This is a genomic window from Mesorhizobium sp. WSM4822 (genome assembly GCF_055811155.1).
In genome coordinates, this window is the sequence record NZ_JBVVQM010000004.1 from 1 (window position 1) to 57,075 (window position 57,075).

Here is a 57,075-nt window from a genome sequence, read left to right on the forward strand (position 1 = left end):
CTCGGGCCGGATGGCCATCCGGCCCGAGGCTCAATCGCTTCCATCGCACATAATCATCTCGTGCAGATACAAGGGGCGGCGCCGAGGTCCACAATTGGCGGGCTAGAATTCCTCGGAATGGCCGATAACCACACCATACTCCGCGGCCGAGTCCAGCATCGTGTGCCACAGGCTCTCGGCAAAAGTCGCGAACACCAGGAGGTTGAACACCGCCAGGCCATCTCGATCATTCCCACGCCTGAGCGTGACACTGGTGTGGTCAATCGACGTAGCCGCCGCCGCGCCAACCGGAAACGCATCGGGATGCAAATCGATCGACGACAGTTTCGCCAGCATCGCCCGCGCCTTGTCACCCGAGATGCTGATCAGCACGCGCGCATGCGACTGGTCGGACAGCGAGGCGGAAGATGCAAACGCCTGAGCGAGTGCTTCAGTCGAATGCTTGCCGCCCTTCGACAGCACGAAAAACTGATCCGGTCCCGACCAGATCAGCGTTGCGTCCGCCGCGCCGACTGCCGTCGGCGTTTCCGGAGCAGCAACGCCAAAGCGAACCTTCGCTGCCGTGGCCATGTCAGCCGCCTTACCGCGCCTCGCCATGATCTGGATCAGATCAAAATTGCGGATCTCGGTCAGCGAGACGCCGGCCTCGATACCGCGTGCACCATGCACGCCGGCAACAAGCGCCTTTTCAAGGGGACTGCGGGGAGCCCAGGAAAAATCAACCACGCTGGCGCCCTCCATCCGGATCGTAGAAGACGGGATTGCAGAGTTCGACATCGTAGTCTTCGCCGCGCAACGGGTCATGCGCATGCACGATCTCGCCGATGCGTTCGCGGCCGCGTTCGACAAGCGCGAGCCCGATCCACTGATCCAACGTCGGCGAGAAGCAGACCGAGGTGACATAGCCCTGGTCGTTGCCGGGGCCAGGTGTCTGTCCCTTCGGGATGATGTGCGCACCGGAGCGCAGCCGGCGTGCCTTGTCCGTCGGCTTGATGCCGACGACGACCTGCCGGTCCGGGGCTACCAGCGCCTCGCGTCCGGCCATGACGCGGCCGATATAGTCTTTCTTGGTCGACATCATCTTGCCCAGGCCAAGATCGGCCGCCGTTGTCGTGCCGCTCAGTTCCGGTCCGGCGATGTGCCCCTTTTCGACGCGCATGACGCCGAGCGCCTCGGTGCCGTAGGGCGTCACGCCGAATGGCGCGCCGGCCAGCATCAGATTGCGCGCCATGGCATCGCCAAAGCGCGCCGGCACTGAAATCTCGAAAGCCATCTCGCCTGAGAACGAGATGCGGAACAGCCGTGCCCTCAGGCCCCCGCGAAGTGCTACTTCGCGCGCGCCCATGAATGGGAAACCTTCGTTCGACAGGTCTTCCGCCGGATCGACGATCTCTTTAAGCAGGTCGCGTGTCTTCGGCCCGGCGATCGAGAATTGCGCCCACTGGTCTGAGACGGAAGTGAGCTGCACGTCGAACTCCGGGAACAGCACCTGGCGGCAGAATTCGAGATGCTGCATCACCAGCCCGGCCTTGGCCGTGGTGGTGGTGAGAAAATAGTGATCCTCGGCCAGACGCGACGTGGTGCCGTCGTCATAGACGATGCCGTCTTCGCGCAGCATCAGCCCATAGCGCGCCTTGCCAACTGCGAGGCTGGAGAAGGTGTTGATGTAGACGCGATCCAGGAAGGCGCCGGCATCGGGGCCGTGCACGTCGATCTTGCCGAGCGTCGAGACATCGCAGAAGCCGACGCCGCTGCGCACCGCCTTGACCTCGCGGGTCACCGATTCCAGCCAGTCCTTCTCGCCGGCGCGCGGGTACCATTGCGCACGCTTCCACAGGCCGGTGTCGACGAAGACGGCGCCCTGTTCGGCCGCCCAGTGGTGCGACGGCGTCAGCCGCGTCGCATGGAACGTCTCGTCGCGGTGATGGCCGGCGAAGGCGCCGATGGCGACCGGCACGTAAGGCGGCCGGTAGATCGTCGTGCCGGTCTCGGGGATCGAACGGCCGCTGACCGCGGCCATGATGGCGAGGCCGGCGACATTCGAGGTCTTGCCCTGGTCGGTCGCCATGCCGAGCGTCGTGTAGCGCTTCAGGTGCTCGACGGATTCAAAGCCTTCGCGTTGCGCCAGTTCGATGTCGGAGGCGGTGACGTCGTGCTGGTAATCGACAAAAGCCTTGCCCTTGCCGGCGACGTGCCAGAGCGGCGTCAGCGAGAATGCCTCGTCGTCGGCGGCAGGCGCGGTACCCACTATGCCGCTATGTCCGGTGTCACGCGCCGCTGCCGCGCCGGCGGCAAATCCCTGGCTCAGGCAGGCGCCGAGGCCGAAATCGCCATTGGCGGCGCCGGCGGCGACCATGCCGGGAGGCGCGCCGTCCGGCACGAAGGCAGATATGTGGTTCTGCCATTTCGGCCGGCCACGATGGTAGGAAGTCAGCCCGACAGCCGGGTTCCAGCCGCCGGAGACCGCGAGGCCGTCCGCTTCGACCTCGGCGCGCGCGCCACCGGTCAGCGAGACCGCGATTTTCCTGACGCCATCCTTGCCGCCATCGACCCCGCTGACGGAACCATGCAGCACCGGGAAGCCACCCTTGGAGGCCAGCGATCGATGCGCCGGCGACACTTCGGACCGTGCATCGATGACCGCCGCGATCTGCAGGCCGGCCCCGAGTGCAGTCTCGACCGTACGCCAGCCATCCTCATTGTTGGTGAACAGCGCGAGGCGCTTTGCCGGTGTCGCCGCATAGCGCGCGACATAGGTGCGCATGGCGGACGCCATCATAACACCGGGCGTGTCGTTGCCGGCAAAGACGATCGGCCGTTCGATAGCGCCGGCCGCGACGACGCAGCGCTTCGCCACGATCCGCCACAGCCGCTGTCGCACATGGTGCTCGGGCGGCGAGGGCAGGTGGTCGTTGACCCGCTCGATCGCGCCATAGGTACCGCCATCATAGACGCCGAACAATGTCGTGCGGGTCATGATGCGGACATCGGGCATATCGGCCAATTCAGCCAGCGTCCGCGACAGCCATTCGGCTGCCGGCACACCATCGATCGTGCCGCCATCCGACAGCAGGCGGCCGCCGGGGACAAAATCCTCTTCGCACAGGATGACGCGGGCACCAGCGCGGCCGGCTGCCAATGCCGCGGCCAGACCGGCCGGACCTGAACCGGCGATCAGCACATCGCAATGCGCCCATTCCTTGTCGTAGTGATCGGGATCGGCGATGCCTGAGGCACGGCCGAGGCCGGCGGCGCGGCGGATCGCCGGCTCGTAGATCGCTTCCCAGAACTTCGCCGGCCACATGAAGGTCTTGTAGTAGAAGCCGGCGACGAAGATCGGCGCGAACAGCTGGTTCACCGACATCACATCGTGGCGCAGCGACGGCCATCGGTTCTGGCTGGCGGCCTCGAGCCCGTCATAGAGTTCGGCTGTCGTCGCCTTGGTGTTCGGCTCGCGCCGTGCGCCGGTGCGCAGCTCGACCAGCGCGTTGGGTTCTTCCGAACCAGCGGTGAGAATACCGCGCGGGCGATGGTATTTGAACGATCGGCCGACCAGCTTGACGCCGTTGGCGATCAGCGCCGAGGCGAGCGTGTCGCCCTGGAAGCCGGAGAAAATCTTGCCGTCGAAACGGAAGTTCAGTGGCACCGAGCGGTCGATGAGACCGCCCGACGTGAGACGGTGAGATTGGCTGGAAGTCACGATTGCCGACCCTTCGTCGCTTCGATGTCATGCGGCAGGGTCGCGCTGCCCCTCATCGCCTTGCCGGGCACTTCTCCCCGTATAGTGACGGGGAGAAGGACGCTCTCGTCCAAGATTTCGCCAATCCTCAACGTTGCAGGAATAGCGGCCAGGTTGCAGCCAGCGGCCCTCTCCCCGTCCCGATACGGGGAGAGGATGCCGGCAGGCAGGTGAGGGGCGGCGCTGACTTGCACGAGAAAATTCATTTCGCGACCTGCCTCGCACCCACACCCACTGCCGGCTCGACCGTCGAAATCTCGTGCGTCAGCGTGTTGCGGGTGACCTTCAGCCAGGCCCGGCAGCCGCCGCCATGGTACCAGTATTCGCTGGTCGCGCCGGCGACATTGTCGCGCAGATAGACATAGTCGAAGACCTCGTCTTCCGAGGCGCCGGCTTCGGGCCGTACGGGCTTGGCGTCGCCGAGATAGGTGAACTCGCCGAGTTCGCGTTCGCCGCAGAAGGGACAGACAATGCGCATGCTGTTCTAGACCGCCTTCAATGCAGGTTCGGTTGGGCGCCCTGGCCCTTTTCGTCGATCATCGCACCAGTCCGGAACCGGTCGAGGCGGAACCGTGCGGCCTCTTCGTGCGATTCATCGCGGGCTAGAAGGTGGGCAAAGACAAAGCCGGAGCCCGGCGTTGCCTTGAAGCCGCCATAGCACCAGCCGGCGTTGAGATAGAGCCCGTCGACCGGTGTCTTGTCGATGATCGGCGAACCGTCCATCGACATGTCCATGATGCCGCCCCATTGGCGCAGCAGGCGCACGCGGCCGATCATCGGCATCAGCGCCATGCCGCCTTCGCAGACGTCCTCCATCACAGGCATGTTGCCGCGTTGGGCGTAGGAATTGTAGCCGTCTATATCGCCGCCGAAGACCAGCCCGCCCTTGTCCGACTGGCTGACGTAGAAATGGCCGGCGCCGAAGGTCATGACACCAGGGATGAGCGGCTTGATCGCCTCGGAGACGAAGGCCTGCAGCACATGGCTTTCGACCGGCAGGCGCAGGCCCGCCATCGCCGCGACGCGCGACGAACTTCCGGCAACAGCCATGCCGACCTTGCCGGCGCCGATCTTGCCGCGCGACGTCTCGACGCCGGTCACCTTGCCATTGGCGTCCCTGACGAAGCCGGTGACTTCGCAATTCTGGATGATGTCGACGCCGAGTTCGCTCGCCGCATGCGCATAGCCCCAGACCACCGCATCGTGCCGCGCCGTGCCGCCGCGCCGCTGCAACAGCCCGCCTTGCACGGGAAAGCGCGCATTGTCGAAGTTCAGGAACGGTATCATCTTCTTGACGGCAGCGAGGTCGAGCAGTTCGGCGTCGATGCCGTTGATGCGCATGGTGTTGCCGCGCCGCGCATAGGCGTCGCGCTGTGCGTCGGAGTGATAGAGGTTGATGACGCCGCGCTGGCTGACCATCGCATTGTAGTTGAGGTCCTGCTCCATCCGCTCCCACAGCTTCATCGACAATTCGTAGAAGCCGGTGTTGCCGGGCAGGCCGTAATTGGAGCGGATGATGGTGGTGTTGCGGCCGGCATTGCCGGAGCCGATCCAGCCTTTTTCGAGTACGGCGACATTCTTGATGCCGTACTCGCTGGCGAGAAACCAGGCGGTGGCCAGCCCGTGGCCGCCGCCGCCGATGATCACCACGTCGTAGCGATCCTTCGGCGTGGCGTCGCGCCAGGTGCGTTGCCAGTTCTTGTGGCCGGACAGGGCGGCGCGGGCGAGCGAAAAGATCGAATATTTCATCAGTTCATTCCGAGGTCGCTCGCGTCACGCTGGTGGTCAGATATCCAGCGTGTGGTCGCGCTCCCATTGCGTGAAGTGCGAAGCATAGGAATTCCATTCCTGGTGCTTCAGCTTTAGGTAGGCCGACGAGAATTCCTCACCCAGCGCCGCCTTGAGCGATTTGTCCTTGTCGAACTCTCGCAAGGCGTCGAGCAGGTTGAGCGGCAGTTTTGGAGCGCCCTTCACCGTGTGCCCATGCTGGTACATGTCGATGTCGTAGCGCTTGCCGGGATCGGCCTTCGAGCGGATGCCGTCGAGGCCAGCGGCGATGATAACCGCCTGCAGCAGATAAGGGTTGGCAGCACCATCCGGCAGCCGCAGCTCGAAGCGGCCGGGGCCGGGCACGCGCACCATGTGGGTCCGGTTGTTGCCGGTCCAGGTCACCGTGTTCGGCGCCCAGGTCGCGCCCGAGATGGTGCGCGGCGCGTTGATGCGCTTGTAGGAGTTGACCGTCGGGTTGGTGATCGCGGCAAGCGCGGAAGCATGCTTCATGATGCCGCCGAGGAAATTCCGGCCCTTGGCCGACAGGCCGAGCTCCATCGATTTTTCGGCGAAAACGTTGGTCTTGCCCGATTTGTCCCAGACCGAGATATGGGCATGGCAGCCATTGCCGGTCAGGCCCTGGAAGGGTTTGGGCATGAAAGTCGCGCGCAGGCCGTGCTTCTCGGCAATCGACTTGACCATGAATTTGAAGAACGAGTGCTTGTCGGCGGTCGCCAGCGCGTCGTCGAAGGCCCAGTTCATCTCGAATTGGCCGTTGGCATCCTCGTGGTCGTTCTGGTAGGCGCCCCAGCCGAGCGCCAGCATGTGGTCGCAGATCTCGGCGATGACGTCATAGCGGCGCATCACCGCTTGCTGGTCGTAGCAGGGCTTTGAGGCCGTGTCGTATTCGTCGGAAATCGTCTTGCCGTCGGGCGAGATCAGGAAGAACTCGGCCTCGACGCCGGTCTTGACGTGCATGCCGTCGCTGGCGGCTTCCGCGATCAGCCGCTTCAGCGTGTTGCGCGGCGCCTGGTCGACCTCCTTGTCGTCCATGATGCAGTTGGCCGCGACCCAGGCGACCTCAGGCTTCCACGGCAGCTGGATCACCGAATCCGGATCCGGCACCGCCAGCATGTCGGGATGTGCCGGCGTCAGGTCCAGCCAGGTGGCGAACCCGGCAAAGCCGGCGCCGTCCTTCTGCATGTCGGCGATTGCCTGCGCCGGCACCAGCTTGGCACGCTGGCCACTGAACAGGTCAGTGTAGGAAATCATGAAATATTTGACGTTTTTCGCCCTTGCGAATTCTGCAAGATCAGTTGCCACGCTAGTTCCCCATTTTTATCGATTGTTGTTCCCGAGTATGCGGGAGTCGGCCCTTCGTTGATCAGAAGCCGTTCTTCCCCGGTATCCAGTTGGTGCCGGCCAGCGGCACGCCGGCCATGGCGGCTGCCTCGATCGTCAGCGCGACGAGGTCCTCGGGTTCGAGATTGTGCAGGCTGTTCTTGCCGCACGCGCGGGCGATCGTTTGCGCTTCCAGCGTCATCACCTTGAGGTAATTCGCCAGCCGGCGTCCGGCGGCCACAGGGTCGACCCGCTTCATCAATTCCGGGTCCTGCGTGGTGATGCCGGCGGGGTCGCGCCCCTCGTGCCAGTCGTCATAGGCGCCGGCGGTGGTGCCGAGCTCGTTATACTCCGCCTCCCAGCGGGGATCGTTGTCGCCGAGCGCGACAAGGGCAGCCGTACCGATCGAGACCGCGTCGACGCCGAGCGCCAGCGCCTTGGCGACATCGGCGCCGTTGCGGATACCACCGGAGACGATCAGCTGCACTTTGCGGTGCATGCCCAGATCCTGCAGCGCCTGCACCGCCGGCCTGATGCAGGCAAGCGTCGGCATACCGACATTTTCGATGAACACTTCCTGGGTGGCGGCGGTGCCGCCCTGCATGCCGTCGACGACAACGACATCGGCGCCGGCCTTCACGGCAAGCGCGGTGTCGTAGTAGGGCCGGGCGCCGCCGACCTTGACGTAGATCGGCTTTTCCCAGTCGGTGATTTCGCGGAGTTCGAGGATCTTGATCTCGAGATCGTCGGGTCCGGTCCAGTCGGGATGGCGCGAGGCCGAGCGCTGGTCGATGCCCTTGGGCAGCGTGCGCATCTCGGCGACGCGGTCGGAAATCTTCTGGCCAAGCAGCATGCCGCCGCCGCCCGGCTTGGCGCCCTGGCCGACGACGACTTCGATCGCATCGGCGCGGCGCAAATCGCGCGGGTTCATGCCGTAGCGCGACGGCAGATATTGATAGACCAGCTGCTTTGAATGGCCGCGCTCTTCCTCGGTCATGCCGCCGTCGCCCGTCGTGGTCGAGGTGCCCGACAGGGTCGCGCCGCGCCCGAGTGCCTCCTTGGCGGGGCCTGACAGTGAGCCGAAGCTCATGCCGGCGATGGTGATCGGGATCTTTAGCTCGATCGGCTTCTTGGCATGGCGAGAGCCGAGCACGACCGATGTGTCGCAGCGCTCGCGATAGCCTTCGAGCGGATAGCGCGAGATCGATGCGCCGAGGAACAGAAGGTCGTCGAAATGCGGCAGCTTGCGCTTGGCGCCGGCGCCGCGGATGTCATAGATGCCGGTCGCCGCGGCACGGCGGATTTCGGAAAGCGTATAGTCGTCGAAGGTCGCGGATTTGCGCGGCGTCGTCGGCGGGTTCCTGTAGGTCATGCTGCCTCAATACGCGTCGGCGTTGTCGATATTGAAATTGTAGAGGGTGCGCGCCGAGCCGTAGCGCTTGAACTCCGACGGCTTGACGCCGATGACACCTGCGCGGTCGAGCAGGCCTTGCAGCAATTCCACATGCTCAGCCCGCATCTCCTTGGCGATGCAGTCGGCACCCAGGCTGTCGACCTTGCCGCGCACGAAGAGCCGCGCCTCGTAGATGGAATCGCCCAGCGCATCGCCGGCATCGCCCAGCACCACCAGATTGCCCGACTGCGCCATGAAGGCCGACATGTGGCCGATATTGCCGTGCACGACGATGTCGATGCCCTTCATCGAGATGCCGCAGCGCGACGACGCATTGCCTTCGATGACCAGCAGGCCGCCCTTGCCGGTGGCGCCGGCATACTGGCTGGCGTCGCCTTTGATGGTGATCGAGCCCGACATCATGTTCTCGCCGACGCCGGGGCCTGCCGAGCCATGCACGGTGATGGTGCTGCCGGAATTCATGCCGCCGCAGTAATAGCCGACGCTGCCACGCACATCGATGGCAACAGGCTGGTCGACGCCGACGGCGACCGAATGGCTGCCTTTCGGGTTCAGCACTTCCCAGGCCGTTTCATTCGAGCCGGGCGACAGATTGTGCAGCGCCTGGTTGAGTTCGCGCAGCGACGATTGGTCAAGATCGAAGACCCGAGGGTCATGTGCTGCGGTCTTTGAAAGCGTGGTTGCCGGCATGAATTCAATGCTCCCAGAAATAGACGGTTGCGGGCTCGGGTTCCCAGACCCTCGCATTGTCTATGCCGGGCAGTTTGGTCAGCGCGCGATATTCCGAGCCGAAGGCGACATACTGGTCGGTTTCGGCCATCACGGCGGGCTTGCAGGCGATCGGATCGCGCACCACGCCAAAACCGTTCTTGGTGCCGACGACGAAGGTGAAGAAGCCGTCGAGGTCGGAGAGCGTGCCTTCCAGCGCCTCGCCGAGATTCTTGCCATGCGCCATCTGCGACGAAAGATAGGCGGCGGCCACTTCAGTGTCGTTCTCGGTCTCGAAGGTCATGCCTTCACGGATCAACTCGCGGCGGACGTTGTTGTGGTTCGACAGCGAGCCATTGTGCACCAGGCACTGGTCGGCGCCGGTCGAGAACGGATGCGCGCCCATCGTCGTCACCGCCGATTCCGTTGCCATGCGGGTATGGCCGATGCCATGCGTGCCGGTCATCTTGCGGACGTCGAAGCGATCGACGACGGCCTCCGGCAGGCCGACTTCCTTGTAGATCTCGACAACGTCGCCGGCGCCCATGATGCGGATGTCGGGGCGCAGCGCCTGGATGGTTTCGCGCGCTTCATCGATCTTGGCCGGCGTGGTCCTGACGACCGCATGGGTGGATTTCACCGCGATCGTCACCGGCGTGCCGATGGCCTTGGCGAGCTCCGCCTCAAGGCCGCGGAAATCGCGGTCGGGCTTGGCGGACTGGATGGTGATCTTGGCCTCATTCTTGGAAGGCGCGCCATAGATGGCGATACCGGCACTGTCCGGACCGCGGTCGCTGAGGGAGATCAGCATCTGCGACAGCATCGCACCAAGCTGGGGTTCCAGCGACTTGTCCTTCAAAAACAGTCCGACAATTCCACACATGTCAGCCTCCCGATGTTTGTAGCTAAGAGATCGTTTGTAGCTAAGAGAGGATGTATCGAATGAGCTGCACAAATTCAATCGTATGAAAAAAATATTCCTCTAGTTACCTATGCGGCTCAATGCCGCTCTGCGCACTGTCGCCGTCTCGCCGGGCATTGTGAACCCATTTGGCGGTGCGGATGCGGGCGAGCTTGTAGGCGTCGAGAATCGACAAGGCATAGATCAGGAAGCCGCCGGCGTGACGGCCGACAAAGCTGGCATCCGACGGTGCGATCTTGGCCGTCGCCCATGCCAGGATCACCATGAAGAAAAGGAACTGAAGGCCGCGCACCGGCACGCCGAGAATGACGTGCCCGCTTCCCGGCAGCACGATTGCGGCGCCGAGAACCAGATAGGGATTGGTGGGTGCCGTGGTGGGACTGGTCATGCGGCTTGCCGTTCGCTTTTGTTGATGGCGTCGCGAAGCGCCGACACCGACACCAGCAGTCTTTCGATCAGCGCGGGATCGAGTGTGGCGTCGCCAAACTCGGCCTGCCGGAACACACCGTAGCGCGCCCGTTCGGCTTCGGCCAGCAGCCACACGATGCGTACCCCTTTCGGGGTGATCAGCAGTTCCTTGGCGCGCCCTTCGGAAAAAATCCTGAGGTGGCCGGCGATGGTCTCCAGTGGGAAGTGGACGCCCCTGCGATCCGTCCGCAACACGGCCTCGGCCGGAAATGCCGAACTCTTCGGCAGCGTGTGGTCGAGATGATCGAAATTGGAGAAGGTCGTCGGCGACCCCGGCCGCATCATCATATCGAAGGTGCCGGGCACGGCCACCGGCTCGGTGATCGAAACACTGAGCCAGCGCGCCGGCAGTTTCCGCGTCGCCAGTGTGTCGACGATGGTGCGCACCTGGACACGTTTGCTGTTCCAGGACCCTTCCCAGGTGATGACACCGGCGGTGCCGTCCGAGACATTGGCTGCGTCGGCGATGGCTGTGCGGATGCGGTCCTGCTCGACGGCAAGCGCCATCGATGCCCTGTTGCGGCTGGCACGCGCCTGCCAGGCAAGGTGGAGAACGATAGCCAGGACAATGGCTCCGGCCAGCAGTGCTGATGTCAGCTCGGACATTTTCTCATGCCACGCCCATCCAGGATACGGACCGGCCTACTCCCATCAATAACCCTGCGGCTTCGGCCACGGCATGGTGAACTGATCGCCGCGCCGCACGAATTTGTAGCGATAGAAATGGAACCACAGTGAGATCAGGAAATAGAAGGCGACCATGGCGATCAGTTGCGAGCCGAAGCCGAGGAAGATGGCGAAGAAGGTCACCACGCACAGGCAAAACAGCACGATGGCCGGGATCGGGTGGAAGGGGTGCGTGTAGCCGCGGCGGATCGAGCCGAGCGGCCACTTCTTGCGGAACATGATGATGTTGATGCTCATGAACGTGTATTGCAGCACGCCCGACAGGATCGAGAAGGTGATCGCCTGGTTGAGGTCGGCGATGAAGGCGAAGGCCAGCGCGATCGGCAGCAGGAACAGGATCGAACGATAGGGCGTGCGATATCTCGGATGCACGGCCGAGAACCATGTCGGCAGATAGCGGTCGCGGCCGAGCGAGAACCAGGCGCGCGCCGCATCGTTGATGCAGCCATTGGCGGAGGCCATTGCAGCAAGCAGCGTGGCGACGAACAACAGGTTCTCGAGCAGCGGGCTGCCAGTCAGCTTGCCGGCGTCCCACAGCGGATAATAGGTGATGCCGAGATATTCCCATGGCATCATCGAGGCGCAGACATACCAGGTCATGGCGGCGGCGATCAAAAGCGTGATCATGCCGGCCATGGTGCCGTAAGGCAGCGAGCGGGCCGGCGAGCGCACTTCCTCGGCGGCCTGTGTGGTGCCTTCGATGCCGAGATAGTACCAGATGCCGAACTGGAAGGCGGCGATGACGCCGATCCAGCCATAGGGGAGCGCATTGCCTGGCGTGACCAGCTCGTTCAGCTTCAGCACGGCGCCTTGCGTCCACGGGCTGACCGAAAAGAACAGGATGACGATCGAGATATAGGCGACCGCTGTGATGACGAAGTTGACATTGAGCGTCATCAGCACGCCGCGATAGTTCAGCCACGCCAGCACGACGATGGTCGCGGCGATGAAGGAATTGTGGGTGAGCCCTTCGACGCCGGCCTTGGCGACGATGGTGTCGCCGAGCAGGATGGCGTCGGATACTTCGAGCATGGTGTAGGCAAAGACCAGGAACAGCGCGACGTTGAACGCCATCAGCGGTCCGACGATGTGCTTTGCCTGCGCATACTGGCCGCCGGCGGCGGCCACGGTCGATGTCACCTCGGAATCGATCATGGCGACCGAGGTGTAGAGCAATCCCACGACCCAGCAGACGATCAGCGCGGCCAGTGCGCCACCCTTGTCCGCCGAGAAATTCCAGCCGGTGAATTCGCCGACCAGGACGATGCCGACGCCGAGCGCCCAGACATGGGCCGGTCCGAGCACGCGCAGGAGTGAGACTCTGTCACCTTGGGCAGCCGGTTCAAGTGCGATCGTCATTGTTCAATCCTCACTCAGATCCGGTGTTTTTCGGAAGTGGCTTCCAGTTCGCCCTCGCGAGACGAGGTCAGCACCTCTTCGGAGAAGGTCGTGTCAACCTTGAACCAGTCGTAGAGCATCCACAAAGCGAGCACGATCGAGATGCCCCAGCATGCGTAAGAGAGTGCAACCCACATGATCGTGTCCCCCGATTAAATCGTCCTCAGAACTCTTACTTGTCGTCGAATTTTTCGTTGATGACGTCGCGATATTCGCGGTCTGATGCACGAAACAGGAAAACGAAATAACCGATCAGCACCGCCGCCATGATGATCAGCGTCGGCCAGTCGATGACATAGTGGAAGCGGTTCTGGATGATGTCGTGCGCGGTCTCGGGCGTATAGCCGAGCTTTTCCCAGATAGACGCCATGGTCGGGTTCTGGCCTAGCGCTTCCCAGGTCTTGGCGTCGAGCGCGTCGATGGATTTCGCCGCGCCGGCGAGGCCCAGCTTGAGCGGTAGCCACAGTGCCACGAAAATGGCGACCACGACGACGGCAATGTCGAAAACCTGCCCGGCCTTGCTTTGCTCCGGCGGCGTGTAGCGGGACATCTCTTCTACCCCTCAGGACTTGCGGTTCAGGACTTGCGGTTGCGGAACGCGTCGGCGTTCTTGATATCGAGCCCGTAGATGAATTCCTTGTCTTCCTTGTAGTGTTTGACCATCGCCAGGATGGCGGCCGTGTTGAAGATCAGCACGGCGGCGGCGGCGATCGCGACCACGGCCTTGATGCCGCTGTGCGGGATGTAGGGCCATGTCATGAGGAGGACGAAGAGGATCGTCGCCCACAGGCAGACGATCAGGAGCGCGGCTCCGCGCACGTCGGAACGATACAGCGCTTCGATGCGCTGTTGCATGTCTGACATCGGTTTCTCCCCTTTTCCGCCGTCCGGTTCCGAATCCCCCGTCCGTCGTCCTCTTTCAACAGAGTGAAATTTTTTTCATAAGTTCTGTCTGAATCCCGCAATTGTCAAGCGCGATTTACGTGGGGTTAACCGTTTGGTTTGCGCGGCGGATTTTGCCTGACAATGAAATTAATTGCTTATGGGTATTGCGGCGCCCGGAGGTTTGCGATCAATATTCGGCCAAGGCTCCCGCCGCTGCGCAGGGGGCAGGGAACAGCAGAGCATTATCGAAACGGAGGACGAGCGGATGACGGCATCCTGGAGATTTTCGACCCTGGCGGATCGGCACCGAGCGCTCGGTTCGAAGCTCGAAGACTGGAGCGGCATGGGAACCGCCTGGACCTACGACAAGGATGCCGACGAGGAGTACATCGCCATCCGCACCAAGGCTGGTCTGATGGATGTCTCCGGCCTCAAGAAGGTCCACATATCAGGGCCGCATGCCTCACACCTGATCGACCTGGCGACGACGCGCGATGTCGAAAAGATCTATCCCGGCAAGTCGGCCTATGCCTGCATGCTGAACGAGGCGGGAAAATTCACCGACGATTGCATCCTCTACCGCATCGGCCCCAATGCATGGATGGTCGTGCATGGTTCGGGCACCGGCCATGAGGAGTTGCAGCGTGCTTCGGTAGGGCGCGACGTGTCGCTGCGCTTCGACGACAATCTGCACGATCTGTCGCTGCAGGGTCCGACAGCAGTCGACTATCTAGCCAAGCATGTGCCGGGCATTCGCGACCTCAACTATTTCCATCACATGCAGACGCAACTGTTCGGCTTGCCCGTCATGATATCGCGCACCGGCTATACCGGCGAGCGCGGTTACGAGATCTTCTGCCGCGGCCAGGATGCCGGCACGATCTGGGACAGGATCCTCGACGAGGGCAAGAGCGCCGGCATCATTCCGTGCCGCTTCACCACGCTCGACATGCTGCGCGTCGAAAGTTATCTGCTCTTCTACCCCTACGACAATTCGCAGAAGTATCCGTTTGAGAACGAAGGTCCGGGCGACACGCTGTGGGAACTCGGCCTCGACTTCACCGTCAGCCCCGGCAAGACCGGCTTTCGCGGCGCCGAGGAGCACTATCGTCTGAAGGGCAAGGAGCGCTTCAAGATCTATGGCGTGCTGCTCGACGGCAAGGAGCCGGCCGATGAAGGAGCGCCGGTCTATCGCGACGGCAAAAAGGTCGGCGTGGTGACCTGTGCCATGTATTCGCCGCTGGTCGAGAAATCGATGGGCATCGCCCGGCTCGACGTGGACTGCGCGGTCAAGGACACCAAGCTCGAAATCCGCAACAAGAGCGGTGCCATCAAGGCGACGGCGCAGCCGCTTCCCTTCGATGATCCCAAGAAGACCAAGCGCACGGCGAAAGGTTGAGGCATAGTCAACAGCGAGGGGTTCGAGCAATTCCAGGAAAAGTGTGAAACGGTTTTCCGTCCGGAATTGCGTCGAAGCAAAGAGATAGAGCGGTCCGCCGTTTCTATGAAACGGTGAAGCGCTCGAAGGCACGAAGACATAAATGGCAGCCAAAAGTATCATCAGCCGGCCCGTTTACGGAACCTTGTCTCCGCAACCCGGCAAGCATCATCTTTTCATCGCGGACGCGGAAGGGGCGCTGGCGATCGCGGAGATGGCCGGGAGGGCGCCGCCCGGGTTTTTCGACGACGCCGAAATCGTCTTCATTCCCGGGCTTGACGGCAAACATGCCGTCGCGCTCGAAGCGTTGAAGCCGGCGCAGCTCCATCAGGCGCCGTCCTTCGCCAGCCTGCTGCCACGGCTCAGGCAGACACTGGCCAACGCGCATATGGGCCTGCGGCTCTACCTCGCCGGCACCGAGGGTCTGATCGGCCAGGCGATGCAGGTGGCGCTTGAAGCCGGCATCGACCACACTTCGATCCAGACCGAGCACCGCGGCTCGCTGGCGCGGCGCATGCAATGTGTCCATTGCAAGGGCATCACCGAGAATGTGACGACGCAGCCGGCGACCTGCGCGCATTGCGGCCTGCTGCTTCTGGTGCGCGACCATTATTCCAGGCGCATCGCAGCCTTCCAGGGCGTCTGCATCAATGCGGAAGATCGCTCGGAGATTCCTCCGATGGAGGAGATTTTTCGATGAGCACCGGAACAACAAAACTCGATGTCGTTGTCAGCGACGTCGTCCCGGTCAACGACCTCGTCACCCGCTTCCATTTTCGCCGGCGCGACGGGCAGCTTTTGCCGACTTTTTCCGGCGGCGCCCATGTCGTGGTCGAGATGCGCGACGGCGAACGCACCAGGCTCAATCCCTATTCGCTGATGGGCTCGCCGCTCGATACGCGCGAATACACGATCTCGGTGCGGCGCGACGATGTCGGCCGTGGCGGCTCGCTGTTCATGCACCGGAGCGTCAAGCCGGGCATGGAGATGGTGGTCAGCTACCCCGTCAACCTGTTCTCGCTCGACCTGCGCGCCAAAAAGCATCTGATGCTGGCCGGCGGCATCGGCATCACGCCGTTCATGGCGCAGACCGCTCAGCTTGCGGCGGAAGGCGGCAATTTCGAACTGCACTACACCTGCCGCACCGCATCGCTCGGCACCTATGCCGATGTGCTGCGCGAGCGCTACGACCGCCGGGTCAGGCTCTATCATGACGACCTTGAGGAGCGCATCGAACTCGACCGGTTGCTGTCGACACAGCCGCTCGGCACGCATCTCTATGTCTGCGGCCCGGCCGGCATGATCAACTGGGTGCGTGATCGCGCGGCAAGCCTCGGCTGGCCGGCGGAGACCGTGCATTTCGAACATTTCGCGGCACCCCAGCCCGGACTGCCGTTCGACGTGACGCTTGCCGTCAGCGGCAAGTCGATCAGGGTCGATGAGCAGCAGAGCCTCTTGGAAGCGATCGAGGCGGCCGGCGTCGATCCGCCCTATCTCTGCCGCGGCGGCGTCTGCGGCCAGTGCGAAACCAACGTCATCTCTTGCGACGGCAAGTTCATCCACAACGACCACTGGCTGAGTGAGGAAGAGCACCGTTCGGGCAAGAAGATCATGCCGTGCGTGTCGCGCTTCGAGGGCCGGTCACTGGTCCTGGAACGGTAGGAGAAAATCATGGGCATCACCTTTCGCAAGGAAACGTTCCGCGACGACTTCACCTTCAAGAACAGCCCGGAGCACATCAGGCGCTTCCCGTTTCCGTTCCACGAAGACGCCTACATGTATGCGGTCAACATCGAGCCGCATGTCGTCGGACCCAGGGGCAGCGTGCTGGAAAACCTGATCGACGTCGATGAGCACTATGTCGCCGAGATGCAGGACCGCGCGCTGGTGCTGGCCGAGGATCCGCTGCGCTGCCAGTCGCTGCCGCACATGACGCTGGCCGGCTGGGATCTGCTCGAGCTTTTGATGGAGCAGCAGGCGCTGGGCTATCCCGAGCATTTCACGCTGACCCGCGACGGCGATCGCTGGCGCTGGATCAACCGGCCGCTCGGTATCGACGACACCTTCACTTTCGGCGACACCTCGACGCTACCTTACGGCCCGATGGAATACATCACCCGGCAAAGCCAGGGCGATTTCTGCATCCTCGACCAGCGCGACGGCAATCTGTGGATGGATGCCGGCATGGTCACCACCCAGGCCGACTGGTCGCTCGATTTCGACATCGGCATGAACTTCTTCGAATGGCATGCGCCGGTGCCGCTGGCGCATGAGAAGGGGATTTTCGTCAGGGCGCTGAAATTCCTCACCAACATCCAGCAGGGCAAGCCGGCGCGGCGCCTGAACTGGACGATGACCATCAATCCGCGCCTCGACACCAGCCCCGAGAACTACCACAAATGGGGTCCGGACCGGGCGACGGTGACGCCGGACAATGTCGGCGACAAGGTGCATCTGCGTGTCGAGCTGCAGAGTTTCTGGCGACTGCCGCGCTCCAACGGCATCGTCTTCCCGATCCGCTGCTATCTGATCAAGATGGATGAGCTGGCGACGCAGCCCAAATGGGCACGGCGCCTGCACCGCGTCATCCGCGACCTGCCTGACGAACTCGCCAACTACAAGGGCCTGACACGCTATCGCCCGGCGTTGGTCGAGTGGCTGTCGAAGCTCGACGATGGGAGCGCGACGAGCCCAGGGTTTGGGCCGGATTGAATAGCTGATGTTGGCGCTGCCCCCAAAGCAGCCAATCTCCCCCCAAGAGGGGGAGATGCCCGGCAGGGCAGAGGGGGGCGCCGTGGAGCGCCTGCCTTGCCCAATCTCCACCTCCGCGCTTACGACGCGTCGCCCAGCCCAGCCACAATCACGACATGCTGGCAGACATTGTCGATATCGCGAATGACATCGTCGTTCCAGAAGCGCAGGACCGTCCAGCCCAGCGCTTCGAATTTGGCGGTTCTTGCAGCGTCCGATTCCGACGTTTCGGCCCGGCCATGCTGGGAACCATCAAGCTCGACGATCAGCTTTTTGTCCGGGCATGCAAAATCGACGATATGGCCGGCGATAGGCATCTGGCGCCGAAACCCCAGTCCCATCAGCCTGTGTGCCCTGATCTCATTCCAAAGCTTGAGTTCGGCATCGGTCATCACCTTGCGCATCGTGCGCGCATTGCGGCGGCTGTTGGCGGATACCAGATTGTGCGTCATCGCGGTTCGCCCCCCTCTGTCCTGCCGGACATCTCCCCCTCCAGGGGGGAGATCGAATGTCACTTCAGCTTTCGCCAATCACCAGTGCAAAAGAGGAGCCGTCGCGAAGCCGATCTCCTCACGAGAGACCAAGGGGAGATCGAGTCCCGCTTAACCCGCGCTCTGCGGATAGCAAATAATCGACAGATAGCGCATCGGCAGTTTCGTCAGTTGCTCCGGCCCGTGCGGCGCGTCGGCGTCGAAGAACAGGCTGTCGCCGGGCTTCATCGGGTAGAGGTTGCTGCCGTGCCGGTAAACGACCTCGCCTTCGAGCATGTAGAGGAACTCCATGCCCTCATGCTGGAAGGTCGGGAACACATCGGAATCCTCGGTCAGCGTGATCAGATAGGGCTCGACGACGACGCCGCTGGTGTTGGATCCGATATGGCCGAGCAGGTTATACTGGTGGCCGGCGCGGGTGCCGCGGCGCTCGACATCGAGACCTTGGCCGGCCTTGACGAAGACGGCGCTGCGCTCTTCCTCGAAGCGGCGGAAGAAGGCGGTGACCGGAACGCCGAGCGCCCGCGACAGTGCCTGCAAGGTGGTCAGCGACGGCGAGGTGATACCATTCTCGATCTTCGACAGCATGCCGAGCGAAATGTCGGTGGCGACCGCGAGATCAGCCACGGTGATGCCGAGCTTCTTGCGGAACGCCCGCACCTCGCGGCCGATCGCCACCTCCAGCACTTTTTCGCGCGTGTCGCGAATGGCATGCGGGTTCTGCGTCAGCGGCGCGCGGATGGTCTTGCCGTCGGCTGAAACCTTTGGCAGCGGCTTGGCCGTCGCACCGGCGAGACCAGCCTTGGGATCGGAAACCTTCTTCGCCATGTCGCCCCGGCACTCCTGGGATTTATTTCACTCTAGGTGAACATGTCAGGTGCCGATACAGGAGCGCAACTGCGACGGCAAGTCGCGTGAACGCGCATGCGCATGATAATGATGTTTGGCCGCGTCCGGTTTTTCGCGGGAAATCCACATCGGCGAAACCTTGTTTCAGCATCGGGCTGTTGACAGCACGAAAGGGCCAATTACTGTCCTGTGAGTGAAATTTGTTTCGTAAGAGCAATTCCGGGAAAAGCGCATAGCGCTTTCCCCTTGGGAATTGCGTCAAGACAAAAGTCGAAACCAGATCGGGAGGCCTGCCATGAAAAGTCGCGTTGCCGTCATCGGAGCCGGCCCGTCCGGCCTGGCACAGCTCAGGGCCTTCAAGTCGGCGGCCGACAAGGGCGCCGACATTCCCGAGATCGTCTGCTTCGAAAAGCAGTCGGACTGGGGCGGCCTGTGGAACTACACCTGGCGCACGGGCCTCGACGAGCATGGCGATCCGGTGCACGGCTCGATGTACCGCTATCTCTGGTCGAACGGACCGAAGGAGTGCCTGGAATTCGCCGACTACACTTTCGAGGAGCATTTCGGCCGGCCGATCGGCTCCTATCCGCCGCGCGCCGTGCTGTGGGACTACATCAAGGGCCGCGTCGAGAAATCCGGCCTGCGCAAATGGGTGCGCTTCAACAGCCCGGTGCGCATGGTGACGTTTTCGGACGAGACGAAGAAATTCACCGTCACCGCGCATGACCGCACCAACGACGTCACCTATTCCGAAGAGTTCGACAATGTCGTCGTCGCTTCCGGGCATTTCTCGGTGCCCAACGTACCCTATTTCGAGGGCTTTTCGACCTTCAACGGCCGCATCCTGCATAGCCACGATTTCCGCGACGCGATGGAGTTCAAGGGCAAGGATATATTGATCATCGGCCGCTCCTATTCGGCCGAGGACATCGGCTCGCAATGCTACAAATATGGCGCCAAATCGATCACCTCCAGCTACCGCTCGAAGCCGATGGGCTTCAAATGGCCGGAGAATTGGCAGGAAGTGCCGCTGCTGCAGAAGGTCGTAGGCAAGACAGCCCACTTCAAGGACGGCACCACTAGGGATGTCGACGCCATCATCCTGTGCACCGGCTACCTGCACTCCTTCCCCTTCCTCACCGACGATCTGAAGCTCAAGACAGCCAACCGCATGTGGCCGCTCGACCTCTATGAAGGCGTCGTCTGGGAGAAGAACCCGCAGCTTTCCTATATCGGCATGCAGGATCAGTTCTACACCTTCAACATGTTCGACGCGCAGGCCTGGTTCGCCCGCGACGTCATCATGGGCCGCATCAAGCTGCCCTCGGCCGAGGCGATGGCTGCGCACGGCGCGAAATGGAGGGCGCGTGAGGAAACGCTCGAAGACGCCGAGCAGATGATCTGGTTCCAGGGCGACTACACCAAGGAATTGATGGACCAGACCGATTATCCGGGCTTCGACGTCGAGGCGGTCAACCAGACCTTCATGGAATGGGAACACCACAAGGCGGAGAACATCATGGGCTTCCGCGACCACGCCTACCGCTCGCTGATGACCGGGACCATGGCGCCGCTGCATCATACGCCGTGGCTGCAGGCGCTGGACGATTCGATGGAGAGCTATCTCGAGGTGAAGGGCGTCGCGGCGGAGTAGGGCGGCGCCTGCTACCCCAGCCTTGCCCTGGCTTTCGCCGTCCAGGCGCCGAACAGCCGGTCGGCGACAATGCCGATGAAGGCGATGGCTAGGCCCGCGACGATGCCGCGGCCGGAATCGGCTTTGGACAGCGCGATGAACACTTCCTGGCCGAGATCGCGGGTGCCGACCATGGCGCAGATGATGATCATCGCCAGCGCCATCAGGATCGTCTGGTTGACGCCAAGCATGATCTCCGGCAGCGCCAGCGGCAGTTGCACGCGAAAGAAGGTCTGGCGTGGCGTGCACCCGGAAACCTTGGCTGCCTCGATCAGCGCCGGTGGCACCTGCCTGATGCCGTGATTGGTGTAGCGGATCGCCGGCACCACGGCGAAGGCGATGGTGGCGATCATCGCCGTGACGTCGCCGACCCGAAACAGCATCACCACCGGAATGATGAAGCAGAAGGATGGCAGCACCTGCAGCGTGTCGATGACGGGCGTGACGATCTTCTCGAAACGGTCGCTGCGCGAAGCCATCAGCCCGATGGGGATGCCGATCAGGCACGCGATGAAAGCAGAGATGCCGCAGAGATAGACGGTCGCCATGGTCTTTTCCCACAGGCCGGTGATGGCGCAGAAAGCGGTCAGCGCCGCGACAAGGACAGCCAGCCGCAGGCCGGAGAGCTGATAGCCGGCAAGCCCGAGCAGGAACACCGCGCCCAGCCAGGGAAACCCTTCACAAAAGGCGCGCAACGGGTTCAGCAAATTAAGGATCAGCGCCACGCGAAATGCTTCAATCGTGTCGAAGAAATTGATCGTCACCCAGTTCACCGCTGCTTTCCACAGCGGCGCGGTGGTGAAGGTGATCGCCTTCGGCACCGCCGCGAAGGCCGGCACGAACAGGCCGAGAAATGTCGTCACCACAAGGATGGCGATCGCCAGCGTCAGATTGGGATAGCGCTGCCAGAGGCTCGGGCCCGCCTGCTGATGGGTATTCCCCTTTGCCTGCTTGTGCGCGATGGCCTGGCTCAGACGGTCGAGCGCAATGGCCAGCGCAACGATGGCAAGGCCGGCTTCCATCGCCTCGCCGACCTTCAGCGCGCGCAGCGCCAGAAGCACGTCGTAACCGAGGCCGCCAGCGCCGATCATCGAGGCGATGATCACCATGTTCAGCGCCAGCATGATCACTTGGTTGACGCCGACCATCAGTGTCGGCCGCGCCGACGGCAGCAGCACTCGCCACAGTTTCTGCCGCGCCGTGCAGCCGGCCATTTCGCTGAAATCGTCGATCTCCGACGGCACCCGCGACAGGCCCAGCATCGTCGCCCGCACCATCGGCGGCGTGGCGAAAATGGCGGTCGCGATCATCGCCGAGACCGGGCTGTTGCCGAACAGCAGCAGCATCGGGATGAGATAGGCGAAGGTCGGAATCGTCTGCATCAGGTCGAGGGCAGGGGAGACGATAAGCCTTTCGGCCCATGGCTTGCGCCACGCCCAGATGCCGGCGAACAGCCCGGTGACGATACAGAACGGCACGGCGATGGAGATCAGCGCCAGCGTCAGCATGGCGCTCGTCCATTGGCCGAACAGGGCGATGTAGAGGAAGCAGCCGCCGACCAGCAGGCTGAGTTTTCTGCCGCCAACGGCATGACCGGCGAGGAAGGCGGCAGCGCAGACGCCGACCCAGGACAGGCGCGGCAGGACAGAGGCGTCAGCACCGTGGCCGATCTTGAAATTCTTGGCCAGCAGATTGAGCGCGAAATCGAGGGGAACGCCGAGCACCGCGGTGATCGAGCGGGTCAGCCAGGACAGGTTCGACTTGATCCAGCGCATCAGCGCGCTGACCCAATCGGCGACCGGCACGACGGCGCTTGCCGGATAGTTGACGGCCCAGGGCAGGCGGTCCTGCAGCAAGAACACGACAAGCACGGCGGCAAGCGCGAACACCCAGACCAGCAGCCAGACCTGAATCGGTCGCGACCGCGTCTCGCTGGCGCTTGCTGTCACCGTCATGCGCCGACCCTTGAGCGATCGATGCCGGCCAGCAAATCGATCACCGCTTGCGGCGTCACCTCGCCGATCGGCTTGCCGGTGCCGTTGACCACCGCGAACGGCTTGTTGGCGGCAACGATACCGGCCGAGAAGCTGGCGATCTTGGCATCTGGGGCAACGGTGCCGCCATGCTCCGAGCCGTCGCAGGCGCGCATTAGGCTGCGTGCCGAGATCACCTTGGCGCGGTCGACGTCGCGGGTGAATTCGGCGACATAGTCGGTCGCCGGATTGACCACCAACTCCTCCGGCGTGCCGATCTGGATGACCTCGCCATCCTTCATGATGGCGATGCGGTCGGCCAGCCGGATCGCCTCGTCGAAATCATGGGTGATGAAGACGATGGTCTTGTGCAGCATGGTTTGCAGCCGCATCAGCTCATCCTGCATTTCGCGGCGGATCAGCGGGTCGAGCGCCGAGAACGGCTCGTCGAGGAACCAGATTTCCGGTTTTGTCGCGAGGCTTCGGGCGATGCCGACCCGCTGCTGCTGGCCGCCGGACAATTCGCGCGGATAGAAATGCTCGCGGCCGCGCAGGCCGACAAGTTCGATCACCTCGCGCGCCCTTGCTTCGCGCGTCTGCCGATCCTGCCCCTGGATGCTGAGCGGGAAGGCGATGTTCTCCAGCACGTTGAGATGCGGCAGCAGGGCAAAATTCTGGAACACCATGCCCATGCGGTGTCGTCGCAACTCGATCAGCGCTGCATCCGAAATCTTCAGCAGATCCTTGCCTTCGAATTCGACCTTGCCGTGGGTCGGCTCGACAAGCCTCGACATGCAGCGCACCAGCGTTGACTTGCCGGAGCCCGACAGGCCCATGATGATGAAAATCTCGCCCTGGCGGATTTCGAGGTCGACGGCGCGCACCGCGCCGACCAGCCCGGCGGCGGTGACGTCGGCCATGCTGGCCTTGCCGTCGCGTTCGCGGATGAAATTGGCCGCGTTCGATCCGAACAGCTTCCAGACATTGCGGCAGGCAAGTTTTATCGGGCGGGCATCTTTTGGCGTGCACGCCCCCTTGGCGCCCTGTTCAGCCTTGTCCGTCATTCAAACGTCCTTCTGGAACACCAAGAACCGAGGTCCGGCTGATCAGCAGCCGGGTCTCATCTTCCAGTCGGAACGATCACTGCGCCCAGGCTTTCCAGTCGGCTTCGTGGGCGGCGATCCAGGCGGCGGCGACGTCTTCCGGCGTCTTGCCGCCGAGATCGATCTCGCCGCTCATCTTGTTGAGCTCGTCGGTGTCGACCGTGTAGGCCTTCGCCACCTTGTAGGCGACCGGCCATTTGTCCTTCATGCCGGCCCAGGAGTACTTCCAGATCTCGCCATGCGGCTTGCCGCAATCATATTTGGCGTCGGGGTTGGTGCCCCATTTCGGGTCGTTGTAGCACTCGGGCGTGTATTCGGGGAATTCAACCCATTCGCCCTTGTATTTGGCCGGCGCCCAATGCGGCGAATAGATCCACAGCATGATCGGCGCTTTGCGCTGATAGGCCGAGTCCAACTCGGCGAACATCGCCGCGTCGGTGCCGGCATGGATGACGGTGAAGGGCAGTTTCAGCGCTTCGACGCGCTCGTCGTCAAAGCCTTCCCATGTTACCGGGCCGCCGAGATAGCGCCCCTTCGGTGCGGTCTCCGCCGTCGAGAAGGCTTCGGCGCATTTCGGATCCTTCAGCGCTTCCCAGTTAGGCAGGCCGGGGCACTTCTCCTTCATGTATTCGGGAAACCACCATTCTTCCTTGGCCTTGGGGCCGAGCTTGCCCAGCCGTTCGGTCTGGCCTGTCGCATCGGAGGCCTTCATGGCCTCGCCGGCGGTCGTGTCCCAGAATTCCATGCCGACATCGAGATCGCCATTGGTGAGGCCTGTGGTCAGGCTGGAGAGGTAGTCGGCGGTCGGATATTCGACGGTATAGCCGAGCTTTTCCAGGATGCCGCCGAGGATCTTGGCGTTGAGGTTGACGCTGGTCCAGTCGAACAGCGCGATCTTGATCGGATCGTTGGATTCCGGTGCGGCGGCTTGGGCGGAAGGTGTCAGCAGGCTTAATGTCGCGAGCGCGACGGCGCTCATCGAGAGTTTCGAGATCTGGCTGCGAAATGACATGCTTGTTCTCCTTCAAGCTGTGAAAATTATCGTTCGTTCCCTTCTTGCGGCTTTTCTTGATTGTGTTGGAAAGACTGGTCTTTGCGCAAGGCCGTCGGCGCCAAATTATTGCCCCGGCTTTGGCCAGCGCAGGCAAGATGGTGCTCAATTCTGGTGATGATGGAACAGGATCGGAGTGTCGGCGTCATGACTGCCGACGGATCGCTGAGGGAGCGGTCATCTGCGGATCGAATGCCAGTCCTGCGGCGCCCTGCAAGGTGCGAGCCATCAAGGTCGTATGATCTCGGCTACCCGCCTGGTAAGCCCCATCTCGCCAAGGCCGTTTCATAGGATGAAATTATATATACCAAGGTTCATGTCGCGCAACGACTAACGCTTCGCGAGACGACAAATTCAGACTGCAGGCGAAGCTGAGCTCTTACCAGCAGACGTAGCCGCCATCGACAATCAGGTCGAGGCCGGTGACGAAGCTCGCTGCGCGGCTGGCGAGGAACACCGTCGGCCCGACCATTTCCTCCGGCGCCGCCATGCGCCCCATCGGCGTGTCGCGCTTGAAGATCTTCACCTCTTCCGCCACCTCTGGCCGCTTGTTCATCGGCGTCAGCGTGTAACCGGGACTAACCACATTGACGCGCAGGCCGCGATCGGCCCACTCCATGGCGAAGCTCCTGGACATGTGGATGACGGCGGCCTTCGAAGAGTTGTAGTGCGCCTGCGTCAGGCCGCGGTTGACGATGGTGCCCGACATCGAGGCGATGTTGATGATCGAGCCCTTGCCTCGCGCCAGCATCTTGCGCGCTTCGGCCTGACAGGACAGGAACACGCCGGCGACATTGACGTCGTGAACCTTCTGCCACGTCTCCAGCGGCATCGTCTCGGCGGGCTCGGAGCCGGCAATGCCGGCATTGTTGACGGCGACGGTGAGCGCACCGAGTTCGCTCTCGACGCGATCGATCGCCGTCGCGAGATCGCTCTGCGATGTCACTGTACCGGTCAGCACCAGCGCTTTGCGGCCGAGCGCCGTGATCCGGTGCGCGGTTTCGTCCAGCCCACCCTTCGATGCATGGCCGAAACAGGCGACGTCGGCGCCTGCCTCGGCCAGTCCGATCGCGATTGCCTGGCCGATGCCGCTGCCGGCGCCGGTGACCAGCGCGACATCGCCGTTCAGTTTGAAAAGATCCATCGAGTGCCCTCCCTGGCCCAGGGAGGGTATGCGCTGAGCCGTGCTTCGATCAAGCGCCCGCGCGCAAATGGCTCAAGCGGCGTCGATACTCAGAAATAACCGCTCGACGCGGCCGTGGCTTCCTTCGGGATTTCGACGCCATCGACCAGGATCTTGTCGACCAGTTCGTGGTGGAAGCAGACCAGCCCCTTGATGCGCTCCGCCTCGTGCACCGGCTCGGGATAATACCAGACCAGGTTCTCGTGACGCTTGGCCTTGGTCGTCACGTGATAATAGTTGGAGATGCCCTTGTAAGGACAGCGCGAAATGTAGCGGCTGGGCGCGAACATATCGAGCCGCGTATCGGCGATCGGCAGATAGTGGCGCACCGGATGGCCGGTTTCGAACAGGAACACGCCGCGGCGTGAATCGGCGACCTGTTCGCCGTCGAGAATGACCTGCACGCGCCGCGACGACGGAAGGCAGTCGACCCGGCGGAACGGATCGCGGGCGTGGACGAAGATTTCTTCGTCCTCCTCGAACCAGTGGCCCATCTTGCTCCAGGTGAACGACATGTAGTCCGATATCGGCGGACAGCCCTTGATCGGATCGAGATAGCGCCAGGCCGCGTCCTCGACCAGCGTGATGCCGGTGTTGAGCGAGTAGTGGGTGGCTGTGCCCTTGAACGGGTCCTCTGTCGTCGTCTTGCTCGGCAGCAGGAATTCCTCGCGAACGTCGCCGATCGGGAAGTAGTAGACCGGCAGGTGATCGGATTCGTAGAACACCAAGGCATTGGTCGTATCGGCCACGGTCATCGATCCCACCTGCACACGCAGGCGCTTCTGCGTCGGCATGGTGAAGGCTATGTAGCCCGGCTCGAATTCATACTGCACAATGGTGTCGAGCAGCGGAAAATGCGGCCCACGGCCGCGCAGATGGGGCTTGCGAATGGTAGTCTCCCGTTTTGTTTCTTTTGTCATCGGGCGCTGGCGCACGATCAGCTCAACGACACGCGGTCGAGCAGCAGGCCGGCCGCGATCGGCGGAAGGCCGCTGACATTCTTGCGCACCGGCACCAGCAGATCGGGGAAATAGCTGAAGATGACAGGCGTCTCGTCGAGCAGCAATTTCTGGATGTCGGAGGCGGCGGCGCGCTGCGCGCCGACATCGAGCGCCTTGAGATAGCTGGCGACCATGCCATCATAGGCCGGGCTCTTGAAATGCGCCGCGTTCCAAGGGCCATCGCTGACCAACGGGCTCTTCAGGAACACGTTGGGCACGCTGCGATGCGCGTAGTCGGTGATGCCGAGCGGGCTGTCCAGCCAGTCCGACTGGCCGAACACCGCTTTGCCGTAATATTTGTCCTGGTCCTCGATGTTGAGCGAGATGCGCGCACCGATCTCCTTGGCGAAATTCTGGAACAATTGCGCATAGCCCGGAATGTCGGAATAGCGCAGCGTGGTCAGCGTGATGTCGAAGCCTTCGGCGAGACCCGCCGCCTCGAGCAACTGCTTGGCCTTGGCGATGTCCTGGACGCGTTGCGGCACCGACTTGTCGGTCGCCGGGAAGGCCGGCGCGAACGGGCTGTCATTGCCAGTCGCCGCCATGCCGCGGCACAAGCCGTCGACCAGCTTGGAGCGGTCGATGCACAGCGCCAGCGCCTGGCGCACGCGCTTGTCGGTGAAGGGGCCGGTATCGCAGCGCATGTGCAACTGGCGGTGCGCGGTCGAAGCGACACGCAACACGGTGATATCAGGACTGTTCAGCACGACCTGGCTGACATCGAGCGGAACAGCATCGAGAATGTCGACTTCGCCGGCCTGCAGGGCCAGGATGCGCGGCTGCACGTCGCCGTAGAACTTGAATTCGAGCCGGTCGGGCAGCGCCTTCTCGCCCCAATAGTCGGGATTGCGGATGAAGGTCGCGCCAACCTTTGGCGTGTAGGTCTCCAGCCGAAACGGCCCGGTGCCTTCGAACGTCTTTTCGTAATCGCCCTTGTAGCTCGCCGGCAGGATGACGGCGTTGTAATTGTCGATCGACGCCGAATAGGGAAAGCTGCCATTCGGCGCATCGAGGTGGAAGGCGACGGTGTGGTCGTCGACCTTCCGGGTGCCGCCCTTCGAAAGAAGGCCTTTGAACACCGAAAGCGCGTTGGAAGCGCCGTTGGGATCGGCCAGCCGGTCGAAGGTCGCGACGACGTCGTCGGCCTTGAAATCCTCGCCATTGTGGAATTTCACGCCCTTGCGCAGCTTGAAGGTCCACACGCTGCCATCCTCGTTCGGCGCCCAGCTCTCTGCCAGCACAGGCTTCAAAGTGAGGTCCGGCTGCGTGATGCAGAGAAACTCGGCGGTTTGGAAAACCAGTTGGTAGCTGCCGCTGTCATAGTAGGTGACGGGATCGATGGCGCCGCCCGGCGTCGCCACGCCGGCGCGCACCGTGCCGCCCGGCTTGCCCTCGGCGCGGGCCTGCTGTGTGCGGAGGCCGGCCGCCGCGACAAGGCTGCCCAGGAACGGCAAGGAAAGCCCAAGCACGCTGCCATGGCGCAGGAAGTCGCGGCGGTCCATCCTGCCGGCCAGCAATTCGTCGACAGCGGAATTTTCGATTGCAGTGAGTGTTCTGCGAGCGTTGTCGATCATCCGGAAATGCTTGGGCATGGCTGGATTCCTCGCTTGTCTGGGGTTCAGCCATCTAGTTCATTGTTGACTGCCGCCGGAAAGCGATATTTTTTGATAGGGACCATCGAAATTTTCGATGCAGGAGGTGGGCATGGACACTGAGAATCTGCGCAGCTTTCTCGAAGTCGCCACGCATGGCAGCTTCACCGTCGCGGCTGGCCGGCTCAACCTCGCCCAGTCCACCGTCAGCGCGCGGATCAGGGGGTTGGAGGAGCAGCTGGGGCGCCGGCTTTTCGTGCGCGACCGCGATGGCGTCACGCTGACGCCTGCCGGCCGGCAGTTCCTGCCGCACGCATCGTCCATCACCCGCACATGGGAGCAATCACGGCAGGATATCGCCGTTCCCGATGGCTACGAAACCTTGCTGCGGCTGACCGCGCCTGCCTATCTCTGGGACCGCATCACCTCGCCATGGGTCGAGTGGATGCGCGCCAGGCGGCCGAACGTGGCGCTGCGGCTTGAAGGCAGTTTCCCGGATCTGGCGATCGACCAACTGGCGGAAGGCCTGCTCGATATCTGCATCCTCTATCTGCCGCGGCCGCATCCCGGCATCGTCTACGAAACGCTGGCCGTCGATCAGGTCGTGCTGGTGCAGCACGCCGCTCAGACCAAGCCGTGGACCGAAAATTACATTCTGATGGACTGGGGACTGGAATTCCGCATCGAGCACGACCGCGCCTTTGCCGGCATGGTCAAGCCGGCCATTTCGGCCGGGCTGGTCTTCATCGGCCTCCAGCATGTCCAGTCGCAGCAAGCCGCCGCCTATCTGCCGCTCAGCGCCGTCAGCGGCCATATCGAGCGCGGCGAGATGCGGCGCATCGACAACACACCGGTGTTCCAGCGGCCGATCTACCTCGCCTATCCCTCGAACCCCGTGTCCTCGGATGTTCTGGATGTCGCGCTCACAGGTCTGCGCACGCTGGCCAGCGACTGGGCCGAAGGGCAGGGTTTTTCAGAAGGTGACCGTGCTCTCAGCATGGCCAGCCAGATCTGACTGGCCAAGCCACGCGAGCGACAGCGCTATGCCGGCTCGATTACGACCGCTCTCTGCAGCCTGGCCAGTTCGGCGTAAGGAATGTGGCAGCGGATGGAATGGCCGGCCTGGGCTTCGCTGAGTGGCGGCTCCTGCTGCTCGCAGATCGGGCCGATCTTGCGCGGGCAGCGCGTGTGGAACACGCAGCCCGACGGGGGGGTGGTGGCGCTGGGGATTTCGCCGTCGAGCCGAATGCGAGCCGTCTCCGTCCGGTCCAGTTTTGGAACCGCCGACAGCAGCGCCTCGGTATAAGGATGATGCGGCCCGGAGAAGACTTCCTCCGATGGCCCGAGCTCCATGATGCGGCCGAGATAGAGCACGGCGATCTTGTCGGAGAGGTAACGCACCACGGCTAGGTCGTGCGAGATGAAGATGTAGCTGACGTCTTCCTTCGACTGCAGGTCGGCGAGCAGGTTGAGGATCGCAGCCTGCACCGAGACGTCGAGCGCCGAGGTCGGCTCGTCGCACACGACGATGCGCGGGTCGCCGGCGAAGGCGCGCGCGATGGCGACGCGCTGCTTCAGGCCGCCGGAGAGCTGGCGCGGCTTGACGGCAAGATGCCGGTCGGTGAGCCGCACCGAGCGGACAAGGTCGTTGAGACGAGCCTCCAGCGCCTTGCCGGAGAGGCCGGCCAGCCGCTTCAGTGCCCGGCCGATCAGATGGCGAATCGAATGCGAGCGGTTGAGAGCCGAATCCGGGTTCTGGAAGACGATCTGCATCGCCTTGATCTGGTCGTCGCTGCGGTTCTCCAGTCGTGGCGCCAGCGCCTTGCCTTCCAGCTCGATGGTGCCGCCTTCATCGGGCGGCACCAGGCCGAGCAGCAGCCTGGCGAAGGTCGTCTTGCCGCTGCCGGATTCGCCGACCAGCCCGAGCGTCTCGCCGGGCCGCAAATCGAGCGAGACATCCTTGACGGCGCGCAGTGCATGGCCATGGCTGGCATAGGTCTTGTTCAGCCCGGCGACGCGCAGCACCGGTGCTGCCGCGGGCTTTGGGACAGGCGCCACATCGCTCGGCGTCGCGCGCGGCAGCGCCTGTGCCTTGTCGTGATGGAAGCAGCGCGACAGCCGGCCGCCCAGATCATAGAGCGGCGGCAATTCGCTGCGGCAGCGATCGTCGGCGAGCGCGCAGCGGTCGGCGAAGGCGCAGCCCTTGATGTCGGCCCCGATGCCCGGCAGGAAACCCGGAATGGTGTCGAGGCGCCCCTGATCCTTGCGTTGGCCGCCGCGCGGCAGGCAGCGCAGCAGCGCCACCGTGTAGGGGTGGCGCGGATCGTTGAACACGACCTCCGTTGGTCCTTCCTCGACCAGCATGCCGGCATAGAGCACGCCGACCCGGTCGCACATGTTGGAAACGACGGCGAGGTTGTGGCTGATGAACAGGATCGAAGCCGACAGTTCCTGCCTGAGCTGCGCGATCAGGTCGAGCACTTCGGCCTCCACCGTCGCATCGAGGCCGGTGGTCGGCTCGTCGAGGATCAGCATCGAGGGATCGTTGGCCAGCGCCATGGCGATCGCCACGCGCTGCTGCATGCCGCCGGAAAGCTGGTGCGGGTAGCGCTGCATGACGCTGACGGGGTCGGAGATGCGCACGCGGTTCAGCATCGCAATCGCCCGGTCGGTGGCCGCTTGTCCCGAAATGCCGCCGAGTTCAAAAATCTCGGTCAGCTGACGGCCGACGCGGATCGATGGGTTCAGCGCCTTGCCCGGGTCCTGATAGACCATGGAGACGCTTTCCGCGCGCGCCCGCCTGAGCGCCTCGGCGTCCAGCTTCATCACGTTTTGGCCATCGAGCGAGATGGCGCCGCCGGTGATCGAGCCGTTTCTCGGCAGATAGCGCACGACGGTGAGCGCCACGGTGGATTTGCCGCAGCCGGACTCGCCGACCAGCCCATAGGCTTCGCCCTGGCCGATGGTGAGGCTCAGGTTGCGCAGCACGGCGCGATTGCGCCCGGCGACGCGGTAGGCAACCGACAGATCGGTGAGTTCGAGTGCGTTTTCGGCCTTGGCGGAACTAGTCATTGAGCGCTCCGTGAACGCCGTCGGCCGCCAGGTTGACGCCGATCACCAGCGAGGCGATGGCGAGCGCGTCGAACAGCACCGTCCACCAGAAGCCGCCGCCGATCATGCCGTAATTGTTGGAGATCGACAGCCCCCAGTCGGGCGAGGGCGGCTGGATGCCAAAGCCCATGAAGGAGAGCGTGGCGACGGCGAAAATGGCATAGCCGAGCCGCACGGTGGTTTCGACCAGGATCGGCGGGATGACATTGGGCAGGATCTCGACGAACATCGTATGCAGCGCACTTTCATGCCGAAGCTGTGCGGCGGCGACATAGTCGAGCTCGCGCTCGGCCAGCACAGCGGAGCGCACGGTGCGCGCGATGATTGGCGCGAAGCTGAGACCGATGACGACGATGACCGTGGTTTTGGAGGTGCCGAGCGCGACGATGGCCAGCAGCGCGACGATGACCACCGGGATCGCCATGAAGGCTTCCAGGATGCGGCTGACGACATCGTCTACGAGGCCGCGAAAATAGCCGGTGACGAGGCCGAGCGCCGTGCCGGCCACGGTCGCCAGCAAGGTCGCCAGCGGGGCGACGGTCAGGATGTCGCGCGAACCGACGATAACGCGCGAGAAGACGTCGCGGCCGATCTGGTCGGTGCCGAACCAATGCTCGGAAGAGGGCGGCGCCAGCGCGTTGATGATGTCGTCGGCAAGTGGATCATAAGGTGCGAAATGCTCGCCGAACAGCGCGCAGGCAACCCAGAACAGCACAATGGCGAAACCGACAAGGAACGTTCGCGAGCGCAACAGCGAGAAGAGGACTTCCGCCAGCGGGCCGCGCCGGCGCGTGTCGTCTGGTGTCGGAGAGCTGGTTTGGACGGCGCTCATTGATCTGACCCCAGCCGGATGCGCGGATTGAGCACGGAATAGAGGAAGTCGGCGACAAGGGTGGCCACGGCATAGACGATGCCGATGGTGAGAATGCCGGATTCCAGCATCGGGAAATCCTTGCCGCGCGCGGCGGTGAAGATCAGCGACCCGATTCCCTGATAGCGAAACAGCGTTTCGATGACGACGAGGCCGCCGATGAGATAGCCGGTCTGTGTCGCGATGACGGTGATGGTCGGCAACAACGCATTGCGCAGCACATGCCGCCAGATCACCGTGCGCCAGGGCAGGCCCTTCAGCACGGCCGTTCGCGTGTAGTCGGAATCGAGCGCTTCGATCATGCCGGAACGCGCCATGCGGGCGATGTAGCCGAACAGCACCAGGAACAGCGGCAGCGAGGGCAGGATCAGGTAATAGAGCTGCGTGAAGAAGCCGGCGTCGCGCGGCCATGCGGCCGATATCGGCAGCCAGCGCAGCCAGACACCAAAGATCAGGATCAGGATGATGCCGGTGACGAATTCCGGCAGCACCGTCACCGACAGGCCGCCGAGACTGATGATGCGGTCGAGCGGGCGGTTGAGGTTGAGTGCGGCGACGACGCCGCCGAGGATGCCGATCGGCACCACCAGCACGAAGGCGACCGCCGCCAGCTTCATCGAATTGCCCAGCGCATCGATGACGAAAGGCGCGACCGGCGAGCGGAAGATGTAGGACGTACCCATGTCGCCCTGGACGAAGTTGGAGATCCAGCTCCAGTATTGCGTTAGCAGCGGGCGATCGACGCCGAGCGTGTGATTGAGCGCGTCGACCGCGCGCTGGTCGGCGAACGGGCCCAATATGGCGCGCCCGACATTGCCGGGCAGCACCTGGCCGCCCAGGAACACCATGATGCTGAGCAGGAACAGCGTGACGAGCGACAGCGAGACACGCCGGACAAGGAAGGAGAGAATGGCTAGGACTCCTTGTGGAGCAAGCCCCCATGCGGGAGCTGGCTGTTAGAGGATTGGCTTTCCCTTCTGAGCATGATCCCGAAAAGTGGGTACCGGTTTTCTCGGACAAACGGGAACCGTTTTGTCCGGAGATCATGCTCCAACAAGGAGTTAGCTCAGGCCTTCGATGCCTTGTCCAGGAACAGCTGCGACATGGCGGTCGGCTGTACGCCGGCCACGCCCTTCGCCGTCGCCGTCAGATAGTCGTAGAAATAGCCGAAGATGACAGGCGTTTCCTCGAGCAGCAGCTTCTGGATCTTGCCGGCGTCGGCCTTCTGCGCCTCGAGGTCGAGGGCTGCGATGTAGCTGGTCGCCAGCGCGTCATAGTCCTTGTTCTTGAAGTGCGCCGCGTTCCAGGTGCCTTCACTCTTCAGCGGCGCCGCGAGATAGACGTTCGGCACGCCGCGGTGGCCGTAATCGGTGATGCCCATCACCGAATCCAGCCAGTTCGATTTGCCGAACACCGCGTCTCCGTAATAGCCGCTCTGGTCGAGGATGTTGAGGTCGAGTTGGACACCGATCTCCTTGACCCAGTTTTGGATGAGCTGGGCGTATTCGGGGATTTCCAGGTAGCGTTCGGTGGTCAGGGTTATCTTGAAGCCCTGGCCAAGGCCGGCTGCTTCCATGAGCTGCTTGGCCTGGGCGATATCCTGCTTGCGTTGCGGCACGCTCGTATCGGTCGAAGGGTAGACGGCGGCGAACGGGCTGTCATTGCCCAGAGCGGAGCGTCCCTTCATCAGGCCGGCGGCCAGCTTGTCGCGATCGAGGCAGAGCGCAATGGCACGGCGCACGCGCGCATCCTTCAACGGGCCCTCGTCGCAGCGCATGTGCAGTTGCTGATGGGCCGACGACTTCAGGCTGATGATGTCGACGTTCGGGTCGTTGAGCAGAGCGACGCCGGCCAGCACCGGCATCTGGTTGATGATGTCTACCTGCCCACCCTGCAATGCCAGGATCTGTGGCTGCATATCGGTGAAGAAGGTGAATTCGGTGCGTTCCGGCAATGCCTTCGGACCCCAATAGTCCTCGTTGCGGACGAAGGAGGCGCCGACCTTTGCCGTGTATTTCTCTATTCTGAACGGCCCGGTGCCGTCGAAGCTCTTCTCGTAGTCGCCCTTGTAACTCGCCGGGATGATGACGGCGTTGTAGTTGTCGGACGACAGCATGTAGGGGAAGTTACCGTTCGGGGCGTCGAGGTGGAATTCCACCGTATAGTCGTCGACCTTTTTGGAAGCACCCTTCTGCAGGATGCCGGTGAACACCGACAGCGCATTGGACGAATTTGCCGGATCGGCAAGGCGGTCGATGCTGGCCACGACGTCCTCGGCCTTCATCTCGCCGCCGCTGTGGAATTTTACGCCCTTGCGCAGCTTGAAGGTCCACACCGTGCCATTGTCGTTCGGCTTCCAGCTCTCGGCCAGCGCCGGTTGCAGCACCAGGTCGGGGCCGTCGACACAAAGGAATTCCGCAACCTGCTGCATCACCAGCAGGCCGCCGGCGTCCGCAATGGTGACTGGGTCGATCGTTGCTGCCGGCACGCTGCTGGCGACACGGATGGTGGCGCCGGGTGCGCCTTGGGCACGCGCCAGCGACGGCATGCCGCCGAGGCCGGCGGCCATGCCGATACGGCCCAGCAGCGGCAGCGACAGGCCGAGCAGGCTGCCGTGACGGACGAAGTCGCGGCGGCTGACACGACCGTCGACAAGGCCGTCGATCAGGTGATTTTCAAGCGGCGTGCGATTGCGCCGGATCAGGTCGAGAATGCCAAAGTTCTTGCTCATGGGTTTTTACCCTTTCCCCTATTCTTATGGTTGACGAAATTTCGTGGATTGCTCCATTTTTCGGCCGCCAGAGAGGTCTGTCGACCGAAACTTTAGCATGCGGTTTTGTCCGGTCCATCCAGTCGTAACGTGGACGTGTCGGATTCCTGGCTGCACCGCTGCCGCCGTCTAGTTCAGCGGCAAACGGCGATAGGTTCCGGGCTTTGCCGGGTCATGATACTTGTTGCACGGTCCTTTCTCGGTAAAGTCTCTGTGACAGGCAGCGAGGTTCTCGCGCGACAAGGTGACGCCGAGACCGGGACCTTCCGGAACGCGCACGAAATTGTTCCTTGGCGAAAACGGCCCTTCCTCGGTGACATCCATCGGCAGCATGCGAAACAGCGACTGGTTCGGCTCCCTGATCCAACCAAGTGCCGCGCACAGGTGCAGATAGGCGGCACTGCCGATGCCGCTGTCGCCGCTGTAGCACCAGAAATCGATGCCGGCGTGCTCGCAGGCGCCGACGAAGCGCAGCAGGCGGCCGATGCCGCCATGCGTTGTCGGGTTGCCGACGAAAGCGTCCGGCACCTTGGTTTCCATGGCGCGCGCAATGTCGATGTTGTGGGTCGAGAACGGGATCGAGCAATGGCGCCGCAATTCGCGCATCTCCTCGATGGTCGCCACCGGATCCTCCCAGTTGCGCACGCCCAATTCTTCCAGCGGGCGCGCCAGCCGCCGCGCGGTGCTGAGCGAATAGGCCTGGTTGGAATCGATACGGATCATCGCATCGTCGCCGAGTTTCCGACGGATCAGTTCGACCATCCTGAGCGAGACTTTCGGGTCTTCGGTTGAGAACTTGCCTTCGAAGAAGGTCGTTCCATGCGTCTCGTGCAATTCGACGCAATAGTCGGCGACTTCCTCGGGCGTCGTCTCGCCCTTCACCTTTGGCCCGTCACCGCGCAGCGAAAAATAGTCGGTGAACGGGATGTCCTTGCGCACGGCGCCGCCGAGCAACTGGTAGAGCGGCTGGTTCCACGCCTTGCCGCGCAGGTCCCACAAAGCCATCTCGATGGCGCCGAAAGCCATGATGCGGGTACGGTCGTTGATCGACTGCACGCCGGTCCAAAAGGGCAGGCAGACATGTTCGGCGCCGGCGATGTCGAAGGCATCGCGCCCGACCAGCCTTGGCGCCAGGACATCGTTGATGATTGTGGCCGCCGCCGGCGTCGGCGCTTCGCCGAGGCCGACCAAGCCATCCTCCGTCTCGACTTCGACAATGGTCGGCGAAAATCCGTCGAGCTCGCCGAACACCCAGGCATAGGGCGCTTCGAGGCGCAAATTGATCGGCGTGGCTTTGATGCTGCGGATCTTCATCTCAGCGGCCGACCTCGAAGAAGGGCTTCCCGAGCAAATCGGGAACGACATCGATGCCGAGGCCCGGTCCGTCCGGAATGCCCATGCGGCTGCCGGTGACCGGCGGCATGTTCGACGCCGTGCGCACCGTCACCCATTCATGGAAGGCGATGGCATGCAGCCGGCGCTCTTCCGGCGTCGACAACGACAGATGCGCCATCGCCGCGGTGTCGATCTCGGCGCCGCCCGTGTCCTCGACCGTGATCATGAAGCCGAGGTCGACGGCAACGTCGCGGATCTGGCGCGTCTTCGTCACCCCGCCAAGGCGCGAGATCTTCAGGGTCAGCCCGTCGGCCGCACCCAGGCGATGAATTTCCAGCATCGCCTCGAGCGAGGTGACGGATTCGTCGAGCACCATCGGCTTGTCGAGCATGCGGCGCACCGACATGTTTTCATCGATCGTGGTGCAGGGCTGCTCGAACGTGTAGTCGATGCTGCGCGTCGCGTCGGCGAACTGGCGAGCCTGATAGGGCGTCCAGCCGGCATTGGCGTCGCAGAAGATGACCGTGCCTTTCGGCACTGAGGCGGCGACCGCGGTGACACGTTCGATGTCGTCATGCACATTGCCGCCGACCTTGACCTGTAGCCGGTGGAAGCCGTCCTTGACGATGCGCTTGGCCAGCGCGGCCATGGCGTCGACGCTGCCGTGCGTGACGACCTTGTAGAGTTCTGCGGTGTCGCTTTCCTTGCCGCCGAGCAGCGTGACCAGCGGCACGTCGGCGGCGCGCCCCGCCAGATCCCAGCAGGCCATGTCGAGCGCCGACTTGATGTAGGGATGACCCTTGAACACCGTGTCCATCAGCCGGCCGATGCTGGCTAGTCCGCGCGGATCATGGCCGATCAGATGCGGCGCGATCTCGACCACGCCGGCGCGAACGCCGGCCGGGAAGGCTGCCGAGTAAAAATTGCCGAGCGGCGCCATCTCGCCCCAGCCGGTGATGCCGCTGTCTGATGCAATGGACACGATCACCGCGTCGAAAGCGTCGGCCTCGCGCCCCTTCGACATGCGGTATGGCCCGTCCACGAAGGGCTGCACGACATGGTAGGCCTTGATGGTTTCGATCTGCACGTGTCTTGTCCGCTGTCTGTGATGGTGGGGAACGGGTCAGGCGCCCCTCGACGGGCGTTGTTCGAGGCCGCGCGCATAGGCAAGCAACTCCTCGAAATCGAGATCGATGTGCTCCCTGGCATGGCGCTGGGCTGCACGCATGTCCTTGCCCTTCAGCAACCGCACATAGGTTTCGTGAACGTCTTCGGCCGGCACCGGCTCATTGCGGGCATGCTGGTGGAGCGCAAAATACATCTGCAGCCGGCTGGTCAGCCGCTGCCAGGTTTCCAGCAGCACCGAATTGTCGGCCCATTCGTAGATCAGGCCATGCAGTTGCAGCGCGGTTTCGATTTGGCGTGTCGTGTCCAACGCACGGGTCGCCTGCTTCACGGCTTCGTGACGCCGGTCGAGCTCGTCGAAGAAGCGCTGGTCGCGCAGCGGCCACGCCCGCTCGATGGCCAGCTCGTCCATCACCTTGTTGAACGAATAGGCATCGTCGATGTCCTTGGCTGTGACCTCGATGACGAAGGTGCCGGCATAGGGGATGCTGGTCAGGATGCCTTCCTGGACCAGTTCGCGCATTGCCTCGCGCAACGGCGCGCGGCTGACCCGCATCTGTTCGGAAATCCGCAGCTCGTTGAGCTTCTGGCCGGGTGCGAGCTGCCCGGTCAGGATCGCGCGCCGCAACAGCGCGACGATCTCGGCGCGTCGCGTCGTGTCCGCAATCGGACTGAAATCCGCTTTCGCCATTCGGCCACTCCCAGGGAAATCGAAAGCAAGACAAGCAGATTGTCGACAATCTAACAAGAGGTCATCTTCGGATTCTTGGGGGCCGTTGGCATGTCGGCCTTTCGGTCTCAGGCGGCACGGCCGTAGAAGCCGACCCGCTCCTCGGGGCTGAACATCACGCCGGGCTTTTCATAGTAGGAAAACACCGCGATCATGCGCTCGCGCTCGCCTTCGACCGTGGTGACGCGATGCGCGGTGTTTTTGCCGCGGAAGACATTCAGCGTGCCGGGCTTCATGCGCAGGATCTTTGCATCGGGATCGCGCCCGTCCAGCAGCCTTGCGACGCCGTCATAGTTGGGATTGCCGTCAGATCGCAGATCGGTGCGGTATTCGAGGTCGCCGCCGTATTCCGCTGCCTGCAGCAGCAGCGTCGTCGTGAATTCGGAGCGATCGAAATGCCAGTTCAAAGCCTCGCCGGCGCGATAGGCCATGACATTGGTTCGCGCCAACGGATCCTGCATGACATGCAGCCTGGTCTTGCCCATCGTCGCCGCCAGGAAGCGCAGCAGCGGTTCGTATTCGTAGATGGCGAGCACGACGCTGGCCGGAATCTGGTCGGCACAGACGGTGTGGCTGATGGTCTCCACCTTGCGCAGCGCCGGATGGTCGGGTGCAAGCTCGGGGATGTCAGGCTTGAAGTAGATGTTGTGCATCCGCTTGTGCACATGCGAGCGCGCGGCCATCACCGGCTGGATTTCGCGCACGGCTTGTTCCGCCACGCCGGGGCGCAAAAACCCTTCCAGATTGAACATGCCGTCGGCTTCGAGCGCGGCGACGGATTGTTCGACAAGGCGCTGCCATTCAGCGCTGCCTTCGCGGTCTAGCGGATAGAGGTCGAGATCGAGGATGTCTTTCATCGTCATGGCTCCGAAGGTTGTGAGCTTATGAGACGGCAAAAAAATCTTTCTCTCAACGCCGAAAATAGTTAGGATTGGCCAAGAAAAACTTACGGAATCGATGTGGAACGGCTACCTCCGTTGAATGCGATCAAGGCTTTCGAGGTTGCGGCGCGTGCCGGCAGCTTCACTCTGGCCGCCTCTGAACTCGGTGTGTCCTCTGCAGCGGTCAGCCAGCAGATACGCAATCTTGAGAACTGGTTCGGCAAGCAATTGTTCGTGCGCAGCGGCAATCGCATCGCGCTCACCGACGCCGGCCACGCTATCTATCCGCAGACCGCGAAGGCTTTGGGAGACATCGCCGCTATAGGCCAGCGCATGCTGGAGGGCGGGATGCGGACGCGCCTGGTCGTCAGCGTGCCGTTCTCGCTGGCCGAACTGTGGCTGGCGCCGAGGCTGGCGGTACTTCTCGATGCCTTTCCGCAGATGGCGATCGACGTTCGGGTCGAGGACGATCCGGTCGACCTGATGCGCCAGAACATCGACCTGCGCATCAGCTATGGCGATTATCACTATCCCGGATTGAAACTCGTCCGTCTCGTCCATGACGACGTCCTGCCTGTCTGCGCACCGGAATTCTGGCACCGGCACGGCAATGGCGATACCAGTCTGGCGGATTTGCACGAGAGCCAGTTCATCCACACCAATTGGGGGCCGAACTATGCCTCGCACCCGACCTGGGCTGACTGGTTTGCGGCCTCCGGCGGCAGCCGCTCACCCGACCCGTCGCACGGGCGGCGCGTCGGCCTGTCCAGCCTTGCGATCGCCTCGGCAAGGCTGGGCCTGGGCATCGCGCTTGGCCAGCGGGTCATGGCGCGCGCCGATCTGGAGGCCGGTCGGCTGATTGCGCTCTCCTCCGTCTCCGTGCGCCTCGGGCATCCCTACTGTGCATTCATGCCGGTGGCCAAGGCCGACCGCGCCGATGTTGCCGGTCTGGTGGAACTGCTCAGTCGAGCGGCGCCCGCGACCTGTGGGAAGGTCGGGGCGCCGCGCTGAAGCCGGGTCCTGACGGGGGTGTTCAGGTGGCCGGCTTTTCCGGTATCGGCGATACAGGCGCTCCGGGTCCGATCTTCTGCAGATTGCCCGTGATCACCTGGTCGCCCTCGGCGACGCCGCTGAGGATGGCGACCTGACCGCCGCTCGTCGGTCCGAGCGAAACCAGCCGCTGGTCGACCGTGTTGTCCTTGCCGACGACATAGAGATATTTGCCGAGCTGGCTCGAGCCCAGCGCCGTCTGCGGCACCATCAGCGCGTCGGCCTGCTCTCTCACATGCAGCCGGACACGAACATATTGGCCGGGCAGCAGCGTGAACTTGCCGTTACCGATCGTTGCGCGCGCCGTGATCGTGCCGGTCGAGCGGTCGACCGAATTGTCGATGAAGGTAAGCTCGCCCTTCTGGCTGGCCTCGGTCTGGCCGGGGAGCAGCACCTCCACTTCGATCGGGCCGTTCGCGCGGGCTTGCTCGATCTCGGCCAGATCCGTCTCGCTCGGGTTGAAGGTGACGTAGATCGGATCGAGTTGCACCAGCGTGTTGAGCACGGTGCCGGCAACGCTGACCAGCGTTCCGACCGAAGCCTGGTTGCGGCCGAGACGCCCGCCAAACGGCGCCCGGATTTCAGCGTAGCTCAAATTGAGCTCTGCCGTGCGGACCGCCGCCTGATTGACCGCCAGCGACGCCTGTGCCTCGCGCAAGGTGCTGGTGCGCTGGTCGAAGCCGTCCTTGGCGAGGTAGCCGCTCTTGGCGAGCTCGGTGCCGCGACCGAGGTTGGAGCGGGCATAGTCGAGCGTCGCCGTATCGCGCTGCACTTGCGCCTTGGCCTGGTCGAGAGCCGCCTGGAAGTCGTCAGGCGAGATCTTGTAGAGAAGATCGCCTTGCCGGACGTCGACGCCGTCGGCTGCGGTCTGCTCCTGCAGATAGCCCGGAATCCTGGCCTGCAAGGTGATGCTGCGGATCGGTTCCGTCCGCGCGGCATAGTCCAGGTAGATCGGGATCGTCTTCTTGACGACACTGACCACCGGCACAGGCATGACGAATGCCGCCGGAGCAGGCGTCGCCGCGGCCGTGCCGGCATTGAGGCTGAGGTTGCCCATGTCGAGCAGGTGGACGCTGGCCACCGAGATCGCTCCCAGTGCGACGGCCGTTCCCAACGCGATCTTCCATTTACGCATGATCAGTCTCCAATCTTATTCGGCCGCTTCCGCCAGGGGGCGCAAGGCGGGCTTAGTCGTTGGTTCATTGTCTTGAGAGGCGGGCTCGTCATTGCCGCGGCGTTCGCGCAGCTGCTCGATGACCGCGTAGAACACCGGCACGAACACCAGCGACAGGATGGTCGCCGCGACCATGCCGCCGAACACGGTGGTGCCGATCGACTGCCGGCTTGCCGCACCGGCGCCGGTCGCAAACATCAGCGGCAGCACGCCGAGGATGAAGGCGAAGGCCGTCATCAGGATCGGCCGCAGCCTGAGCCGTGCCGCCTCCATCGCCGCGTCGACGATGCTGAGGCCTTCTTCGCGCCGTCGCCTTGCGAACTCGACGATCAGGATCGCGTTCTTGGCCGCCAGGCCGATCAGCATGACGAAGCCTATCTGCGAGTAGACGTCGATCTGCATGCCACGCAGCAACAAGGCCACGAAGGCGCCGAACAGGGCCAGTGGCACCGCCAACAGCACCATGAACGGCATCGCCCAGCTCTCATACTGCATCGCCAGGATCAGGAAGACGAAGACGATGGCGAGGCCGAAGACGACGGACGCGATCGATCCTGCCTTGAGCTCCTGGAAGGTGATGCCGGTCCATTCGAAACCGAAATCCCTTGGCAGCGCAATGGCGGCGGCCCGTTCCATCGCGGCAACCGCCTGGCCCGAGGAAAAGCCGGGTGCGGCACCGCCATTGATCGAGGCCGAGGCATTGTTGTTGTAATGCGGCACGGTCTCCGGGCCGACGAAGGGCACGAGTTTGCCCAGCGTCGAGAGCGGCACCATGCCGCCGGAGGCATTGCGCACATAGAGCCGCGAAATGTCGGCGGCACCCGCACGTGCATCCTTGTCGGCCTGGATGGTCACCCGGAAGGTGCGGCCGAACAGGTTGAAGTCGTTGACGTAGAGCGAGCCGAGATAGATCTGCAGCGTGTTGAAGACATCGGGCAGATTGAGGCCGAGCAGTTTGGCCTTGCTGCGGTCGAGGTCGTAGTTGAACTGCGGCGTCGAGGTCGAGAATGGCGAGAACAGCTGCTGCGGGTTGATTTCGGGCTGCTTGCGCGCCTCGGCGATCACGGCTTGCGTCGCATCGTTAAGGGCTGAACTGCCGCGGCCGGTCAGATCCTCGACGACGAATTCGAAGCCGCCTGTGGTGCCGATACCCGGGATAGAAGGCGGATCGAAGCTCAGCGCGAAAGCTTCCGGAATCTGCATCAGCTTGCCGCGCACATCGGCGACGAGCTTCGATGCACTCTGGTCGGGGCCGCGCTCCTCCCACGGCTTCAGGATGGCGAATTCGACCGCCGAATTCGACTGCGCCGCACTGGTCAGGAAATTCAGGCCGCTGATCGAGCCGACAATCTCGACGCCGGGCGTCGCTTGCAGGATGTCACGCGCCTTCTGCGCCACCGCGTCGGTGCGTTCCAGCGACGCGCCGTCGGGCAACTGGATGACGACGAAGAAATAGCCCTGGTCCTCGACCGGAAGGAAGGTCGAGGGCAGGCGCTGCCAGACGAAGTAGGTGGCGACCAGGCCGGCCGCGAACAGGCCGAGCATGATCCAGCGCAAGCGGATGAGAATGCGTACGCCATTGGCGTAGGCGTGCGACAGCCTGTCGAAGCCGGTGTTGAACCAGCGGAACGGGGCGAACTGCGTCTCGCCGCGATGGCGCAGGAAGGCCGCACTGAGCGCGGGACTGAGCGTCAATGAGTTGAAGGCGGAGATGCCGACGGAGATCGCCACGGTCAGCGCGAACTGGTTGTAGAGCTTGCCGGAGACGCCGGGAATGAAGGCGACCGGCACGAACACCGCCATCAGCACCGCGGTGGTGGCGATGATCGGTCCGGTGACCTCGCGCATTGCGGCCTTGGTCGCCGCAAGCGGCTTGAGTCCGGCCTCCAGCTGTCGTTCGACATTCTCGACCACGACGATGGCGTCGTCGACGACGAGGCCGATCGCCAGCACCATGCCGAGCAGGGAGAGCATGTTGAGCGAGAAGCCGAGCATCTCCATGACGACCAGCGTCGCCACCAGCGACACCGGAATGGCAATGGTCGGGATGATCGTCGTGCGCCAGCTTTGCAGGAAGAGGAACACCACGGCGACGACCAGCACCAGCGCTTCGCCGAGCGTGATCAGCACGTCATGCATCGACGCCGAGACGAAGCGCGTCGTGTCGTAGTGCATTGCATAGGACACGCCCTTCGGGAAGCGGCCCGACAGCTCCTGCATCTTGTCCTTGACGCGCTGCTGCAGATCGAGCGCGTTGGAGCCGGGCATCTGGTAGACGGCGAGCACCACGGTCGGGTCCTTGCCGAAGAAGGCCGACGACGAATATTGCAGTGCGCCGAGCTCGATGCGGGCGACGTCGCGCAGCCTGACCAGCGAGCCGGTGTCGGTGTTGGCGCGCACGACGATGTCGCCGAATTCCTTTGGATCGCTCAACCGGCCGACGGCGTTGACCTGCATCTCGAAGGCGGTGCCGGCGGGTGCCGGCGATTGGCCGATCTTGCCGGCCGCCACCTGGACATTCTGCTCGGCGATGGCGTTCTGCACATCGACCGCGGTGATGCCGAGATTGGCGAGCTTGTCGGGATCGAGCCAGACGCGCATCGAATAGCGCCGCTCGCCGAAGATCTGCACATCGCCGACGCCGGGCAGGCGCTTCAGCGGATCGACCACCTGCAGATAGGCAAGGTTGCTCAGCGCCACCGGATCGACCGAACTGTCGGGCGAAGTCAGGTTGACGATGAGGACGAAGTTCGGGTTCTGCTTCTTGATCGTCACGCCGGCCTGGTTGACGATCGCCGGCAGCGACGAGGCGGCCTGCGAGACGCGGTTCTGCACGTCGACGGCGGCGGTGCTCAGCGAATAGCCGACATCGAAGGTGATGGTGATGGTCGAGGAGCCGTCATTGGAGCTCGTCGACGACATGTAGGTCATGCCTTGCACGCCGTTGATCTGCTGCTCCAGCGGCGTCGTCACCGTATCGGCCACCACTTGCGCGCTGGCGCCTGGATAGTGGGCGCTGACCACGACCTGCGGCGGTGTGATGTCGGGAAACTGCGAGACGGGCAGCAGGAAATAACAAATCGACCCGGCGAGCACCATGATGATGGCGATCGCCGAGGCGAAGATCGGACGGTGGATGAAAAAGTTTACCACGAGACGCAAGCCTCCCCGGCTGCTCTTGCCCGCCCGAAGGCGCTGGCGACGCTGGACAGTCTTTGACCGCGCTTGTCACCGAGGTCGTCCCGCGAATGCAGCAACGGCACCTCGTTGCGCTGCGCATCGGCAAGCGAGCGCAGCATCGTCTCGAAGGCGCGCGGGTCGACGCCATCGGCTCTCATGACCAGCCGGATCATCGGATCCCGGACGGCTTCATCTATGGTAAGATCGCGGCGCTGTGGCATTGGCCGGCTCCTTGTCTGTCGATTCGCAGCACGTGCTCGCGAACCGTTTTCATCTTTTCACCGGCCGAGGCCGCATGATTGGCAGTTTCTTGTCCCTCTCGTCGGCAGGGCCAGTTCACGGCCTTGTTATTGACGGTGGACGAGATAGGTGTTACCAGTAAGTAACATTCTGGAAGTTACAGACCGGTAACACCCTAGTCAAGAGGTGGCCGAGGGTTTTTTGGAAACGAAAGGAGATCATGATGGCAGACGGCATCGTGGAGCGCTCTCGTCCCCGGGATCGGATCCTGGAGACGGCACGCGACATGTTCCACAAGCATGGCATCAAGGGTGTCGGCGTCGACGCCATCACCGAAGCTGCCGGCACGAACAAGATGACGCTCTATCGTCACTTCGAATCCAAGGACGAACTGATCGTCGAATGCCTGCGCGCCAATGCGGCCAAGGCGGGCGCTATGTGGGATGCGTTCGAGGCCGAATTTCCTGGTGACAAGCTTGCCCAGCTGCATGCCTGGGTTCGCAAGGCGGCTGCCATGCTCAATGCGGATGGGCGCGGCTGCGACATGGCCAACGCCGCCGCTGAGCTGACCGAGCCGGACCATCCGGCCAGGCTGGTGATCAAGGAGCTCAAGGAAGCCCAGCGCGAGCGCCTTGTGACGCTATGTCGGGATGCGGGCATCGGCCAGGCTGAACTGCTCGCCGATACGCTGTCGCTTCTGCTCGAGGGCGCGCGGGTTAGCGTGCAGACCGTGGGGTCGGAAGGTCCGAGCACGCAGTTCGTGCGCATGGCTGAAGGATTGATCGTTTCTTTCAGGGGCGCCGCCGCCGGTTGAGGTGACCTGTCGCCTATCCATGTGCGCCATTCATCGCGTGATGACTGGGCGCGCTTTGGTGTCGCTGTGCCGCCATCCCTGTCGGCCAAACGAAAAAAGCCCGCTGCCGGGAGGAGGTGGCAGCGGGCTCGATTTTCGAATGTGGCGCGGGAGGAGGTGCACCCCATTCAGCGTCGGCATCGCATCTGGGAGGAGTAGATGGCCGACAACCAGAACCTACGAGTTGCCCAACGATTCGGCAACAAAGAAACTTGCATAGCTGCTGTGCAGATTTGCCGTGCCAATTATCGTACAAATCCGGAAACCCGTTTAGCCAAGCCATTTCGCATTACTGCACCGGGACGTTTTCCCTGAAGATCAAGCGCGGTTCGATGAACTTGCGCGTCAGATAGGGTGCCGAGGAGGCAATCGAGCCGAGCAGGCGGATGACCGACTGCTCCGCGATCAGCCGTGCATTCTGGTCGATGACGACATCGAGCAGGTCGTCGACGAGATGACCGCGCGTGTCCTTGGTCAGATCGTGGCAGATGAACACCGGCTTGCGGTTCGGCCTGGCCTCGCGGATCGCCTTTGCAACGCCCGAATGTCCAGCTCCGACGCAATAGATGCCAAGCAGTTCCGGCTCGTCGTGCAGCGCCTTCATGGTCTCGGTGTAGCTGGCATCGGGCTCGTCGTTGACCTCGACGGCGCTGCTGACGGTCAGATTGGGAAACTCCTCACTGAGCACCGAGCGGAAACCCATCTCGCGTTCCTCGTGGCCACGATAGGAACGTGAGCCGACGACCATCGCCAGATGGCCGGTGCGGCCGCCAAGGAAGCGTCCCATCAGCAGCGCCGCCGTTCGTCCCGCCACCCGGTTGTCGATGCCGACATAGGCCGCGCGCGGTGCCGCCGGAACATCGGACACCAGCGTCACCAGGCGCATGCCGGCATCGACGATGTCGCGCAGGATGTTGCGCGTACGCGGATGATCGACGGCGATCACGCCGACGCCATTGGCCCTGAGCGAAAGGTTTTCGACAGCGCTCTGCAGCGCGTTCGGCGAGATACCGGCGAGGTTGTGGATCCGGCACGAGGCGACAAGCGGCAGGCGCGCGGCGTAGTCCTCGATATGCCCCGCGAGATCGCGCATGAAGGCATTGCTGCCGATCGGCAGCAGGAATTCAAGGTGGGCGGGCCGCGAGGGCAGCGTTACCTGATCGGCGACCGGCAGATAGCCGAGCTGCTTGGCCGCCTCCATGACGCGCTGGCGGTTGGCCGCACTCGCACCCGGCCGGTTGTTGAGCACCCGGTCGACCGTTGCGGTCGATAGCCCGCAGCTACGAGCGATATCGGAGACAGTGGCTTTCATGCCGTAACCCACAGCCCGCAGTTGCGTGCGGTATCCGAAACTGTGGCTTTCATGCTGCAATCCTGTTCGCCATGCGATGGCGCGTCAGACAAGCGATGCGATCTGAGGTGACGGGTGATCGACGCCCATCACCATTCTCAGTGCGATGGCTTGCCATCGGCGATGGCATCGCGGATCTCCTTGTCCGACATGCCGGTGATGATCCGTTCGACCTCCGCCACGCTGGTCTTCTTGGGGTCTATGTCGTCAGCAACCACCTTGCCGCGGCGCATGACGACGATGCGGTCGACCACCTGGAAGACATGGTGGATGTTGTGGGCGATGAAAATGCAGGAATGGCCGGAATCGCGGGCGCTGCGCACGAAGCTCAGCACACCCTGTGTTTCGGCGACGCCGAGATTGTTGGTCGGCTCGTCCAAGATGATCAGGTCGCTGTCGAAATGCATGGCGCGCGCGATCGCCACCGCCTGGCGTTCGCCGCCGGAGAGCGAGCCGATCGGCGTCGTCGGCGGGATGTTCTTCGAGATGCCGACCTGCTTGAGCAAGTCGCGAGCAACCGTGTTCATCGCATCCTGGTCCATCCGGTTGAGGAAGCGCGGCGGCTTGATCGGCTCGCGCCCGAGGAACAGATTGCGGGCGATCGACAGTTGCGTCACCAGCGCCGAGTCCTGGTAGATCGTCTCGATGCCGTGGGCGATGGCGTCGCTGGTGCTGCGCAGGCTCACCTTCTTGCCGCGAATGAAGATATCGCCGCTGGTCAGCGGAACGGCACCCGAGAGCACCTTGATCAGCGTCGACTTGCCGGCGCCATTGTCGCCGAGCAAGCCGACGATCTCCCGTTCATTGACATGGAAATTGGCATCCTCCAGCGCCTGCACGCGGCCATAGGACTTGCGGATGCTCGTCATGCGGATCAGTGGCTCGGCCATGGTTCAAGTCCCCGCCTGGTGCCGGCGTTCCAGCCATGAATGCAGCGCCATCATGCCGAGGATGATGGCGCCGATGAAGATGTTGTAGGCAAGGCCGGGCACGCCGATCAGCACGATGCCGTTGCGCATCACGCGCAGGATCAGGATGCCGAGCACGGTGCCGATGATCGTGCCGCGCCCGCCGGTCAGCGCGGTTCCGCCGATCACCACCATGGCGATGACTTCCAGTTCATAGCCGGTGCCGCTGTTGGGGTTGGCGGCGGAAGTGCGCAGCGACGAGATGACGCCGGCAAGCGAGGCCATGACCGACGACAGCACGAACAGGCCGATCTTGACGCCGCTGACATTGACGCCGCGCGCCCTTGCAGCACTCGGGTTGCCGCCGGCCGCCTGGATCCAGTTGCCGGTGCGGCTTTGCGTCAGCACATAGCCGAGCCCGATCGCCGCGGCGATGAACCAGAACAGCGACATGTAGATGCGGAACGGGCCGATGAAGAAATCGCCGACCAGCACTTCCGCCAGCCAGCTGCCTTCGGCGCTCCAGGTGCGCTGGGGAAAACCATCGGTGACGAAAAGAGCGGTGCCGCGCACCACCAGCAGCATGCCGAGCGTCACCAGGAAGGATGGGATCTTGAGCTGCGTCACGAACCAGCCATTGACCAGCCCGATGAAGGCGGCGACCAGCAGCGCGGCGACAAAGCCGACCTCAAGGGAGGTCAGGCCGCTGTTGAACAGGGTCCACATCAAGACCGGCGAGAAGCCGAACAGGGAACCGACCGAGAGGTCGAACTCGCCCGACGTCATCAACAGCGTCATCGCCAGCGCGATCAGGCCGAGCTCGACCGTGAAGGCCAGCGTGTTGGAGATGTTCTGCGGCGACAGGAAGTCGTGGTTGAAACTCCAGAAAACGGCGATCTCGACGACGAGCAGCACGAAAGGGCCGAATTCCGGCCGTGCGATCAGGCGTTGGACGAGCGAATGATTTTCCACAGGCAATCCGCGACATGAGTGGAAGGCTGAGCGTTGCACATCGCGTGCGAAGGGCTCGGCGAAATGGAGAGCCAGTCGCGACCGTTGGGCGGCCGCGACTGCTAGGATTGGATGTTACTTGCCGGACAGGATGTCATCGTAGATTTGCGCGGTGTCTTTTTCGTAGAGCGCGCCGGTGATGACGTTGAAGCCCGGAGGAATGCCGCCGGCGGCCATATTGGCCAGCGAAAGCGCGACATAGCTGGTCGCCTGCGGGTCCTGCCACTGGCCGGCATTGACATAGCCGTTCAGCACTTCCTGGGTGGTGTCGAGCGAATTGCCCCAGCCGACGACCGGGATTTCGCCCGGCTTGATGCCGACCTGGTCGAACACCCGCTTGATCGAGCCGGTGACGAGATCGCCCAGGCCGATGATCGCCTTCACCTTGGCCTTGTTGGCCGTGAGGTAGTCGACCATGCGGTTGATCACTTCAGCCTGATCAAGCGTGGCTTCCGTGATTTCATAGGTGATGCCGAGCGGCTCGAAGACGCTCTTGATGCCTTCTTCTTCCTGCACGCCATAGGTGGCGCCGGGGATTTCGACCGGCATCCAGACGAAGTCGCCTTTCTTCACCAGGCCTTTGTCGACCAGATACTGCGCCCAATGCTTGCCGAAGGTGACATTGTCGCCGCCGACATAGGCGTTGAAGTCGGCTTTCGGATCAGGCGTGTTGAAATTGATGATCGGCACTTTCGCCGCACGCGCTTCCTTGACGATCTCGATCAGGCTGCCCGGATCGGGGCTCGTCGTGACGATACCGTCGGCCTTGGCGGAGAGGGCGGCGCGAACCGCTTCCTGCTGGGAGGCGACATCGCCATTGTGGAACGAGGTGTTGACCGTGTTGCCGGTGTCCTTGGCCCACTGCTTGGCGCCGGCCAGGAAGTAGGTCCAGACCGGATCGGCCGGACCGCCGTGCGAAATCCAGTAGAACGTCTTGGCCTGTGCCGCTGCTGGTACCACCATCAGCGCCACCAACAGGCCGTATAGAACGAGTCTTAGCCGTGTCAGCATTTGATTTCCTCCCGTTTGTAGATAGTCAGTTCAAAATCCGTCCCTTGTTCCGCGTCTTTTTGCCAGCGCCGGTTGAAGGCGTCAGAGCATCCCCTTTTTCGACGGATGGCAAGCCTCCATCTGCCAAGCCTCCATCTGCAGGTGTAGTGGGCGCCTGACGGGGCGTCATCAGCGGTCCCATCAGATTGCATCAGTTGAGGTGATTTTCCGACTGTCTGATAATTGGCGTGATTGCTTCGGGTCGCGCGAACGCGGCCTGCGCCGACAAGGGTCACGCCGGCGACCATCCTACGCCCACGGGACCAGGTCCGCAGCGCTTGGCAGGGCGTCGACGACACCAGTTGCTAGATCAGATCGGCTCTGGCCAGCTCCCGCATCAGATGGCTGGCGCCATAGGTCCAGTGCGGGCAGTCCGGCGACAGCTGCACGCGGTTGACCAGCGCGCCGAATTTTTCCGACGAGATGGTGACGATGTCGCCGACCTTGTGGGTAAATCCCTTGCCCTTCTCGCCGCGATCCTTGGACGGAACGAACATGGTGCCGAGATAGAGCGCCAGCCCGTCCGGATACTGGTGGTGCGGCCCCATGGCCGCGGCGACCAGTTCCTCCGGCGAGCGGCTGATCTCCGCCATCGAGCTTGCGCCCTCCAGCGAGAACCCGTCCTCGCCCTCGACTTTCAGGCGCACGACGGCGCGCTTGACGTCATCGATGGAGAATTTGTCGTCGAACAGGCGGATGAAGGGGCCGAGTGAGGCCGAGGCATTGTTGTCCTTGGCCTTGCCGAGCAGCAGCGCCGAACGCCCTTCGACGTCGCGCAGATTGACGTCGTTGCCGATGGTCGCGCCGACGATCCGGCCGCTGGAGGCGGCGATCATGGCGATCTCGGGTTCCGGATTATTCCAGGTCGACACCGGGTGCAGCCCGACATCGGCGCCGAAGCCCACCGAGGCCATCGGCTGGCACTTGGTGAAGATCTCGGCATCGGGGCCGATGCCCACTTCCAGATATTGCGACCAGGCGCCGCGCGAAATCAGCTTGGCCTTGATCTCCATCGCTTCGGGCGAACCGGGCTTCAGCTTCGACAGGTCGTGGCCGATCAGTCCTGCGATGTCGGCGCGGATGGCATCGGCTTTTTCAGCCGAACCACGCGCCTGTTCCTCGATCACCCGTTCCAGCAGGCTGACGACGAAGGTGACGCCCGATGCCTTGACCGCCTGCAGGTCGACCGGTGAGAGCAGGTAGGGTTTTGCTGGATCGCGCCCGGTCTCAAAACTGTTGGCGGCGATGTCATCGAGCGATCCGATCGGTCTGCCCTTGGCCGAGCGGACATGCCCAGCGGGGTCGGCCATCTCGCAAAGATCGCGCATGGTTGGTGCCGCACGCGAGGTTATGTCGAAGACCGTGCCATCGCGCACCGTGACGACCAGCGGGTATGCGGCATCGCTGCTTCTGGCGCGTCCGACAAAAAGGCCCTCTGTGGGCAGGTGGGTCGGGTTCGTCATAGCGCTCTGTCCTCTGAGTGATCGACAATGTGGCGAAGTGATCGTCAATGTGGGCTGGCTGGATCGGCGCGGCACTTTCACCGGATTCCCCTCAAAGGTCTATCCCGTCGCGGGCGATCGGGACTCTGGGTCTCCGATCGTCTCGGCGGCAGTCCACAGACGAAAGCCAGGGCTCTTTCAAAATTGTGAAATCCTGATTAGGATTTTCACCAATCGCAGCGCATTCAGGTGATCCTTGGCGACAGCATTCTCCGATCCGATCTGGCGCAAGCCACATACAGCTTCCACGTTTCAATCGCTTCCCAATGGCGAACGTGTCGATCTCGCCATCGTTGGCGGTGGCATCATGGGCTGGTCGACCGCCTTGCATGCCGCCCGGCTTGGCCTGTCGGTGCAGGTGCTGGACGCCGGCGAGATCGGCCAGGGCGCATCGGGTTTGAATGGCGGTCAGGTCATTCCCGGCCTGAAATACGATCCGGAATGGCTGCTGGAGCATTTTGGCCCGGAGCGCGGCGAGGCGCTCGTCAATTTCGCGGCGTCGACCGCCGATGCGGTGTTCGAGTTGATCCGCGACGAGAAACTGGCGGTGCCGTTCGTTCGCAATGGCTGGATCCAGGCTGCGCACACCGAGGCCGCACTGAAGTCGGCGGTAAACCGTGACCGGCAATGGCGGGCACGGGGCGCGGATGTCCAGTTGCTGAACGCAGCGGAGATCGCGGCCAGGACCGGTGCACAGGGCTATCTCGGCGGCTGGCTCGACCGCCGCGCCGGTGTCATCGATCCGCTTGCCTATACGTCGGAACTCGCCCGTGTCGCGGCCGCGGCTGGAGTGAGGATAGCCGGGGGCGAAAAGGTCGTGCGGCTCACCAATGCCGCCGGTGTTTGGCGTATTTTGACCGGAAATGGCCTGGAATTGCAGGCAAAGGCGGTCGTTCTGGCGACCAACGCCTATACGGACGGTCTGATCCCCGGTCTCGCCCAGACGATCGTGCCGCTGCATTCTTTCCAGATCGCTACAGCGCCGTTGCCGCCCAACCTGGCGGCCACGATCCTGCCGGAAGGGCAGGCGGTGTCGGACTCCAGGCGCATCCTCGTCTACTACCGCAAGAGCGCCGACGGACGGCTGGTGCTTGGCGGACGGGGTCGCATGGCGCTGCCGACGAGCGCCAGCGACTGGGCACATCTCGAGCGGGCGCTGCGGCGGCTCTATCCCATGCTGTCCGGCGTCGCCATCGAGAAGCGCTGGTTCGGCCGCGTGGCGATGACGCCGGACCATCTGCCGCACATCCACGAGCCGGAGCAGGGCCTGCTGGCCGTGGTCGGCTGCCAGGGTCGTGGTGTCGGCCTGATGACCGCTCTTGGCGAGCGCATCGCCGGCTATCTCCAGAGTGGCGATGTCAGGCAATTGCCCTTCCCGGTCTCGCCGATCCGACCGATCCCGTTTCACGCCTTCCGCCAGGTCGGCGTCGCCGCGACCATCGCCTGGTACCGGCTGCTCGATGCGTTGGAGCGCTGACCAAAGCAATTCCTGTCAATGGGGTTCCGTTCGGGATTCCGCTTGACAGTTTCATGAATATGAAAAACTCTAAGCTAATTTCAAATTCCGATAGGCAGGTCGATGTCGACCCTAGTTGCAGCATCAGCGCCAGAGGCCCGGTCTTCTCAGGGCTTCCGGGTCGCCATGCTGCTGCCGGGCGCTCTGGTCACCTTCCTGCTGATCCTGTTTGCCCTCGGCCTCGTGCTTTTCCTCGCCTTCCGCGGCAATGACGGTTCGCTGCTCGGCGCCGGCTTCACCGTGGCGAATTTTGTCACCGTGGTCTCCGATCCGCTATACTGGACGGTGACGCTGCGCTCGCTGATCATTGCCGCTCTGGTCACGCTGGCGACCGTCGTCACCGCCTATCCCGTCGCCTACTACCTTGCCTTCCACGCCGGTCGGCGGCGCGGCCTGCTGCTGTTCCTGGTGACGCTGCCGTTCTGGACCAGCTATCTCCTGCGCGTCTTCGCCTGGAAGATCGTGCTCGCCTACAACGGCGTTTTGAACTCGGCGCTGATCGAAAGCGGGATCTGGTCCGAGCCGACATTGGCCTTTCTCAACACGCCGGCCGCCGTTGTCGTCACGCTCGCGCACGCCTATGCACCGTTCGCCATCCTGCCGATCTATGTGGCGCTGGACACCATCCCGAAATCGCTGATCGAGGCCGCTTCCGATCTCGGCGCGCGGCCATTCACCTCTTTCCGCCGTGTCGTGCTGCCCAATTCGATGCCGGGCGTGCTGGCGGCAGCCCTTGTCGTCTTCGTGCCGACGGTCGGTGACTATGTCACGCCGGCGCTCGTCGGCGGCCCGGCCAGCACCATGATCGGCACGCTGATCCAGGCGCAATTCGGCAAGGCCAATGACTGGCCGTTCGGCGCCGCACTCTCCGTCGCCGTCATGCTGGTCATCCTGTGCGTGGTGCTGGTCGCGCGTTTCGCCGACCGCAGATTTGGCAGCCGCACATGAGCGCTGCACGCACGCAGGGAGGCGGCCGCTGGCTCGGCGTCTACGTCGTCGCCTATCTGGTCTTTCTCTATCTGCCGGTGCTGCTGATCCCGCTGTTTTCCTTCAACAACTCGATCCAGGCAGCGTTTCCACTGCAAGGCTTCACCTTGCAATGGTACGCGACACTGTTCGGCAATTCGGCGCTGACTGGTGCACTCTTGAACAGCCTCGTCATCGGCGCCATTGCCGCCACGGGCGCGACGCTGTGCGGCATCACCGTATCCTACATGGACCTCTATGGCCGCTCGCCGCTGGCCGCCACCATCAGCGCCATCGCCCGGCTGCCGATCCTGATCCCCGGCGTCATCGTCGGCATATCGCTGCTGATCCTCATCAACCTCATTGGTCTGGGGCCATCGCGCATTGCCATCGTTCTCGGCCACATATTGGTCGCGCTGCCGACGACCGTGGTGATCATGCGCAGCCGCTTCGCCGCCATCCCGAAAACCATTCGCGAGGCGGCGCTCGATCTCGGCGCCTCCGACTGGACGACGTTCCGGCGGGTCATGCTGCCGCTCAGCCTGCCGGCCATCATTTCGGCCTTCATGCTGGCCTTCCTGATCTCCTTCGACGAATTCATCGTTGTCTTCTTCCTCGCCGGCACCGAGCCGACGCTGCCGCTCTACATCTGGAGCCAGCTGCGTTTTCCAAAGTCGCTGCCGACGGTGATGGCGCTGGGCACGTCGATCCTGGCTGTGTCCTTCGTCATCGCTGCAGCAGCTGAAATCCTACGCCATCGCGGCCTGTCCGCCACGGCGCCAAAGCCCGCGGATCCATCACAACCAAAACAAACCAAGAGAGGAGAACTGCAATGGCATTCGACCTGAAATCGATCTCTGCAAAGACTGTTTGCGCTGGATTGACGGCGTTCGCGCTGGCGCTGTCGTCGACCGTCGCTTTCGCCGGCGACAAGCTGCAATATTTCACCTGGTCGGGCTATGAACTGCCCGATTTCAACAAGAGCTTCCTCGCCGCGCATCCCGATGGCGTCGAGGCCTCCATCTTCGGTGACGACGATGACGCCTTCACCAAGGTCAAGGCCGGCTTCCGTCCCGACATCGCGCATCCCTGTTATGACAAGGTGGCGCGCTGGAACAAGGAAGGCCTGCTGCAGCCGATCGACACCAAGCGCATCAAGAACTGGGATTCGATCTTCCCGGTGTTCAAGAACCTGCCCGACCTGCAGGCCGGCGACGGCAAGGTCTGGATGGTGCCATGGGACTGGGGCAACACCTCGATCCTCTACCGAACCGATCTGGTGAAGAACCCGGAAGCGAGCTGGAACCTTTTGTGGGACAAGCAGTATGCCGGCCGCATGGCGACGATCGACGCCGTGCACGACACGCCGGTCGTTGCCGCACTGCTCGCCGGCGTCAATCCGTTCGACATGACGTCGGAGCAAATGGACAAGGTGGCCGAGAAGCTGCGCGAGCAGCGCCCGCTGCTCTCCAACTACACCACCGACATGACCTCGGTGGAACAGGCGTTGGCCAGCGGCCAATTGGTCGCCGCCATGACCTGGAACGCGTCCGCCACGTCGCTGAAGAAGCAGGGCGTGCCGGTCGAGTTCATGAAGCCGAAGGAGGGCATGCTGACCTGGGCCTGCGGCTTCGTCATGCTCAAGGACGCCAAGAATGTCGACCTCGCCTATGACTTCATCAACAGCCGGCTGGATGCCGACTCCGGCAAATACCTGATCCAGGCCTATGGTTACGGCAGCTCGCTGAGCTCCGCCTTCGCCACCGTGCCGAAGGAGGAACTTGAGAAATTGCAGCTGCCATCCGATCCCGAGGTGTTGCTGAAGACCACCATCTTCACCGGGCCGATGAAACAGAATGACGACCTCGCCAAGATGTTCGAAAAGGTCAAGGCAGGGGGGTGAGTTGAGGCCTGCCTTCTCCCCTTGTGGGAGAAGGTGGATCGGCGCGCAGCGCCGAGACGGATGAGGGGTGCGTGGCGGATCGCCGTCGTAGCCAAGCTGGAGCACCCCTCATCCGTCGCCTGCGGCGACACCTTCTCCCACAAGGGGAGAAGGGGGAGCTTATCGACGCTGCGCCGCGCTCCGATGGATAGACTGCAAACGAGGATGAATTGATGGACATGCTGGACGAACCGGCTGAGAAGCCGAAGGACGATGCCGATGTGCGGGTCGGCCGGCGCGTACGGGCGCTGCGGCTGGAACGCAACCTGTCGCTGGCCGATCTTGCGGCAAAAGCCGGTGTGTCGATCGGTGCTTTGAGCCAGATCGAGCGCGGTATGTCCTCACTGCGCGTCAAGGTGATCTGGCCGCTCGCCGCCGCTCTCGACATCGAGCCGTCGGCGCTGATCGCCGACGGCAACGATGCCGTCAGCGATCTCTATTGTGTGCGTGCCGACAAGCGGCGGCAGATCCCGGTGAAATCGGAAGGCATTGCCAAGGCGCTGCTGTCGCCCCCGGGCGCGACGCTGACCGGCATGCTGGTGACGGTGGAAGCCAGCGGCGGCACGGCCGAGGCCTATGCCCATGCCGGCCATGAATTCGGCTTCGTGCTGGCCGGCGAGGTCGAACTGGTGGTGGATTCGACAAATTACGGGCTGAAGGCCGGCGACAGTTTTGCGTTCAAGAGCACGCTTTTGCATGCCTTCTGCAATCCGGGCACTGAGCGTTGCCAGATCCTCTGGGTCAACACCACGAAGCCGTCCGAGGTTCGCGATGGCGCCTGATCCACTTGTGCGGCTGCAGGCGGTCTCGAAGATTTTTCCTGGCGGCATCGTCGGGCTCGACGCCGTCGACCTCGACATTATCAGCGGCGAGTTTGTCACGCTGCTCGGGCCGTCGGGTTGCGGCAAGACCACCAGCCTGCGCGTCATCGCCGGTTTCGAAAGCCCGTCGAGCGGCAAGGTGTTGCTCGATGGTCGCGATATCACTGCCCTTCGGCCGTTCGACCGGCCGGTCAACACCGTGTTCCAGGACTATGCGCTGTTCCCGCACAT

Annotated in this window: 52 protein-coding genes (1 of these 52 only partly in view); 14 read left to right on the forward strand and 38 right to left on the reverse strand. The window is 63.1% G+C overall.

All coding sequences use genetic code 11. From position 1 onward, the window contains the following. Positions 1–102: 102 nt before the first annotated feature. From AC0L3E_RS10700 to AC0L3E_RS10765, 14 genes are all read right to left on the reverse strand, one after another. Positions 103–726, reverse strand: coding sequence for a sarcosine oxidase subunit gamma (locus tag AC0L3E_RS10700; RefSeq protein ID WP_473604765.1), 624 nt, complete (start codon positions 724–726; stop codon positions 103–105). Continuing rightward, positions 719–3,700: a sarcosine oxidase subunit alpha gene (locus AC0L3E_RS10705; RefSeq protein WP_473604766.1), complete on the reverse strand. Its 2,982-nt coding sequence runs from the start codon at positions 3,698–3,700 to the stop codon at positions 719–721. Before AC0L3E_RS10705 ends, AC0L3E_RS10700 begins: the two co-directional genes overlap by 8 nt. Before the next feature lie 241 nt (positions 3,701–3,941). Next, entirely contained in the window at positions 3,942–4,217 is a 276-nt protein-coding gene (locus AC0L3E_RS10710; protein WP_127328491.1) for a sarcosine oxidase subunit delta, read from the reverse strand. Positions 4,218–4,234: 17 nt separating this feature from the next. Then, a complete protein-coding gene (locus AC0L3E_RS10715) occupies positions 4,235–5,488 on the reverse strand; it encodes a sarcosine oxidase subunit beta family protein (RefSeq protein WP_473604767.1) in 1,254 nt (417 codons plus the stop codon). 36 nt (positions 5,489–5,524) lie between these two features. Beyond that, positions 5,525–6,832, reverse strand: coding sequence for a type III glutamate--ammonia ligase (gene glnT / locus AC0L3E_RS10720; RefSeq protein WP_473604768.1), 1,308 nt, complete (start codon positions 6,830–6,832; stop codon positions 5,525–5,527). A gap of 61 nt (positions 6,833–6,893) precedes the next feature. Next, positions 6,894–8,222 (reverse strand): FMN-binding glutamate synthase family protein, encoded by a 1,329-nt coding sequence (locus AC0L3E_RS10725; protein ID WP_127255237.1) that lies wholly within the window; start codon positions 8,220–8,222, stop codon positions 6,894–6,896. A 6-nt stretch (positions 8,223–8,228) separates the two neighbouring features. After that, the gene (locus tag AC0L3E_RS10730; protein ID WP_473604769.1) at positions 8,229–8,954 is read right to left on the reverse strand and encodes a GltB/FmdC/FwdC-like GXGXG domain-containing protein; all 726 of its coding nucleotides are present in this window, start codon (positions 8,952–8,954) and stop codon (positions 8,229–8,231) included. Positions 8,955–8,958: 4 nt separating this feature from the next. Then, complete coding sequence (locus AC0L3E_RS10735) at positions 8,959–9,855, reverse strand: class II glutamine amidotransferase (RefSeq protein ID WP_063167616.1); 897 nt, start codon at positions 9,853–9,855, stop codon at positions 8,959–8,961. 103 nt (positions 9,856–9,958) lie between these two features. Beyond that, positions 9,959–10,282 carry a hypothetical protein gene (locus tag AC0L3E_RS10740; protein WP_256745840.1) on the reverse strand — a complete coding sequence of 108 codons (324 nt, stop codon included), beginning with the start codon at positions 10,280–10,282 and terminating at the stop codon, positions 9,959–9,961. Then, a complete protein-coding gene (locus AC0L3E_RS10745; RefSeq protein WP_473604770.1) occupies positions 10,279–10,968 on the reverse strand; it encodes a hypothetical protein in 690 nt (229 codons plus the stop codon). Before AC0L3E_RS10745 ends, AC0L3E_RS10740 begins: the two co-directional genes overlap by 4 nt. Positions 10,969–11,013: 45 nt before the next feature. Beyond that, positions 11,014–12,408 (reverse strand): APC family permease, encoded by a 1,395-nt coding sequence (locus AC0L3E_RS10750; RefSeq protein WP_127267811.1) that lies wholly within the window; start codon positions 12,406–12,408, stop codon positions 11,014–11,016. Positions 12,409–12,422: 14 nt separating this feature from the next. Continuing rightward, positions 12,423–12,584, reverse strand: a complete 162-nt coding sequence (locus tag AC0L3E_RS10755; protein WP_013532900.1) for a hypothetical protein — start codon at positions 12,582–12,584, stop codon at positions 12,423–12,425. A 35-nt stretch (positions 12,585–12,619) separates the two neighbouring features. Next, a complete protein-coding gene (locus tag AC0L3E_RS10760; RefSeq protein WP_013532899.1) occupies positions 12,620–12,997 on the reverse strand; it encodes a hypothetical protein in 378 nt (125 codons plus the stop codon). 26 nt (positions 12,998–13,023) lie between these two features. After that, a complete protein-coding gene (locus AC0L3E_RS10765; protein ID WP_027036059.1) occupies positions 13,024–13,311 on the reverse strand; it encodes a hypothetical protein in 288 nt (95 codons plus the stop codon). A gap of 286 nt (positions 13,312–13,597) precedes the next feature. Between AC0L3E_RS10765 and AC0L3E_RS10770 the strand changes: the two genes are divergently transcribed. The 4 genes from AC0L3E_RS10770 to AC0L3E_RS10785 all read left to right on the forward strand — a co-directional run bounded on the left by AC0L3E_RS10770 (position 13,598) and on the right by AC0L3E_RS10785 (position 17,482). Then, positions 13,598–14,731, forward strand: a complete 1,134-nt coding sequence (locus AC0L3E_RS10770; RefSeq protein ID WP_473604771.1) for an aminomethyl transferase family protein — start codon at positions 13,598–13,600, stop codon at positions 14,729–14,731. Positions 14,732–14,873: 142 nt separating this feature from the next. Next, complete coding sequence (locus AC0L3E_RS10775) at positions 14,874–15,470, forward strand: dimethylamine monooxygenase subunit DmmA family protein (RefSeq protein ID WP_473604772.1); 597 nt, start codon at positions 14,874–14,876, stop codon at positions 15,468–15,470. Next, the gene (locus AC0L3E_RS10780; RefSeq protein WP_473604773.1) at positions 15,467–16,432 is read left to right on the forward strand and encodes a PDR/VanB family oxidoreductase; all 966 of its coding nucleotides are present in this window, start codon (positions 15,467–15,469) and stop codon (positions 16,430–16,432) included. The genes AC0L3E_RS10775 and AC0L3E_RS10780 overlap by 4 nt, the downstream gene beginning before the upstream one ends. A gap of 9 nt (positions 16,433–16,441) precedes the next feature. Continuing rightward, entirely contained in the window at positions 16,442–17,482 is a 1,041-nt protein-coding gene (locus AC0L3E_RS10785) for a heme-dependent oxidative N-demethylase family protein (RefSeq protein ID WP_127328482.1), read from the forward strand. A 119-nt stretch (positions 17,483–17,601) separates the two neighbouring features. Here AC0L3E_RS10785 and AC0L3E_RS10790 read toward each other — a convergent pair whose 3' ends face one another. Then, positions 17,602–17,973, reverse strand: a complete 372-nt coding sequence (locus AC0L3E_RS10790) for an endonuclease domain-containing protein (protein WP_127320072.1) — start codon at positions 17,971–17,973, stop codon at positions 17,602–17,604. Between the two features lie 150 nt (positions 17,974–18,123). After that, positions 18,124–18,840, reverse strand: coding sequence for a helix-turn-helix domain-containing protein (locus AC0L3E_RS10795; protein ID WP_127270283.1), 717 nt, complete (start codon positions 18,838–18,840; stop codon positions 18,124–18,126). Positions 18,841–19,156: 316 nt separating this feature from the next. Between AC0L3E_RS10795 and AC0L3E_RS10800 the strand changes: the two genes are divergently transcribed. Further along, positions 19,157–20,515 carry an NAD(P)-binding domain-containing protein gene (locus AC0L3E_RS10800; protein ID WP_128307693.1) on the forward strand — a complete coding sequence of 453 codons (1,359 nt, stop codon included), beginning with the start codon at positions 19,157–19,159 and terminating at the stop codon, positions 20,513–20,515. An 11-nt stretch (positions 20,516–20,526) separates the two neighbouring features. Here the strand turns inward: AC0L3E_RS10800 and AC0L3E_RS10805 are convergent, their stop codons facing one another. The 6 genes from AC0L3E_RS10805 to AC0L3E_RS10830 form a co-directional block, all read right to left on the reverse strand. Then, complete coding sequence (locus AC0L3E_RS10805) at positions 20,527–22,509, reverse strand: ABC transporter permease (protein WP_128307694.1); 1,983 nt, start codon at positions 22,507–22,509, stop codon at positions 20,527–20,529. Then, positions 22,506–23,591 (reverse strand): quaternary amine ABC transporter ATP-binding protein, encoded by a 1,086-nt coding sequence (locus AC0L3E_RS10810; RefSeq protein ID WP_128307695.1) that lies wholly within the window; start codon positions 23,589–23,591, stop codon positions 22,506–22,508. The genes AC0L3E_RS10805 and AC0L3E_RS10810 overlap by 4 nt, the downstream gene beginning before the upstream one ends. A 76-nt stretch (positions 23,592–23,667) precedes the next feature. After that, entirely contained in the window at positions 23,668–24,642 is a 975-nt protein-coding gene (locus AC0L3E_RS10815) for an ABC transporter substrate-binding protein (protein ID WP_127328478.1), read from the reverse strand. A gap of 418 nt (positions 24,643–25,060) precedes the next feature. Beyond that, a complete protein-coding gene (locus tag AC0L3E_RS10820; RefSeq protein ID WP_127321480.1) occupies positions 25,061–25,825 on the reverse strand; it encodes an SDR family oxidoreductase in 765 nt (254 codons plus the stop codon). A gap of 89 nt (positions 25,826–25,914) precedes the next feature. Beyond that, complete coding sequence (locus AC0L3E_RS10825; protein ID WP_127321479.1) at positions 25,915–26,784, reverse strand: DUF427 domain-containing protein; 870 nt, start codon at positions 26,782–26,784, stop codon at positions 25,915–25,917. 17 nt (positions 26,785–26,801) lie between these two features. Further along, positions 26,802–28,457 carry an ABC transporter substrate-binding protein gene (locus AC0L3E_RS10830; RefSeq protein WP_473604774.1) on the reverse strand — a complete coding sequence of 552 codons (1,656 nt, stop codon included), beginning with the start codon at positions 28,455–28,457 and terminating at the stop codon, positions 26,802–26,804. Positions 28,458–28,569: 112 nt separating this feature from the next. Between AC0L3E_RS10830 and AC0L3E_RS10835 the strand changes: the two genes are divergently transcribed. Beyond that, entirely contained in the window at positions 28,570–29,472 is a 903-nt protein-coding gene (locus tag AC0L3E_RS10835) for a LysR family transcriptional regulator (RefSeq protein WP_473604775.1), read from the forward strand. Positions 29,473–29,498: 26 nt separating this feature from the next. On the opposite strand, the gene AC0L3E_RS10840 is transcribed toward AC0L3E_RS10835, so the two are convergent. The 8 genes from AC0L3E_RS10840 to AC0L3E_RS10875 all read right to left on the reverse strand — a co-directional run bounded on the left by AC0L3E_RS10840 (position 29,499) and on the right by AC0L3E_RS10875 (position 39,256). Then, positions 29,499–31,529 carry a dipeptide ABC transporter ATP-binding protein gene (locus AC0L3E_RS10840; protein ID WP_473604776.1) on the reverse strand — a complete coding sequence of 677 codons (2,031 nt, stop codon included), beginning with the start codon at positions 31,527–31,529 and terminating at the stop codon, positions 29,499–29,501. After that, positions 31,522–32,400 carry an ABC transporter permease gene (locus AC0L3E_RS10845; protein WP_473604777.1) on the reverse strand — a complete coding sequence of 293 codons (879 nt, stop codon included), beginning with the start codon at positions 32,398–32,400 and terminating at the stop codon, positions 31,522–31,524. Before AC0L3E_RS10845 ends, AC0L3E_RS10840 begins: the two co-directional genes overlap by 8 nt. Continuing rightward, positions 32,397–33,350 (reverse strand): ABC transporter permease, encoded by a 954-nt coding sequence (locus AC0L3E_RS10850; RefSeq protein WP_127270253.1) that lies wholly within the window; start codon positions 33,348–33,350, stop codon positions 32,397–32,399. Before AC0L3E_RS10850 ends, AC0L3E_RS10845 begins: the two co-directional genes overlap by 4 nt. Positions 33,351–33,505: 155 nt before the next feature. Beyond that, positions 33,506–35,170: an ABC transporter substrate-binding protein gene (locus AC0L3E_RS10855; RefSeq protein WP_473604778.1), complete on the reverse strand. Its 1,665-nt coding sequence runs from the start codon at positions 35,168–35,170 to the stop codon at positions 33,506–33,508. Between the two features lie 168 nt (positions 35,171–35,338). After that, on the reverse strand, positions 35,339–36,523 hold the full coding sequence (locus tag AC0L3E_RS10860; protein WP_473604780.1) for a mandelate racemase/muconate lactonizing enzyme family protein: 1,185 nt from the start codon (positions 36,521–36,523) through the stop codon (positions 35,339–35,341). Position 36,524: 1 nt separating this feature from the next. After that, positions 36,525–37,631 (reverse strand): mandelate racemase/muconate lactonizing enzyme family protein, encoded by a 1,107-nt coding sequence (locus tag AC0L3E_RS10865; protein WP_256745827.1) that lies wholly within the window; start codon positions 37,629–37,631, stop codon positions 36,525–36,527. 36 nt (positions 37,632–37,667) lie between these two features. Beyond that, complete coding sequence (locus AC0L3E_RS10870; protein WP_023808713.1) at positions 37,668–38,360, reverse strand: GntR family transcriptional regulator; 693 nt, start codon at positions 38,358–38,360, stop codon at positions 37,668–37,670. A 107-nt stretch (positions 38,361–38,467) separates the two neighbouring features. Continuing rightward, the gene (locus tag AC0L3E_RS10875) at positions 38,468–39,256 is read right to left on the reverse strand and encodes a HalD/BesD family halogenase (RefSeq protein ID WP_128308936.1); all 789 of its coding nucleotides are present in this window, start codon (positions 39,254–39,256) and stop codon (positions 38,468–38,470) included. A 102-nt stretch (positions 39,257–39,358) separates the two neighbouring features. Between AC0L3E_RS10875 and AC0L3E_RS10880 the strand changes: the two genes are divergently transcribed. Further along, complete coding sequence (locus tag AC0L3E_RS10880) at positions 39,359–40,291, forward strand: LysR substrate-binding domain-containing protein (protein ID WP_473604781.1); 933 nt, start codon at positions 39,359–39,361, stop codon at positions 40,289–40,291. A 22-nt stretch (positions 40,292–40,313) separates the two neighbouring features. Here AC0L3E_RS10880 and AC0L3E_RS10885 read toward each other — a convergent pair whose 3' ends face one another. From AC0L3E_RS10885 to AC0L3E_RS10895, 3 genes are read right to left on the reverse strand one after another with little or no spacing between them, the layout of a single operon-like run. After that, positions 40,314–41,465 (reverse strand): efflux RND transporter periplasmic adaptor subunit, encoded by a 1,152-nt coding sequence (locus AC0L3E_RS10885; protein ID WP_127268585.1) that lies wholly within the window; start codon positions 41,463–41,465, stop codon positions 40,314–40,316. A gap of 15 nt (positions 41,466–41,480) precedes the next feature. Beyond that, the gene (locus tag AC0L3E_RS10890) at positions 41,481–44,657 is read right to left on the reverse strand and encodes an efflux RND transporter permease subunit (RefSeq protein ID WP_473604782.1); all 3,177 of its coding nucleotides are present in this window, start codon (positions 44,655–44,657) and stop codon (positions 41,481–41,483) included. Further along, complete coding sequence (locus AC0L3E_RS10895; RefSeq protein WP_127270242.1) at positions 44,651–44,905, reverse strand: hypothetical protein; 255 nt, start codon at positions 44,903–44,905, stop codon at positions 44,651–44,653. Before AC0L3E_RS10895 ends, AC0L3E_RS10890 begins: the two co-directional genes overlap by 7 nt. Positions 44,906–45,147: 242 nt before the next feature. Between AC0L3E_RS10895 and AC0L3E_RS10900 the strand changes: the two genes are divergently transcribed. Then, the gene (locus tag AC0L3E_RS10900) at positions 45,148–45,738 is read left to right on the forward strand and encodes a TetR/AcrR family transcriptional regulator (protein ID WP_127270239.1); all 591 of its coding nucleotides are present in this window, start codon (positions 45,148–45,150) and stop codon (positions 45,736–45,738) included. A gap of 328 nt (positions 45,739–46,066) precedes the next feature. Here the strand turns inward: AC0L3E_RS10900 and AC0L3E_RS10905 are convergent, their stop codons facing one another. From AC0L3E_RS10905 to AC0L3E_RS10925, 5 genes are all read right to left on the reverse strand, one after another. Continuing rightward, on the reverse strand, positions 46,067–47,089 hold the full coding sequence (locus AC0L3E_RS10905) for a LacI family DNA-binding transcriptional regulator (protein ID WP_128308301.1): 1,023 nt from the start codon (positions 47,087–47,089) through the stop codon (positions 46,067–46,069). A 137-nt stretch (positions 47,090–47,226) separates the two neighbouring features. Next, positions 47,227–48,018, reverse strand: a complete 792-nt coding sequence (locus AC0L3E_RS10910; RefSeq protein WP_127269326.1) for an ATP-binding cassette domain-containing protein — start codon at positions 48,016–48,018, stop codon at positions 47,227–47,229. 3 nt (positions 48,019–48,021) lie between these two features. Beyond that, a complete protein-coding gene (locus AC0L3E_RS10915; RefSeq protein ID WP_127320323.1) occupies positions 48,022–49,008 on the reverse strand; it encodes an ABC transporter permease in 987 nt (328 codons plus the stop codon). Positions 49,009–49,122: 114 nt separating this feature from the next. Then, positions 49,123–50,058, reverse strand: a complete 936-nt coding sequence (locus tag AC0L3E_RS10920; protein WP_013532868.1) for a substrate-binding domain-containing protein — start codon at positions 50,056–50,058, stop codon at positions 49,123–49,125. A gap of 344 nt (positions 50,059–50,402) precedes the next feature. Further along, positions 50,403–51,560: a fumarylacetoacetate hydrolase family protein gene (locus AC0L3E_RS10925; RefSeq protein ID WP_128308302.1), complete on the reverse strand. Its 1,158-nt coding sequence runs from the start codon at positions 51,558–51,560 to the stop codon at positions 50,403–50,405. Positions 51,561–51,795: 235 nt separating this feature from the next. Here AC0L3E_RS10925 and AC0L3E_RS10930 point away from each other — a divergent pair, with 235 nt between their 5' ends. The 6 genes from AC0L3E_RS10930 to AC0L3E_RS10955 form a co-directional block, all read left to right on the forward strand. Beyond that, positions 51,796–53,076, forward strand: coding sequence for an NAD(P)/FAD-dependent oxidoreductase (locus AC0L3E_RS10930; RefSeq protein ID WP_473604783.1), 1,281 nt, complete (start codon positions 51,796–51,798; stop codon positions 53,074–53,076). A 102-nt stretch (positions 53,077–53,178) separates the two neighbouring features. Further along, positions 53,179–54,063: an ABC transporter permease gene (locus AC0L3E_RS10935; RefSeq protein ID WP_128308304.1), complete on the forward strand. Its 885-nt coding sequence runs from the start codon at positions 53,179–53,181 to the stop codon at positions 54,061–54,063. Next, positions 54,060–54,929 carry an ABC transporter permease gene (locus tag AC0L3E_RS10940; RefSeq protein ID WP_128308305.1) on the forward strand — a complete coding sequence of 290 codons (870 nt, stop codon included), beginning with the start codon at positions 54,060–54,062 and terminating at the stop codon, positions 54,927–54,929. Before AC0L3E_RS10935 ends, AC0L3E_RS10940 begins: the two co-directional genes overlap by 4 nt. After that, positions 54,914–55,984, forward strand: coding sequence for an ABC transporter substrate-binding protein (locus AC0L3E_RS10945; protein WP_128308306.1), 1,071 nt, complete (start codon positions 54,914–54,916; stop codon positions 55,982–55,984). Before AC0L3E_RS10940 ends, AC0L3E_RS10945 begins: the two co-directional genes overlap by 16 nt. 212 nt (positions 55,985–56,196) lie before the next feature. Continuing rightward, the gene (locus AC0L3E_RS10950; protein WP_128307805.1) at positions 56,197–56,805 is read left to right on the forward strand and encodes a cupin domain-containing protein; all 609 of its coding nucleotides are present in this window, start codon (positions 56,197–56,199) and stop codon (positions 56,803–56,805) included. Continuing rightward, positions 56,795–57,075, forward strand: the beginning of a protein-coding gene (locus tag AC0L3E_RS10955; protein ID WP_128307806.1) for an ABC transporter ATP-binding protein. Its footprint extends 805 nt past the window's final position; only the first 281 of its 1,086 coding nucleotides appear in the window; its start codon is at positions 56,795–56,797; the stop codon falls past the right edge of the window. The genes AC0L3E_RS10950 and AC0L3E_RS10955 overlap by 11 nt, the downstream gene beginning before the upstream one ends.

What these genes read in the sequence shown, in the direction of transcription:
- AC0L3E_RS10855 (WP_473604778.1), bottom strand. Translation starts at nt 35,170, where the DNA reads ATGAGCAAGAACTTTGGCATTCTCGACCTGATCCGGCGCAATCGCACG.
- AC0L3E_RS10790 (WP_127320072.1), bottom strand. Translation starts at nt 17,973, where the DNA reads ATGACGCACAATCTGGTATCCGCCAACAGCCGCCGCAATGCGCGCACG.
- AC0L3E_RS10935 (WP_128308304.1), top strand. Translation starts at nt 53,179, where the DNA reads ATGTCGACCCTAGTTGCAGCATCAGCGCCAGAGGCCCGGTCTTCTCAG.
- AC0L3E_RS10785 (WP_127328482.1), top strand. Translation starts at nt 16,442, where the DNA reads ATGGGCATCACCTTTCGCAAGGAAACGTTCCGCGACGACTTCACCTTC.
- AC0L3E_RS10925 (WP_128308302.1), bottom strand. Translation starts at nt 51,560, where the DNA reads ATGACGAACCCGACCCACCTGCCCACAGAGGGCCTTTTTGTCGGACGC.
- AC0L3E_RS10840 (WP_473604776.1), bottom strand. Translation starts at nt 31,529, where the DNA reads ATGACTAGTTCCGCCAAGGCCGAAAACGCACTCGAACTCACCGATCTG.
- AC0L3E_RS10910 (WP_127269326.1), bottom strand. Translation starts at nt 48,018, where the DNA reads ATGGCCGAGCCACTGATCCGCATGACGAGCATCCGCAAGTCCTATGGC.
- AC0L3E_RS10905 (WP_128308301.1), bottom strand. Translation starts at nt 47,089, where the DNA reads ATGAAAGCCACTGTCTCCGATATCGCTCGTAGCTGCGGGCTATCGACC.
- AC0L3E_RS10800 (WP_128307693.1), top strand. Translation starts at nt 19,157, where the DNA reads ATGAAAAGTCGCGTTGCCGTCATCGGAGCCGGCCCGTCCGGCCTGGCA.
- AC0L3E_RS10895 (WP_127270242.1), bottom strand. Translation starts at nt 44,905, where the DNA reads ATGCCACAGCGCCGCGATCTTACCATAGATGAAGCCGTCCGGGATCCG.
- AC0L3E_RS10755 (WP_013532900.1), bottom strand. Translation starts at nt 12,584, where the DNA reads ATGTGGGTTGCACTCTCTTACGCATGCTGGGGCATCTCGATCGTGCTC.
- AC0L3E_RS10805 (WP_128307694.1), bottom strand. Translation starts at nt 22,509, where the DNA reads ATGACGGTGACAGCAAGCGCCAGCGAGACGCGGTCGCGACCGATTCAG.
- AC0L3E_RS10870 (WP_023808713.1), bottom strand. Translation starts at nt 38,360, where the DNA reads ATGGCGAAAGCGGATTTCAGTCCGATTGCGGACACGACGCGACGCGCC.
- AC0L3E_RS10735 (WP_063167616.1), bottom strand. Translation starts at nt 9,855, where the DNA reads ATGTGTGGAATTGTCGGACTGTTTTTGAAGGACAAGTCGCTGGAACCC.
- AC0L3E_RS10845 (WP_473604777.1), bottom strand. Translation starts at nt 32,400, where the DNA reads ATGAGCGCCGTCCAAACCAGCTCTCCGACACCAGACGACACGCGCCGG.
- AC0L3E_RS10760 (WP_013532899.1), bottom strand. Translation starts at nt 12,997, where the DNA reads ATGTCCCGCTACACGCCGCCGGAGCAAAGCAAGGCCGGGCAGGTTTTC.
- AC0L3E_RS10940 (WP_128308305.1), top strand. Translation starts at nt 54,060, where the DNA reads ATGAGCGCTGCACGCACGCAGGGAGGCGGCCGCTGGCTCGGCGTCTAC.
- AC0L3E_RS10820 (WP_127321480.1), bottom strand. Translation starts at nt 25,825, where the DNA reads ATGGATCTTTTCAAACTGAACGGCGATGTCGCGCTGGTCACCGGCGCC.
- AC0L3E_RS10715 (WP_473604767.1), bottom strand. Translation starts at nt 5,488, where the DNA reads ATGAAATATTCGATCTTTTCGCTCGCCCGCGCCGCCCTGTCCGGCCAC.
- AC0L3E_RS10725 (WP_127255237.1), bottom strand. Translation starts at nt 8,222, where the DNA reads ATGACCTACAGGAACCCGCCGACGACGCCGCGCAAATCCGCGACCTTC.
- AC0L3E_RS10860 (WP_473604780.1), bottom strand. Translation starts at nt 36,523, where the DNA reads ATGAAGATCCGCAGCATCAAAGCCACGCCGATCAATTTGCGCCTCGAA.
- AC0L3E_RS10945 (WP_128308306.1), top strand. Translation starts at nt 54,914, where the DNA reads ATGGCATTCGACCTGAAATCGATCTCTGCAAAGACTGTTTGCGCTGGA.
- AC0L3E_RS10825 (WP_127321479.1), bottom strand. Translation starts at nt 26,784, where the DNA reads ATGACAAAAGAAACAAAACGGGAGACTACCATTCGCAAGCCCCATCTG.
- AC0L3E_RS10745 (WP_473604770.1), bottom strand. Translation starts at nt 10,968, where the DNA reads ATGTCCGAGCTGACATCAGCACTGCTGGCCGGAGCCATTGTCCTGGCT.
- AC0L3E_RS10750 (WP_127267811.1), bottom strand. Translation starts at nt 12,408, where the DNA reads ATGACGATCGCACTTGAACCGGCTGCCCAAGGTGACAGAGTCTCACTC.
- AC0L3E_RS10770 (WP_473604771.1), top strand. Translation starts at nt 13,598, where the DNA reads ATGACGGCATCCTGGAGATTTTCGACCCTGGCGGATCGGCACCGAGCG.
- AC0L3E_RS10920 (WP_013532868.1), bottom strand. Translation starts at nt 50,058, where the DNA reads ATGCTGACACGGCTAAGACTCGTTCTATACGGCCTGTTGGTGGCGCTG.
- AC0L3E_RS10780 (WP_473604773.1), top strand. Translation starts at nt 15,467, where the DNA reads ATGAGCACCGGAACAACAAAACTCGATGTCGTTGTCAGCGACGTCGTC.
- AC0L3E_RS10875 (WP_128308936.1), bottom strand. Translation starts at nt 39,256, where the DNA reads ATGAAAGACATCCTCGATCTCGACCTCTATCCGCTAGACCGCGAAGGC.
- AC0L3E_RS10835 (WP_473604775.1), top strand. Translation starts at nt 28,570, where the DNA reads ATGGACACTGAGAATCTGCGCAGCTTTCTCGAAGTCGCCACGCATGGC.
- AC0L3E_RS10795 (WP_127270283.1), bottom strand. Translation starts at nt 18,840, where the DNA reads ATGGCGAAGAAGGTTTCCGATCCCAAGGCTGGTCTCGCCGGTGCGACG.
- AC0L3E_RS10710 (WP_127328491.1), bottom strand. Translation starts at nt 4,217, where the DNA reads ATGCGCATTGTCTGTCCCTTCTGCGGCGAACGCGAACTCGGCGAGTTC.
- AC0L3E_RS10730 (WP_473604769.1), bottom strand. Translation starts at nt 8,954, where the DNA reads ATGCCGGCAACCACGCTTTCAAAGACCGCAGCACATGACCCTCGGGTC.
- AC0L3E_RS10830 (WP_473604774.1), bottom strand. Translation starts at nt 28,457, where the DNA reads ATGCCCAAGCATTTCCGGATGATCGACAACGCTCGCAGAACACTCACT.
- AC0L3E_RS10885 (WP_127268585.1), bottom strand. Translation starts at nt 41,465, where the DNA reads ATGCGTAAATGGAAGATCGCGTTGGGAACGGCCGTCGCACTGGGAGCG.
- AC0L3E_RS10740 (WP_256745840.1), bottom strand. Translation starts at nt 10,282, where the DNA reads ATGACCAGTCCCACCACGGCACCCACCAATCCCTATCTGGTTCTCGGC.
- AC0L3E_RS10765 (WP_027036059.1), bottom strand. Translation starts at nt 13,311, where the DNA reads ATGTCAGACATGCAACAGCGCATCGAAGCGCTGTATCGTTCCGACGTG.
- AC0L3E_RS10810 (WP_128307695.1), bottom strand. Translation starts at nt 23,591, where the DNA reads ATGACGGACAAGGCTGAACAGGGCGCCAAGGGGGCGTGCACGCCAAAA.
- AC0L3E_RS10950 (WP_128307805.1), top strand. Translation starts at nt 56,197, where the DNA reads ATGGACATGCTGGACGAACCGGCTGAGAAGCCGAAGGACGATGCCGAT.
- AC0L3E_RS10775 (WP_473604772.1), top strand. Translation starts at nt 14,874, where the DNA reads ATGGCAGCCAAAAGTATCATCAGCCGGCCCGTTTACGGAACCTTGTCT.
- AC0L3E_RS10900 (WP_127270239.1), top strand. Translation starts at nt 45,148, where the DNA reads ATGGCAGACGGCATCGTGGAGCGCTCTCGTCCCCGGGATCGGATCCTG.
- AC0L3E_RS10815 (WP_127328478.1), bottom strand. Translation starts at nt 24,642, where the DNA reads ATGTCATTTCGCAGCCAGATCTCGAAACTCTCGATGAGCGCCGTCGCG.